37 protein-coding genes and 1 tRNA gene (1 of these 38 only partly in view) are annotated in these 57,671 nt (G+C 56.3%); 22 read left to right on the forward strand and 16 right to left on the reverse strand.

The annotated features are described in order from the left end of the window. The first annotated feature begins 201 nt into the window (after positions 1-201). From H151_RS0106160 to H151_RS0106170, 3 genes are all read left to right on the forward strand, one after another. Positions 202-1,125, forward strand: coding sequence for a GlxA family transcriptional regulator (locus H151_RS0106160; protein ID WP_233354542.1), 924 nt, complete (start codon positions 202-204; stop codon positions 1,123-1,125). Between the two features lie 102 nt (positions 1,126-1,227). Continuing rightward, positions 1,228-1,317 (forward strand) — tRNA-Ser (locus tag H151_RS0106165). A 202-nt stretch (positions 1,318-1,519) separates the two neighbouring features. Further along, positions 1,520-1,915 (forward strand): VOC family protein, encoded by a 396-nt coding sequence (locus tag H151_RS0106170; protein WP_019960774.1) that lies wholly within the window; start codon positions 1,520-1,522, stop codon positions 1,913-1,915. On the opposite strand, the gene H151_RS17885 is transcribed toward H151_RS0106170, so the two are convergent. The 6 genes from H151_RS17885 to H151_RS0106200 all read right to left on the reverse strand — a co-directional run bounded on the left by H151_RS17885 (position 1,846) and on the right by H151_RS0106200 (position 11,574). Then, complete coding sequence (locus H151_RS17885; RefSeq protein ID WP_083918455.1) at positions 1,846-2,529, reverse strand: helix-turn-helix domain-containing protein; 684 nt, start codon at positions 2,527-2,529, stop codon at positions 1,846-1,848. The two genes, H151_RS0106170 and H151_RS17885, sit on opposite strands and share 70 nt — an antisense overlap. Before the next feature lie 649 nt (positions 2,530-3,178). Next, positions 3,179-4,111 carry a glycerophosphodiester phosphodiesterase family protein gene (locus H151_RS15640; RefSeq protein WP_019960776.1) on the reverse strand — a complete coding sequence of 311 codons (933 nt, stop codon included), beginning with the start codon at positions 4,109-4,111 and terminating at the stop codon, positions 3,179-3,181. A gap of 69 nt (positions 4,112-4,180) precedes the next feature. Beyond that, positions 4,181-6,838, reverse strand: coding sequence for a TonB-dependent receptor (locus H151_RS0106185; RefSeq protein ID WP_169336716.1), 2,658 nt, complete (start codon positions 6,836-6,838; stop codon positions 4,181-4,183). 144 nt (positions 6,839-6,982) lie between these two features. Next, positions 6,983-9,907, reverse strand: a complete 2,925-nt coding sequence (locus tag H151_RS0106190) for a TonB-dependent receptor (protein WP_169336717.1) — start codon at positions 9,905-9,907, stop codon at positions 6,983-6,985. A 145-nt stretch (positions 9,908-10,052) separates the two neighbouring features. Then, positions 10,053-11,066 (reverse strand): FecR family protein, encoded by a 1,014-nt coding sequence (locus tag H151_RS16935; protein WP_169336718.1) that lies wholly within the window; start codon positions 11,064-11,066, stop codon positions 10,053-10,055. Further along, entirely contained in the window at positions 11,059-11,574 is a 516-nt protein-coding gene (locus H151_RS0106200; RefSeq protein WP_019960780.1) for an RNA polymerase sigma factor, read from the reverse strand. Before H151_RS0106200 ends, H151_RS16935 begins: the two co-directional genes overlap by 8 nt. 293 nt (positions 11,575-11,867) lie before the next feature. Here H151_RS0106200 and H151_RS15650 point away from each other — a divergent pair, with 293 nt between their 5' ends. The 15 genes from H151_RS15650 to leuB all read left to right on the forward strand — a co-directional run bounded on the left by H151_RS15650 (position 11,868) and on the right by leuB (position 31,590). Further along, entirely contained in the window at positions 11,868-12,425 is a 558-nt protein-coding gene (locus tag H151_RS15650) for an RNA polymerase sigma factor (protein WP_019960782.1), read from the forward strand. A 2-nt stretch (positions 12,426-12,427) separates the two neighbouring features. Continuing rightward, positions 12,428-13,489, forward strand: a complete 1,062-nt coding sequence (locus H151_RS16940; RefSeq protein WP_051088957.1) for a FecR family protein — start codon at positions 12,428-12,430, stop codon at positions 13,487-13,489. Positions 13,490-13,660: 171 nt separating this feature from the next. Continuing rightward, entirely contained in the window at positions 13,661-16,636 is a 2,976-nt protein-coding gene (locus tag H151_RS0106220) for a TonB-dependent receptor (RefSeq protein WP_169336719.1), read from the forward strand. 107 nt (positions 16,637-16,743) lie between these two features. After that, entirely contained in the window at positions 16,744-17,898 is a 1,155-nt protein-coding gene (locus H151_RS15660) for a phosphatidylinositol-specific phospholipase C1-like protein (protein WP_019960785.1), read from the forward strand. 14 nt (positions 17,899-17,912) lie between these two features. Continuing rightward, positions 17,913-19,589 (forward strand): sialate O-acetylesterase, encoded by a 1,677-nt coding sequence (locus H151_RS0106230; protein WP_019960786.1) that lies wholly within the window; start codon positions 17,913-17,915, stop codon positions 19,587-19,589. Between the two features lie 205 nt (positions 19,590-19,794). Beyond that, on the forward strand, positions 19,795-20,670 hold the full coding sequence (locus tag H151_RS0106235; RefSeq protein ID WP_019960787.1) for a hypothetical protein: 876 nt from the start codon (positions 19,795-19,797) through the stop codon (positions 20,668-20,670). Between the two features lie 480 nt (positions 20,671-21,150). Beyond that, positions 21,151-22,857: a dihydroxy-acid dehydratase gene (locus H151_RS15665; protein WP_019960789.1), complete on the forward strand. Its 1,707-nt coding sequence runs from the start codon at positions 21,151-21,153 to the stop codon at positions 22,855-22,857. Between the two features lie 36 nt (positions 22,858-22,893). Beyond that, positions 22,894-23,922 carry a ketol-acid reductoisomerase gene (ilvC, locus tag H151_RS0106250; RefSeq protein WP_019960790.1) on the forward strand — a complete coding sequence of 343 codons (1,029 nt, stop codon included), beginning with the start codon at positions 22,894-22,896 and terminating at the stop codon, positions 23,920-23,922. A gap of 26 nt (positions 23,923-23,948) precedes the next feature. Beyond that, positions 23,949-25,646 (forward strand): acetolactate synthase 2 catalytic subunit, encoded by a 1,698-nt coding sequence (gene ilvG / locus H151_RS0106255; protein WP_019960791.1) that lies wholly within the window; start codon positions 23,949-23,951, stop codon positions 25,644-25,646. 2 nt (positions 25,647-25,648) lie between these two features. Further along, the gene (locus H151_RS15670; RefSeq protein WP_019960792.1) at positions 25,649-25,951 is read left to right on the forward strand and encodes an ACT domain-containing protein; all 303 of its coding nucleotides are present in this window, start codon (positions 25,649-25,651) and stop codon (positions 25,949-25,951) included. After that, positions 25,933-27,531 (forward strand): 2-isopropylmalate synthase, encoded by a 1,599-nt coding sequence (locus H151_RS0106265; RefSeq protein ID WP_019960793.1) that lies wholly within the window; start codon positions 25,933-25,935, stop codon positions 27,529-27,531. The genes H151_RS15670 and H151_RS0106265 overlap by 19 nt, the downstream gene beginning before the upstream one ends. An 11-nt stretch (positions 27,532-27,542) precedes the next feature. Then, entirely contained in the window at positions 27,543-28,502 is a 960-nt protein-coding gene (locus H151_RS0106270) for a branched-chain amino acid transaminase (RefSeq protein WP_019960794.1), read from the forward strand. Beyond that, positions 28,492-29,904 (forward strand): 3-isopropylmalate dehydratase large subunit, encoded by a 1,413-nt coding sequence (gene leuC / locus H151_RS0106275; protein WP_019960795.1) that lies wholly within the window; start codon positions 28,492-28,494, stop codon positions 29,902-29,904. Before H151_RS0106270 ends, leuC begins: the two co-directional genes overlap by 11 nt. Further along, positions 29,897-30,484, forward strand: coding sequence for a 3-isopropylmalate dehydratase small subunit (leuD, locus tag H151_RS0106280; protein WP_019960796.1), 588 nt, complete (start codon positions 29,897-29,899; stop codon positions 30,482-30,484). The genes leuC and leuD overlap by 8 nt, the downstream gene beginning before the upstream one ends. Then, on the forward strand, positions 30,481-31,590 hold the full coding sequence (leuB, locus tag H151_RS0106285; protein ID WP_019960797.1) for a 3-isopropylmalate dehydrogenase: 1,110 nt from the start codon (positions 30,481-30,483) through the stop codon (positions 31,588-31,590). Before leuD ends, leuB begins: the two co-directional genes overlap by 4 nt. Positions 31,591-31,645: 55 nt before the next feature. Here leuB and H151_RS16945 read toward each other — a convergent pair whose 3' ends face one another. The 3 genes from H151_RS16945 to H151_RS0106300 all read right to left on the reverse strand — a co-directional run bounded on the left by H151_RS16945 (position 31,646) and on the right by H151_RS0106300 (position 35,822). Beyond that, entirely contained in the window at positions 31,646-33,058 is a 1,413-nt protein-coding gene (locus tag H151_RS16945) for a PepSY-associated TM helix domain-containing protein (protein WP_019960798.1), read from the reverse strand. Positions 33,059-33,061: 3 nt separating this feature from the next. Further along, positions 33,062-35,326 (reverse strand): TonB-dependent receptor, encoded by a 2,265-nt coding sequence (locus H151_RS0106295; RefSeq protein ID WP_019960799.1) that lies wholly within the window; start codon positions 35,324-35,326, stop codon positions 33,062-33,064. A 67-nt stretch (positions 35,327-35,393) separates the two neighbouring features. After that, positions 35,394-35,822 carry a DUF2946 family protein gene (locus tag H151_RS0106300; protein ID WP_019960800.1) on the reverse strand — a complete coding sequence of 143 codons (429 nt, stop codon included), beginning with the start codon at positions 35,820-35,822 and terminating at the stop codon, positions 35,394-35,396. Positions 35,823-35,983: 161 nt separating this feature from the next. Between H151_RS0106300 and H151_RS15680 the strand changes: the two genes are divergently transcribed. Next, positions 35,984-38,068, forward strand: a complete 2,085-nt coding sequence (locus H151_RS15680) for a methyl-accepting chemotaxis protein (protein ID WP_156823403.1) — start codon at positions 35,984-35,986, stop codon at positions 38,066-38,068. 145 nt (positions 38,069-38,213) lie between these two features. Next, complete coding sequence (locus H151_RS0106310; protein WP_026353864.1) at positions 38,214-40,238, forward strand: YadA-like family protein; 2,025 nt, start codon at positions 38,214-38,216, stop codon at positions 40,236-40,238. 26 nt (positions 40,239-40,264) lie between these two features. On the opposite strand, the gene H151_RS0106315 is transcribed toward H151_RS0106310, so the two are convergent. The 6 genes from H151_RS0106315 to H151_RS0106340 all read right to left on the reverse strand — a co-directional run bounded on the left by H151_RS0106315 (position 40,265) and on the right by H151_RS0106340 (position 50,016). After that, on the reverse strand, positions 40,265-41,194 hold the full coding sequence (locus H151_RS0106315) for a LysR family transcriptional regulator (protein WP_026353865.1): 930 nt from the start codon (positions 41,192-41,194) through the stop codon (positions 40,265-40,267). Positions 41,195-41,247: 53 nt separating this feature from the next. Continuing rightward, positions 41,248-43,323, reverse strand: coding sequence for a TonB-dependent receptor domain-containing protein (locus H151_RS0106320; RefSeq protein WP_169336720.1), 2,076 nt, complete (start codon positions 43,321-43,323; stop codon positions 41,248-41,250). A 192-nt stretch (positions 43,324-43,515) separates the two neighbouring features. Next, complete coding sequence (locus H151_RS15685; RefSeq protein WP_019960805.1) at positions 43,516-44,937, reverse strand: efflux transporter outer membrane subunit; 1,422 nt, start codon at positions 44,935-44,937, stop codon at positions 43,516-43,518. Between the two features lie 72 nt (positions 44,938-45,009). Then, positions 45,010-48,183, reverse strand: coding sequence for an efflux RND transporter permease subunit (locus tag H151_RS0106330; protein WP_019960806.1), 3,174 nt, complete (start codon positions 48,181-48,183; stop codon positions 45,010-45,012). Positions 48,184-48,228: 45 nt separating this feature from the next. Further along, positions 48,229-49,449 carry an efflux RND transporter periplasmic adaptor subunit gene (locus tag H151_RS0106335; RefSeq protein WP_019960807.1) on the reverse strand — a complete coding sequence of 407 codons (1,221 nt, stop codon included), beginning with the start codon at positions 49,447-49,449 and terminating at the stop codon, positions 48,229-48,231. A gap of 153 nt (positions 49,450-49,602) precedes the next feature. Beyond that, positions 49,603-50,016, reverse strand: a complete 414-nt coding sequence (locus tag H151_RS0106340; protein ID WP_019960808.1) for an EthD domain-containing protein — start codon at positions 50,014-50,016, stop codon at positions 49,603-49,605. An 89-nt stretch (positions 50,017-50,105) separates the two neighbouring features. Here H151_RS0106340 and H151_RS0106345 point away from each other — a divergent pair, with 89 nt between their 5' ends. Both H151_RS0106345 and H151_RS0106350 read left to right on the forward strand, forming a co-directional pair. After that, positions 50,106-51,062, forward strand: coding sequence for a LysR family transcriptional regulator (locus H151_RS0106345; RefSeq protein WP_019960809.1), 957 nt, complete (start codon positions 50,106-50,108; stop codon positions 51,060-51,062). Positions 51,063-51,169: 107 nt separating this feature from the next. Then, positions 51,170-54,328, forward strand: a complete 3,159-nt coding sequence (locus H151_RS0106350; protein ID WP_156823406.1) for a YadA-like family protein — start codon at positions 51,170-51,172, stop codon at positions 54,326-54,328. A gap of 55 nt (positions 54,329-54,383) precedes the next feature. Here H151_RS0106350 and gltB read toward each other — a convergent pair whose 3' ends face one another. Continuing rightward, positions 54,384-57,671, reverse strand: the 3' portion of a protein-coding gene (gltB, locus tag H151_RS0106355) for a glutamate synthase large subunit (RefSeq protein WP_019960811.1). It continues 1,227 nt past the right edge of the window; the window shows 3,288 of its 4,515 coding nt (coding positions 1,228-4,515); the start codon falls outside the window, past its right edge; the stop codon is at positions 54,384-54,386.

Consider the following 57,671-nt stretch of genomic DNA (forward strand, 5'->3'; position numbering starts at 1 on the left):
GCTGTCGTTTCGATGTAGACAGGTTTAGACCAAGGGTTCATAAAGTGAACTTGTCAAATACGACATTATTCGGGGCAAAAGTGACAAATGGCAGCAGATCGGACACACCAAGCAGAAATCGCGATCTTGATTTACCCGCAGTGTCAGCTTTCCGCTGTCCATGGATTGAGCGACCTTTTTCGGATCGCCAACGAATGGGCGATGCGTGATCGAGCCCCACAAGAGCGTGCGGTTATTCGCGTTTCTCATTGGCAATGCCAGCCTAGTTCAGTCCCAGGCGATGAAGGCGAGGTCGTTTGCGTGTGGGATAGCCACCCACGCCTTGATCATCGCCTGGATTTCATTATCGCTCCGCCCAGTATTGCCATGCCGGAGGATTTGGCGGCGATGCCGGTGGCTGCGCAATGGTTGAAAACCCAACATAGGGCCGGCTCGATCATCGCTTCGGTGTGCGCGGGGGCTTTTGTTTTGGGTGAAAGCGGTTTGATCAATGGGCGCAAGGTTACAACCCATTGGGCTTTTGCCGATCAGCTTGCACAGCGATTTCCGAAGGTGGATGTGGCCTGCGAATATATGATCGTGGATGATGGCGACATTATTACTGCGGGGGCAATTTTGGCCTGGACTGACTTGGGTCTAACTTTAGTTCAGCGTTTAATGGGGCGTGAAGCCATGCTCGCCACGGCCCGTTTTTTATTGACGGAGCCGCCTCGCCAGCGCCAAGCCCCGTTTAGAGAGTTTCTGGCCCGTTTTGATCATGGCGATAGCGTTATTTTGTCTGTGCAGCATCACCTGCATGCCAAATCTGAGCAAACTCAAAATATTGAAGACTTGGCGGCCATGGCCGGGATGGGCGCGCGTACCTTCATGCGCCGCTTTGCCAAGGCCACGGGGCAGCGCCCAACCGAATATCTTCAGCATGTGCGGATCGCGAAAGCCCGCGAAAGCCTGGAACAGACCCGCCTTCCCATTGAACACTTGGCCTATCAGGTCGGCTATCATGATCCGTCTGCGTTTCGCAAAATTTTCCATAAACTTGTCGGTATGCGGCCCTCAGAATATCGCAAACGCTTTGGAACCCAAGCCCGTCAGGATGCGCTAACTGGGGATGAAGCATCGCTCTGACAACACCGGCCTTTGTCAGTGTAAGGGAGTGTATTTTAGCGCCCCGCCCATGCCAGGCTTGCTTGACTGGGGATGAGTTTTAGCTAATTTGCGGCCCCTTATGGTGAGGTGGCCGAGTGGTTGAAGGCGCACGCCTGGAACGCGTGTATACGGGAAACCGTATCGAGGGTTCGAATCCCTCTCTCACCGCCATTCTCCAAAAACGTATGAATAAAGCTTGTTGTGAGCTGGACATGACAAGTTTCCTGTGCGTGCGCAATAGGTTGCAGTTAAAGTCTATAGATTTTAAAACTGATGATGCTCGTTAGGGCTCAGTGAAGTTTGTCGCGATCTTTCAAGACGCGTGAGCCAGCGTATGCCAATAGCTGACGTCTTCAATTTTTTGGAATAGATCATGATTTTGCGATACGCGATTCTTTATGTCGATGACGTTGCCGCTACGCTCGATTTTTATGAGCGTGCGTTTGGTTTGACGCTGGCCTTCATGCATGAGGGTGGAGATTATGGTGAGATGTCCACCGGAGAGACCAAACTGGCCTTTTCTTCAATTGCGCTGATGAAGCGGCTGGGTAAAACGCCGGGTAAACCCAGTTTAAAGGCCCCAACCTTTGAGATTGCCTTTGAAAGCGATAACGTTCGTGCCAGCTATGATCGTGCCATAGCGGCTGGGGCAAAGCCGATCCAAGAGCCCCGCGATGAAGCCTGGGGACAGACGACATCTTATGTTAGCGACCCCAATGGGTATTGGGTTGAGATCTGCTCATCCGTCCAGTTGCCAAGTCCGGGTTGACCCAGAATGTCGAGAATGACCGGAGTCTTGCGTAGGGGGGCAGGGCTGATTGCGAACCAGCGTTTGAGCTCGCGTGTCATATGCGCTTGATCGCTGAAACCACATGAGCCCGCGATTTCGATGAGAGGCTCAGGTCCGCTCAGCATTGCGACAGCGCGCCGCGCGCGCGCCAGAAGGCGCCAGAAATCAGGCCCTGGTAAGCCCTTGGCTTGGAACTGGCGCTGTAAGGTGCGAGTTGAGACGCCTGCCGCGCGCGCGACGCATTTCGGTGTTGCCCCAGGCGCACACAGGGCCGCAATGACGCTGTTAAGCTCATCTGAATGCCCAAAGGCACCGCCCAGAATGGCCCCCGCCTGAGTGGGGTCTAGGGCGATGGCTTCAAGTACATCGCGACAAGGCAGTATGCCGGGCCTAAGCCGAAAACCTGTAATTGCACAATTTGGTGCCGTTGTGACTGTACGAGGTTGGAAATCAAAATCACTTAAAAAGATCTCGGCGGCTGAATTCGGCTTGGAAAGAACAAGTACATCACGGCACCCATCAGGAAGAACTGTGTGGCGTTCACCGTCTTGGCTATAATGATGCCATTTATGAAATACTCGATTGATCGTCATCTTGCGGGGTCTCACCTTGGTTGAGATGAGTTGTTGAGAAGAATGAGTGTAGCTAGATTTTCTTTATACGTACACTAAGAGGTTGCTTGTTGACTAAGCCAATCGCGAAAACGTGCCTGTATTGAACCGTCTTTTACGAATTGACTGGATAACAGAACATAGGCGCTACCATCTTGCCGCTGCATAGCGGGCGCAAAAAAAGATCACGCGCTGAGGCCTCTTCCTTAGGCCCTCTAAAAATCACGTTCAAAGCCGGCCTGTCCTTCTTTATGATAAAAACTGTGCTTGATGAAGAGGCGTGCCCTGCCTCAAGCTCCCCCGGCATAATCGGGGTGAAACGTGTTGCCGTACCCTTACCTGCATCATCACAATTTATGTGCGTTCGTTCTTTTGGGGTTGATAATGGATCTGCCTGTGCATGCGAAGCGCCCAATTGCCGAGGTTGGATCACGGGGCGCAATGAAGGGGTTAATACGCAGGGCAAGGCCTTTCTCGCTGAGAAAGAGCGTACCTTGTTGGCCTTAACGGCGACAGTTCATCACGCGGGTATTTTGGGTTAGCCGATAAAAAAAGAGGTGCGCGCGGGCACACCTCTTTCTTCACATCCTTGGACCTATGAACCCTAGGGCATACATAGGCCCTTGGATTGTTAGGGTTGGCGGGTGTCGGCGCGGCGCTCTAAATAATCGCGCAGGCGTTCAGGCTGATCGGTTTGGATCATCGTGGCCCCCATATCGACCATTTCGCCCCAGTTTTTATCCGGATCGCTCAAGGCGTATTGATCCAGGCGCCCAGCGGATTTGTGCGGCGAACCATTGAGGGTCGAGACCCAGATCCGCGCGCCCAATCGCGTGAGATCGTCTGTGCCTTCGGTAAAGAATGTATCGTCGGAAAATTTAATCTCAACCGCGATGGGGTGATAAGGCGCGAGGGTTTGTGCCAGATCGCTTAACGCCCCAGCCCCTTGGGTGAATTTCGGCATGAAGAACGCCGATTGGAAGACGTCGGCTTGCATATAGCGTTCCGCGTTCTCTAAAGTTACTTCTTCTTTCAAGATCACATGATCGCTCAGGCCCAGGGCCTCCAGCTCGCTGAACACCTGCTCATAGGCATCCAGCTTGGCATCGACATTAACAAGGATCGCGCCGCGTGCAGCCTCCATCACTTCGCTAAATGTCGGAATGATTTGATCGCTTAACGGCGCGTTTGGACCGCCTTGGCCCATTTTCAAGCGGAGCTGGCGCACATCGTCAAACATCCAGTCTGAAATATCCCCGCTGGCCGTGGTTGTTCGATCGAGCGTGTTGTCATGGAGCGCCACCAGAACGCCATCCTTGGTGCGGCGAATGTCAATTTCGACCACCGGAATGCCGAGGGTGATACAATCTTCAATGGCTTGGATCGAGTTTTCCGGCGCATTTTGCCAGCACGCCCGGTGGGCCACGACCATCACACCGCTTGTGTGTTCCATCATCTGGGCGCGTAGCGCTTCGATAGAGCCGTCTTGGGCATGAATAGGACTAAAGGCGCTGAGGCCAAGGGCTAGGCTGAACCCCAGGGCGGTGAGACGGCGCGTCATCATCTGAGAACTCCGGTTATTGTCAGCATAAAGGCAACGAGCCCGACCATTGGTCGGGCTCGTGCGTGAGGTTTAGAAGCTGGCGCGAACACCGAAGAGGTATTGTGCACCGGTTTTGACGTATTTCTCGAACCGATCCGGGCTACCCGCATAGGTGTTTTCTTCCTGGTCGAGCACATTAATGCCTTCCACAAAGGCGCTGACATTCTCCAGAACGTCGTAACGTACGGAGAAGTCGAGGAAGCCAGCGGCTTCGCGATAGCGGGTCAGACCATTGCGGCCGAACGGGCTCATCACGAAGTCATCGCGCCAGTTATAAGCGAGGCGTGCTGAGAAGGCGTCTTTTTCATAATAGCCCACCAGGTTGAAGGCATGCTCAGACAGGCCTGGCAAGGTGGTGGTCACAACCGTATCGCCGCTGCCGAAGGTCGCGGTGGAATCGGTATAGGTGTAGTTCGCCAACACGCCCAAGCCATCGAAGGGGGCAGGCAAGAAGGTGAAGGGCTGCTGGTAAGACACTTCGAGACCCGTGATCGAGGCCCCTTCGCCATTCACAGGGCTGTTGAATTCATAAAGCCCAGATTGGTCGCCGGTTTGGCCAGGAATGTATTGACCGGGATCGAAGAATTTCGAGTAGGTGTTCGAGGTGATCAAAGATTCCAGATCTTTATAGAACAAGGTCACACCGAAGGCGGCATCGTCTTGGAAATACCATTCAAACGCGACATCGAGATTGTTAGAGCGGAAAGGCTCAAGATCTGGATTGCCTGATTTTACCGAACGGTTGTTGATCGAGACACTGGTCCCTGGGTTCAACGCGCTCAGGCTTGGGCGGGTCAAAGACCGGCTCATCGCCAAACGCACAACCATATCCTCATGCACATCCAGGGCGAAATTGGCCGAAGGCAGCACATCGGTGTAATCGCTTTCAAAGCGAGCCGGGGTTTTGCCATTGACATAGCCATCGGTGGTCAGATCGGTACGCACCACGCGCACGCCAACATCAGAGCGCAGCGGCAGGCCGAAAGCGTCGGTGTTGACATTGGCCTGAACATAAGCGCCCAAAGTCTTCTCATTGATCACTGAAGAGCTGCCCAGGCTTTGCGCCGGAGTGACATCGCGGTAGTTCAACAGCTTATTGGCCGCTTCGAAGTCAGCAACGACCCAATTGCGCAGGAAGTTATCAGGCGCATCTGAGGCAAAATCGCTAACGCCATGCGGGCGGGCATATTGCGAAATGTCATAGGCGGCGGTGGACACGTTTTGTGAGAAACGCTTCACATCTTTCTGATATTCTTCGAAGGATACACCAAATTGAATGCTGTCATCGCCGAAGAAGCGCTCAACATCAAAACGGGTGCTGAACACATCGTCTTGGATGTTGGACGGGCGCAGGCGAATATCGCCGCCATTGTAATTATTGATAATACCTAGATCGACGCCAGGGGTCACAATCGGATAATCGTGATTACCACGAATGTCGAAGGTGGCTTGGACCGGATCGGTGACCAGCTGAACCGTGGTTTCTTCTGCGACATTGAACTCAGCGCTTTCCACGCCGATCATGCCTTTAAGGGTCCAGTTTTCGCTTTCCCACGCACCGCTCAACACATATTGCTGCATGGTGGTTTCGCGCTCGATGATGCGGTTTTCAGAACGCAAAGTCGCGTTGCTGACGTCCAGATAAACGGCCGTGTCGCCATCATCATCCAAGATCATCTCATTGATGGTGATCGCAGGACGGCCACCGCCGGGTGTTGAGCGGAATTGGATGTCTTGGTTATAGCGCAGCGCATCATATTTGGTGTTCGCATACAGAACATCAAAATTGAAGCTCAATTGAGCGGTTGGGGCCCATTGTGCCGCCGCGGTGATGCCCAAGCGATCGGTATCGGCCAAGGTCAGATCGGTACGCGGCAGGCGAGGAATGTAGATGCCTTCGAGCTGTTCACGGGTCTGGGTGATGTTGGAATTGGCAAGATCAGGCTCGATCGTGTCGCCTGCCAAATGCTCGTAACCCACGCTGGATGTGCCATCAATACGCGCAGAGCGCTGTTGGAAGGCGGCAGAGACCAGAAGGCCAAAGGTTTTGGCTTCATTGGTCCAGCTGACCATACCGGCCAGGCGCGGTTGAACTTTGTCTGGCAGGTCTTGATAAAAACCGCTGACAGAGCCCTGCATGGTGAAGCCGTCATAATCAAATGGACGCGCGGTTTGCAGGTTCACATTGCCCGCAATACCGCCTTCGATAATGCTGGCAGACGGGGTCTTTACGACGTCGACGCGGTTGAAGTGTTCAGACGCGAAAATGTCGAAGTCAAATTCGCGCCCCGACGTGGTGAAGTCGTCCTGACCGGTAGAGGCATTGGCGATGGTCATGCCATTGAGGGTCACACGGGTAAATTCTGGCCCAAGACCGCGCAGGGTGATCTGCTGGCCTTCACCATTGGCGCGCGTGATCGCAACGCCAGGCAGGCGCTGAAGCGATTCTGCGATATTGGTGTCTGGGAATTGGCCGATATCTTCAGCCACGATGGATTCGCGTACACCCGTGGCATCGCGCTTCAGGTCCAGAGCCTGGCTCAAGCTACCGCGAATGCCGGTAATGACAATGACGTCCTGCGATGATTGAGTATGGGTCTGTTCTTGCGCGAAAGCTGCACCAGAGAGCGCGGCCGCGCCGAGCATAACCGCCGAAGCGGTCCGGAAAAGACAAGATTTAGTCCGCATAATATCCCCCGGGGAAAACCCCATTACGATGTGAGGCTGAAGTGCGCTCACATCGGGGACAACGCGGGGCATTTTTCCTGCCCCCCCTTTATATTTATGACAATTCTGTTGCGCCCTTAGGAAGTTGAGCGGCATACGGAGGGTTTAATTGCGCCAGATCAGGCCAAGCCACACCGTGCGTCCAACTTCGGTTTCACGCGCTAACAGGCCAAAGGGCCGTTCGGTAATGCGGCTTGCTTGCGTCAGGTTTTGCACCTCAAAACTGCTCGTCAGGCGCTGCGTTATCTGCCAGCGCGCTTGCAGATCAATCTGGGTGCGGGGCTGGGCGATCACATCGCGATAGGCATATTCACTATCAATCGCAGTGGGAAATTGGCTGACCCAGTGATAGCCAAGCGTGAAGCCAAAGGGCGCGCGGTCATAGCCCAGCATCAGATTGATCGACATTTCGGGCTGGTTTAGAAAAGCATTATACTGACGGTTTTGCGGATCCATGCCTTGTCCTGGCAGGGTGAATTCACTGCCGATAAGGACCGCATTGCCGGAGATCAGCCAGCCCCGCCAGGCTTCGGGCAGGGTGAAATCTAAATCCTTGGCAAAGCTCAGCTCCAGCCCATAAAGCGCCGCACTGGTGAGATTGACCGGCTGGGACAGATTGACCGTAACGGTCTGATCTTTTAACGCGTAATTGGATAACGTGCGACGGTTGATGAAGATCAAGTCACTGATATGTTTGTAAAAAGGTGCTGCCGCGATATAGCTGTGACCCTCGTCAAAATAATACTCAATCGAGGCATCAATATTATCAGACACCTGGGGGCGAATGTTGGGATTGCCGCGCACCAGGCGATAATTTTGTGCGCCATTAACTGGCGGGGACAGCGCTTCACGTGTGGCATAGGTGTTATAGGCGGGCCGGCCTAAAGTGCGGCTATAGCCAAGACGCAAGGTCAATTGATCGGTGACATCCATCCGACCCGCGAGCGAGGGTAACAGCGTTTCATAATGCGAGCGCACATGATGGGGTGTGAATTGCTCGGCATCTTCCGTCACATCTTCAATCGTGGCATCGCGAATGAAGTTATCGACCTTGACCGTCACATCTTCATAGCGCGCGCCGCCGGTCAGGGTGAAAGGGCCTTTTTCCCACCGCGCCAACAGATAGGGCGCGTAGATGTGCTCTGTAAGGGTAAAGTCATCTTGCAGGCTATTGCTGGATCGGTCGATAGTTTTAGGCCGGCCCACCCGGTTCCATTCGGCCAGATGGGGGCTGGGGTCGGTGAGATAGAAGAGCTGCTCACTGGGATGAAAGCCCCGAACCCGTTGGAACAGAAAGCTTGCCGCGCTCAGGCCTGTGCCGGTGCGCCCCTCGACATAGTCCTCATCATAGCGGATATTGCGCAGGGTCAGCGCCAGTCCAGCCTTTAATGACAGCGCGCCTGAAAAGCCTGCAGGCTGATAGCTTAACGCATTGTCGAAGAAGGTAATGCTTTGGCGACTTTCGAAATCGCGATCGCGAATATAATTCTCGCTAATATAGCTGGGATCGGCCAACAGCTCGGGATGCTCAAAGCGCAATTGGGTATGATAAGGCGTGATGTCATAGGTGAAAGCCAGATCAGTGGAGACTTCTTTGAACGCCGACATCACCCGGGTTAGATCGGCACGCGCCTGCGAATAGGACGCCACACTGCGTAGGTGCCAAGTCTGATTAAAATCATGATGAAGTTGGCCGGTGAGAATTAAAGTCTCGCGCTTTTGCGGCTGATAGACGGAGCCGGTTTGGTGCAGCACATAGGGCCATAGCCCCGTCGTGGGGGTTTGGTTGAGCGGCGGTGTGAGCCCGTCTTCGCCGACAAACAAATGCTCAAAACGGTATTCGGTTTCCAGCTCTGAAAACACTCCGCCATAGAGCGTCGCCTCGGTATGATCATTGGGGCGATATTCCAGTTTGGCACTGGCGCTGAACCGTTCGCGGTCATTATCGAAGATAAAGATCTGATTGCGGTGCGCGGCGGGCATGCCATTACTGGTCGCCGGATCAAAGGTCTCTTCGCCTTCATCCGTATAGAAGCGAATGGCATGGCCGATTTCGGCCGGTTTCCATTCATAATTGGTCGAGAAATGGCGCTGATGGGACAGCGCCCCGACCAGGCCCCAGCTTTGATGACGCCCAAAGGTGCGCGTATAGACCAGATCGAAGCGGTCATCTGGGCCATCATCAATCTTATAGCGCCCGGCGGTTGAGTTATGGCCCAGCCCGGCACGCAGGGTGAAGCCGGGCACACTGTCAAAGGCGCTGCGGGTGACCAGATTGAGCTGACCGCTTAAGGCTTGGCCAATTTTATCCGGCGTCATGGCCTTGATGACTTCAAAGCGGATGAGGTTTGAAGGCGGGATAAACTCAATCGTTGAAGCGCGTGAGCCGCCTCCGGTCAAAGCCTCGGAGGCGATGGCCAGCGGCACGCCATCTAAAGTCACAAGGTTATAAGAGGAATCCACCCCGCGAATGACCAGGCTTTCAGCCGTATCCCCAGAGCGGTCATTGGCAATACCCGAGGCCCCCACACTGCTGACCCCGACAATGCGTTGGGCGACCTGCACCGCGGTCAGATCGGGTAAAAGGCCAATTTGATCAAAACTCATCACATCCATCAGACCGTCGGCTTGATACTTGGCCGCGATGGACGATTGATTGAGCAGGCGTGCCCCCATCACCACAATCCGCTCATCATAGGTCGGCATGGAGGCCGCGATGGGCAGGTTTTCAGTCATGGGGCGGGGTGTCGTGACGGGTGCCACGCGGCGCGGTCGCACGACAAAGCCCGCCTCGGTTTCGATCAACTCAATATTTGCATCATTGACGAGGCGGGTTAGCGCATCGAGCGGCGTAAAGTTTCCCTCCAGCGTACGGGACATGCGCCCCTGGGCGAGCCCTGGTGCAATGGCAATGGGCCGATCGGTTTGAGCTGAGAAAACCTGTAGCGCCTCAACCAGAGGCTGGGCCGGAATGACAAATTCAAGCCTAGGGCTTGTCGTTTGGCCAGCGGCGAGGGGGGGTGTGAGCATCCACACCAGGCAAAGACTGAAGATTGTCCCGAACAAGACGTTGAGACGGATCAAATTCCACATGCCCCCTGATTGGCTGTAACCGCGCGGTCATAGCCGTTTGTACGGGGTAATGCATGAATATTATGACATCACAGTGAAGGCGTCAGCGGATCTCAATACGCGTTTCAGTAATGTCGAGCTCTAAATCTTCCAAATCTGAGATCAGGCCCAGGGTTTCTATAGGCTGATCCAGGCGGAATCGCCCGGTCACAGGCAGGTCTGAATGACGCGCGGATACCCAGATGCGTTGCGGGGTATAACGGGCCAGCGTTTCAACGGCCCCTTCTAAGGGCTCATCTTCAAACACGATCCAGCCGGTGCGCCAATCCTCGAGGCTCGCCGGATTAAAGACGCTGACCTGGGGATGAAGACCGGGCAGGATGCGCGTCCACTGACCGGCCTGCAGCATCATCGGGTCTTGGCTTTGATCAAAACTGACAGCGACGACGCCCTCGAAGACTTTGACGATGACATCCTGACCGCGCTGTTCGACATCAAATTCAGTGCCGACCGCGCGTACATCCACGCCTTGGGTGCTGACCACGAAGGGCCGCTCGCGATCGGGAGCAACATCGAAATAGGCTTGGCCTGTGTTCAGGGCTATGGCGCGGCGGTCATCGCTAAAGCTGACATGGATACCCGATTGCGCATTCAAGAGGATGTGCGAGCCATCGTCCAAGGCCACATCCTGGGTCACGCCGGTCAGGCTCGCATAATTCTGGCTTTGCGGCGCATTGTCCGTATCAACTTGCATCATGAAGAGCGCTACCGCGACCATAAGGCTGGCTGCAATCGCTCCGGCAGCCCCCATCCAGGCCCAATGACGGGTGAGCGCGGCAGGTTTGGCGCGTGGTTTAAAGCTGAGAATTTCAGCGCTTGTCTCATTGGGCTCCGCATAAAGCTCTACGGCTGCGGCGATCATAGCCTCATCGCTCCACGTGCCCCCCATGGCCAGGAAGGCTTCACGGCGCTGGGCATTATCGCCAATCCAGGCCGCGCTTTCGCGCGTGCGCTCAGGCTCATCCAGCAAGGCGAGATGCGCTGCGGTTTCCAGCTCCGCTTCGGACAGGGTGCGCCAATGCGCGCGTGATGTGGGGTCAGTGGGTTTATTATTCATCATTATCACCGAAACCGGCCTGATCCATATAGAGCGTCACTTTCACCAGCGCGCTTGCCATATGTTTCTCTACGGATTTTACTGAAATTCCAAGGGCTTTTGCAATCTCTGTGCGCGTTTGACCTTGCACGCGGCGCCGAATGAATACCTCACGCTTCAGCTCGGGCAGGGTTTTTAGCGCCGCTAAAAACACATCCCATTTATGCTTGAAGGCGATCTGATCTTCTAAAATAGGCCCATCATCGGCCAGATTGTCATCAATCTCGGTAACATCCACGCGCCGGGCTTTATAGCGATCCGTGATCGTATTTTGCGCCACTTTGAAGGCATAGGACAAGGGCTTGTCGTCGCGAATCTCGCTTTGGCTCGCTAGAATTTTCGTCAACGTGTCCTGATAGACATCCTCAATATCGCCCTTATTGGCCACACGCCGGGCGATAAAGCCCTTCAGCCTTGCGTCCTGGGCAATGATCTTGGCCACAAAGCGGTGGCGCATTTTATTCAACATAATCTGCACCGCTGGGATCTGGCCTTTTTCGTGTGATCGCGATCTTATAGCTCTTGATACCCCAAAAGGGTTACACCTAAAGACAACGATACAAGGCGTGCCGGCCCCCCATAATAAAGTGTATTCTCTGCACTTTGGGACTTAACCCCAAGCCATATCGCCAGAATATGTCAATTTTTTAAAGGTGGTGCGCGCTTGATCGCGCCCCAAAAAGAAGCTACCGCGCAGGGCCATGTGGTTCAAGCCAGCATGAGGGGCAGCTTGGACTTTGGCTTACAGGTCGGGCGCGGGTCGTGGTTTTCATACGTTTAGGGCAGGGCGCAGAGCCAGAACGCACGCGATCGCGTCAGCTTGATCGCCTCTACCGCCAATGCTGGGATCATTTATGCCGACGCTTGCGCAAAGTCTTTGGCGAAGGTCCTCCCGACCCGGAAGATTTGGCCCAATATGCCTTTGAGCGTTTTGCCGGGCTTGCGGATTTTGACACGATTGATAATCCCAAGGCTTATCTGTTTAAAATCGCCCATAATCAGGGGTTAAACGCTCATAATCGTCAAACGACGGCCCGGCGCTTTGTGGAGCAGGAATTACACGCGCATGGTGTCTCGCTGCAGGATAACCAAAGCGTGGATGGTATCCATCATACGCGCAAGCGCTTGCGTTTAACCTTACAGGCGATTAAAGCGCTGAGCCCCAAACAGCGCGATGTCTTGATCCGTCATCGCATTTATGGCGAAACTTTTGCTGAAATCCGCGCTGATACTGGGATGAGCCAAGGTGATATTTCACGCCAGTTACAAGCCGCGCTCGCGCAGTTACAAGCCGCGAGCCCCTCTGGAGAGGGAAAATGAGCATGACACACGATCTTTACCGCCCAGAGGGTTTTGAGCATGCACGCTCCATCGAAGAAGAGGCGCGCCTGTGGTTGATTGAGATTTACGCGCAGTCTTTAACGCAAGACGTCCAGGCTGGGTTTCGCGACTGGCTCTCACGCTCGCCTGACCATAGTGCCGCTTATGCCCGCTTAGAGCGGAGTTGGCGAGATTTGGTCCTGATTGAGGGCCTTGAAGATCTGACCTCGCATCGGCGCGTGGGACTTGGCGCACGTTTGAAACGGGTCTGGGGCGAACGTCCGATGTCCAGCTGGAATGTGACGGCAGGATTGGCCGGAGCTTTGGCTCTGGTGTGTCTCACGGCGCTCGTGGGTATCTCTATGATAACCGCGTCACGCTCTGTCATAGACTCGCCGCGAACATATATCGCCTATCAAACCGCGATGGGGCAAAGCCGCAGTGTGACTTTAGAGGACGGCAGCATCATCACCCTGGGTGCGGCAACGCATCTGGATGTTCATCTGGGCGTGGAAAGCCGCGATCTGATCCTGCATGAGGGACAAGCCTATTTCGATGTTGCCCGTGATGAGGCCCGCCCTTTCAAAGTGGATGCAGGCAGTGCGCAGATCCGGGTTTTGGGGACTGAATTTGATATTCGCCGCGCGCCGCGCGGTGTTGAAGTGATTGTTGCCGAAGGTGAAGTTGGCGTGCATTCAGTGCATGACCCCAGGGGTGATTTTACACCTGAAAATCCTTTGCGAGCTGGCCAGCAAGTGCGCATCGCACCAGGTGAGCCCGTGAGTCAAGTGATGGAGGCCAATCTGGAAACCGCCTTTGATTGGCGCGAAGGGCGTCTCTCCTATGCGGATGCGCCTTTGGAAGATGTTATCGCGGATCTTAATCGCTATCGCGCGGTGCCGATTATTCTGTCGGGGCGTGAGCTAAGAGATATCCGCGTGACGACGGCCTTTGATATTGCGCGTCAGGACCAGTTTCTGGCCATGGTGATCCGCAGCTATAATCTCAAACAGACCATCACGCCCGATCGCATCCTGCTCTACCGCGAAGTTGCGCGAAACTAACCTAGCGCCGTAGATTTGATGACGAATTGACCTTTGTTCCGTGATGTTTTTGTGAAATGCGCTAAAACTGCGGAATAAAAACCGCTCCCACCTGTCTTGTGTGCGTAAGGGATAATTGTGCGAACGCTTATCCGGGGGATGAAGCCTCGCACCAGCACATGTGAGCGGATGATGACACAGACAAAACGGTTGAAGTTCTGGCTGACCGGCGCGGTTTCGGCCTCAACCTTGATGATGGCGGGCGCAGCTTGGGGGCAAGGCGCGCAAACGCATTTCGATATTCCTGCGCAAGGCTTGGGCCAAGCCCTGACCCAACTTTCCGATCAGGCCGGGATTAGCATTTTTGCGCCCGCTGATTTGGTTGCGGGAAAGCGTGCCCCGGCTTTAAGCGGTACGCACTCAACCCAGGATGCGCTGAATCAGCTGTTGGCGGGTTCCGGCCTGGTCGCGGTTCGCGATGAAAGCGGGGCCGTTTTGATCCGCGCGCGTGAAGAGGCGAGCGCCCCTGTCGCGACACCAACCCGCCAGGCTCAGGCCGATGGTCCGGTTGAAGTCATCACGGTGACGGGTGAGCGCGCCATCAATCTTGCCGACATTGCGCAAAAACGGGCTGTGGATCAAGTTTATGACTCGATCAATGTCGATGAAATCGGGGCCTTGCCAGATTTCAATATTCCTGATGCCTTTCGCCGTGTAGCGGGTGTATCAGCGATCTTTGATGAAGACGAAGGTCAGTTCGTGACGGCACGCGGTATGCCGCTGTCTTACAATTATACGACATTTGATGGCATGGGTGTGGCCACCGTTGGTGGTTTTGGCGATGGCTCGCGCAATGTCAATATGCAGGCGATCCCGCGCACGGCCATTAAGCGCTTAGAGATTTTCAAGACCCATACACCTGATTTGGATTTGGGCTGGATCGGGGGCTATTTCAATGCTGAAACCCGCTCTGCCTTTGACGCGGATGGGCTTTATTTTGTTGGCCGTGGGCAACTGAATTACTACACCATGGATGATGTGCCGAATGTGGCGGATGTCGGCGCGGACCTCAGTGGGACGCTGGGTGGGCGTGCAGAGTTCACATTTTCCAACACGTTCGGGAATAATGACCAATTCGGCATTCTGTTTGCCGGGACGTATTATTATAAAAGTCGTGATCAGTGGAAGTATGAGGAGAATTCAACTCGCCATTTCGGGCCTGATGCCAATAATGATGGTGTAGGGGACATAAATTTCCCAGCCCACTCAAAGCATCTTTATTACACCAATATGCTAGAGCGTTATGGCGCTTTGGTGAAACTGGAATGGCAGCCTTTTGCGAACACCAACCTGTCATGGAGTAACTTTGTATACTCCATGTTTGAAAGCGAAACCCGGATGCAGAATAATCTGCACGGCTTTCATCTCGATACAAAGTATCTAGGGCCAGATGGGTACCCGGTTGCCAATCCGGCGGATACAAAGACAGATTTTTATTTTGATACGCCAACCTCGGGTACGTTCCGTGGTCTTTATGGTAAAATGGCGCTGAACTATTTCCCGAATGATCGCCAGCATTTTGGTTCAATCCTAAATCTTGATCACACTTTTGCGAATGAGGCTGAATTGTCCTTGGCCCTGGGTGTGACCACGGCTCAACATGGCGATGATTTTATTCCTGAGGTTGATTTGCGCACAAAAGAGGTGCTGTCAGGGCGTTGGGAATTGCGCGGTGTGAACCACTATTTTGAGTTGGATGAAGCCTCACGCACATGTTTCTATAGCGAAGCCTGCTACACAAATGTGGCTAATAACAGCTCACGCAGCCGGTATAGCCATGAACGCGTGTGGACCTTGCGCGGTGATTATGACTGGCATACACGCGGTTATGCGGGTTTCGGTTTCAAGCTGGGCTTTGAAGTGCGTGACCTGGATCGCAAGCGCGATAACGAAAAAATCCGCTATGTCCGTCCCAATAATCAGGCTTTGCCCGATGGCTATCTGATCATGACGGATTTTGAGTTGCCTCAGCAACCGGGTCGTCCCGCTGCCTTCATCGACTTGGATGCCTTTAATGCCCGCGCAGACTTCACGATCGATGAAGACAATACCTATCACGAGGGTCTGCAAAACGACTTCAACTATACGGAGCAAGTCCGCGCCGGTTATCTGATGGGCACATATACCGGTGACCGCTTTAAGTTGATCGGCGGTCTTCGTTATGAAGATGTCGATGTGGGGGGCTGGTATTATGCCCGCCGTGATGTTCCAGGACGTGATCTGTTTATTCCTCAAGAGATTGATGGGGGGTATGATTTCCTCAAACCTTCTGCCCTGTTCATGTATGATGTGTCTGAGGATTTGCGTTTTAAAGCGGCTTTCAGTCAGACTTTGGGTCGCCCAAATCCAGATCAGGTGGCAACATCGGGTGAAAAAGTCAGCATCAATGATGTCGGTGAAATGACGGCAGTGACACGCGGCAATCCAGATCTGCGCCCGCGTCAGTCCAATAACTATGACCTCAGCTTGGAATATTTCTTTGATGGAGAGGAGAGCTTGTTCTCTATTGGTTTCTTCCACAAAGATATATCTGACGAAATCGTTCAAACGCTAAAAGTCGAAACCATCGTTTTTGAAGGCGTTGAATACCCCGACGTAGAAGTTAAGCAGCCGCGTAATATCGAAGGCAGCCGTGTGACAGGTATTGAGTCTCAGCTGATTAAAAGTCGGTTGGATTTCTTGCCTGCCCCCTTTGACCGCTTCGGTTTCCGCGGCAATCTGATGTGGACCGATGCTGAATTGCGCGTCCCTGCGGGCGATGACGTCGTCACGCTGGATTATTTGCCTTATCAAGCAGGCTGGGTGGGTAATGCGGCCCTGACCTATTACTGGCCGCAAGGTGTTGAGACGCGTTTGGCTTACTCCTATTTGGGACCACGCCGCACCTCTGCGACAACCAATCTGGGTTCAGACAAGCAATGGGATACGTTCCAAACCTGGGATTTCGCGGTGCGTTATCGCTTGAATGACCAGTTGCGTATCGAGTTTGATGCCAAGAATTTGACCGATGAAAATCGTGAAAGCTATCGCGGGCCTAAGCTGGACCTTCAAGATAGCTATGTCGAATTTGGGCGCTCTTACTATCTCGGTGTGACCTATCGTTACTAAGTCCTGATCCGAGCCTGTGGTCAGGTCACAGGCTCATCCGCTCCGGCGCAATTGCACGAACCCCCTGGGTGATTGCGCCGGAGTACTTTGATAAAATGGTAATTCTTATGCAATTTCAGCTTTGGATGGGTGCTCTGGCGGGCGCGTTTTTGATGTCATCCGGTCTGCAAGCGCAGACCTGTGATGCGGTGTTAGATTTGGATCGCCCGTGTGAGGGACAGGCCCAGGATTTAGCGATGAATGCGGTGCAGGCCATAGGCTCGCATAATAGCTATCACCAGCGTATCCCTCTGCCAGAGCGTCAGTTGATTGATTATTATCGTCCTGATCAGTCCAAAGACTGGGATTATGGCCATGAGAGCCTCAGCGCGCAGTTGTCACGTGGCATGCGCCAGATTGAACTTGATATTTATTATGATCCGCGCGGTGGCAAATACGCTGATCCTTTGGGGCCGCGTTTGAGCGTCAATACACGTGGGTTTCAGCCCTATGATCCGGCCGGAATGGATCAGCCCGGCTTTAAAGTCCTGCATATGCAGGACATTGATGTGCACTCGTCCTGTGCCACTTTGGTGATATGTTTGCGCGAAATTGCGGCCTGGTCTGGGGATAATCCCGATCACATCCCGATCCTGATCATGTTCAATACTAAGCAGCAGGAGATTGAAGATATACCCGGTGTTCAAAGTCCTTTGCGCTTTACCCGGCAGGCTTTTGATGAGCTGGAAGCCGAGATCGCCTCGGTTTTCTCTGAGGATCATATTCTCACGCCCGATGATGTGCGCGGTGAGTTTTCGAGCCTGCGCGAAGCGGTGACGACGCGGGGTTGGCCCAGTCTTAACGAGACACGTGGCCGGGTTTTCTTCTTGATGGATGAGGGCGAGCGGGTGATCAACACCTATATGGGCCGCCAGCATAGTCTTGAAGGCAAGCTGTTATTTGTAAAATCCACCTCTCCAGAAGCCGATCACGCGGCGCTCTTTGTTGAAAATGATCCGGTGCGCCAATTTGATCAAATCCAGGATCTTGTTGCGCGCGGCTTCATCGTACGTACGCGCTCGGATGCGAATTTACGTGAAGCTTATAGCAATGATCGCACGCGGTTAGACGCCGCGCTCAATTCCGGGGCGCAATATGTCACGACCGATCTTTATGTCGCGCGCGAGGATTTAAGCGATTATGTCGTGGCCTTGCCGCAGGGGCAGGTCGCGCGCTGTAATCCCTTGGTGCGCCCGGCGGGGTGCCGCACCGACGCGCCATAATCGGAGGAATGGGCATGGTGATCACAGGTCTTATTGGGCTCGCTTTAAGCGGGGCGCTGGCGAACGCGGATTTTGACGGTCAAACCTGGTTGTGCTCGGGCCAATCGAATATGGCCTATACGCTGGACCGGGGCCGTGACGCGGGCTTTGAATTGCCCGCCGATATGGCCACGCGTTTGGCGCGCGTTGATCTTCGCTTTGCGACCCTGCCTGTGATGACCAGCCTGGAGCCTTTGGCTCCTCACGAAAACCCTCTCCACTGGCGTCCTGTCACGCCCGAAACCATGGGGGAAAGCTCAGCCGTCTGCCTCTTTGCGGCTCTGGACTATGCTGAGGCAACAGGTCAGAGCGTGCGCTATATCGTCAGTGCCTTGGGTGGGTCTCATATTGAACCCTGGCTGCCAGCGCGTGAACTGGCAGACTGGTTCGCGGCCCATCCGGATTGGGATGCCTATATGCGTGACCCTGAAGGGGCTTTGGCGGCTTGGCAGGCAGAGATTGAGCCGGTTATCCTGGCTGAAGATCCTTTAAGTGCCCTGCGGGCCGCAGATCCAGATTATTGGCCCGACACCTCCGCCTGGCCGGTTATTGCGGGGCCTCAGCGCTGGGAAAACACTCAGATTGGTGCGCGCGATGGGGTGGTCTGGTTGGCTCACCGCTTTGATTTAAATGCGCGCGATTTGACCGGGCCTGCCGATCTGGCGCTGGCCACGATTGATGATGTCGATTGGACTTATGTCAATGGTTGCGCGGTTGGGGCCAATTTCATATGGTCGGTTGATCGTCATTATACGGTGGATCCGGCCTGCCTGCGTGAGGGCGAGAATGAAGTCTTGATCCGCGTCTATGATGGCGGGGGAAGTGGCGGGTTGAAAAGCCAGGCCCACCAGCTTTATATCCAGACCCAGGCGGGCCGTCGCATCGCGCTGGCGGGCGATTGGGCCTATCATCTGGGGGCGGAACCGGGCCTGCCGAGCTCCCCATCTGGTTCTGCGCAGACCATCCCGACCGGGCTCTATAATGGCATGATCGCGCCCCTCTTGGATCAGCCTATCGATGCCGTGATCTGGTATCAGGGGGAAGGCAATCGCAATGCCTCCACGCAGGGTGAGTATGCGCAATATCTCAAGGCCTTGATGCGCAGTTGGCGCAGTGATTTTGACGCCCCAGATTTACCCTTCGTGATCGTGCAATTACCCGAATTCGATGCGCAGGGTGATGGTCAAGGCTATCGCTTTGGCAAGATCCGTTTGGCGCAATTTTTGGCGGCAAATAGTGATCCTTATGCCTTCCTTATTTCTGGCCTGGGTGAAGGTGTACTTACGGATATCCATCCTTGGGATAAGACCCAGATCGCGGCGCGTATTGCGGAGGCCTTGCAAGGTCTTTCCGATCATCCCGCGCTTCTCCTCCTCAGCCGTGAAGGCGCGCGGGTGAGCCTCAGCTGCGATGGCGCATTAAGTTTGGAGCCGGGCTTGGTCGCAGACCAAGGCCGTCCTGCGTTTGAACTCTGCCAGGACAGCGAAGTCTGTACGCCGATAGATGTCAGTCTTGAAGGGGGGCAAATTTATCTTCCCAGTGGGGATGCATTACGAGGCGCTTTGACGTATGCGCGTGCGGATTTGCCGGCGCAAAAGCTGATGTGTGCGGGCAGGCCCTTACCCGCGTTTCAATTGCATATTCCTGGATAGGCGGCCACGATGTAAGGGGGGGCATTCTTCGCGGGTCACGCTGATTGTGCCGATTAGTCCAAATATTAGCTCCTCCTTATTGACTATCTAAACCTTAATCTTAGCGGCCTTGGCTAGGCCAAGGGAAGGTGCTTATAAAGACGTATCTATAACACCTTCGTGATGGCGGGTCAGCGCGTTAACGAAGACAAGGCAGGGGAAAAAGATGCGTCTGATTTTTACGGGAATGGCTGCGCTTTGCATCAATGGTCTGGCAAGCGCGCAAGGGGTTGAGGGCGTCGTGCTGGGTCAATCGCGCGCGGATCTAGAGCGCGCTTTAACTGGTCAGTGCGCGGAGCGTGAAGATATCGCAATTGACCCCACAAACTTCCCCTTTGCCAGGATGTCCGAGCATCATATCCGCTGTCAGGCTCAAGACCGGGAAATCATGTATACCCTCTGCGATGATGCGCTGGTGCAGGTCGAAGTGCGCGGGATTATTCAAGATATATTGCCTGCAAACAATCCTGACTATGTGCTTGATCATCTACAGATTTATTTTGATCCGGTTCTCATTCATGACACGCAAACCTCGCGGCTTTTGTACTTGAAAGAGTTGGAGCTCGCGACCAGTCTTCCCTTCTGGAGTAACCCGGCCTGGCAGGGTGAGCCTACGCACCAAAGTGCAGATTGGCACCTGCCTGATGGCCTGGTTTGGGGGGCCTCTATCGCGGAGATTGAAGCCAGTTTTGCTGATCGCTGTGCGGTGATTGACGTGCAGGCGATAGATGAGGTTTGGTTGATGACCCAGCCGAGCCGTCAAGATCAAATGAATTGCTATGGCTTTGATTTGGCGAACTATCCCCGCAAGATCGAATTTGTGTTCGGTGATGGTGCGTTGGAGCAGATTTGGCTTTTGTTAGGACCGGGCGATGTTGAACGTGCACGTGCGGCGTATACTGAGATCTATGGCGCGCCGGTTTTCGAGAATGAGCAATATATAGGTTTTGACAATTTGGATGTCATCATCCGCAAGGATAAGTCGGAGCTGCTCCTGGGATCGCCGCGCTTGCGCGCGATTTGGCGCGAAGAATTTCTTTAGAGCTTTAGGACGCTGATCCATCTCAGGTCTATTCGCTGCACCTTAAGGGGTGTGGTTTGAATGCATCACAATTAACGGTGTGCCGCAATATTACGAGCGCGGAGTGTGTCTTTTAGTCTCTGATTTATTTGGTAATTATTGCATCGCAGCAAAAAGATATACAATCTGCGATTTTTAGGGTTGCCAGAATTTAAAACCGCATCGATAGTTTTAGCGAAATTTTTGAAGGGCCAAATTCACCATGCAAGCCGCTGCGCTGACATTGCCGGTACGTCTCAACACCATCCTCGATGGTGCACGCGTACTCGTGTCTGTGCCGCTGGCTCCGCTTGGCCTCCTCCTCGTCCTCGTCATTATTAGCTCCATATCGGGAGCGGCGATCGCGCCTGCCTAGGCTAACCAGCAAACAAGGCAGACACGAAAAACCCCGCTCCCGAAAGGAGCGGGGTTTTTCGTGTTGTCTCAACGGAAAATACCACCATGACAACACCGCCAAGTAAAAATTCTGACCGCATCACCTTGGGCCCTGCACGGGCCCCGGCGCGCGCTATGCTGCGCGCTACAGGTATGAAAGATGAAGACTTTTCAAAGCCTATGGTCGCCGTGGTCAATACCTGGACCACGGTCACACCGTGCAATATGCACCTGGCGGATTTGGCAGAACCCGCGCGTGCGGCCATCCACGCGGCGGGCGGTGTGCCGGTGGATTTCAACACGGTCGTGGTGTCCGATGGGGTGACCATGGGCACCGAAGGCATGCGCGCTTCGCTCATCTCGCGCGATGTGATCGCCGATTCGATCGAACTCGCGGTGCGCGGGCATAGCCTGGACGGCGTTCTGATTCTGGTCGGCTGTGATAAGACGATCCCGGCCGCGGCCATGGCCTTGGCGCGCATGGATGTGCCAGGCTGCATCTTTTATGGCGGCACGATCATGCCGGGCCAGTTGAGTGAAAAAGCTGTTTCTATTCAAGATGTTTTCGAAGCGGTTGGGGCTCACGCCTGCGGCGCGATGACCGAGAATGAGCTGGCGGAGGTTGAAAAAGCGGCCTGTCCGGGGGCTGGGGCCTGTGGCGGGCAATTTACCGCCAACACCATGGCTATGGCTTTGACTTTGCTAGGCTTATCGCCCATGGGGCTGAATGATATTCCCGCACGCCACCCGGATAAGCCTGCCGCGGCGGCGGCTTGTGGTCGCTTGGCGGTGGAGCTGGCGATGGCGGGCACGGGTGCGCGCCAATTCATCACCCAAGCCTCGCTTTACAATGCGGTTTTGGGGGCTTGCGCCAGTGGGGGGTCCACTAATGCTGCCCTTCATATCGCCGCCATCGCGGCCGAGGCGGGCGTAGACTTTTCCATCGACCAATTTGACACCGGGTCAAGTGAAGTCCCTGTGATCACAGATCTTAAGCCCGGTGGGCGGTTTCTCGCGCACCATATGTTCTTGGCTGGGGGCACACGCCTGTTCACCCAGCGTTTGGTGGAGGCGGGCAAGCTGGCCGATACCGCAACGGTGACCGGCAAGAGCCTGTTTGAAGAAGCGCTAAGCGCAGTGGAAAGCCAAAACCAGCGCGTGATCTACACCGTGGCCAATCCGGTAAAGCCAGATGGCGGTTTCCGGGTGCTCTATGGCGATCTTGCCACTGAGGGCGCGGTTTTGAAGCTGTCTGGCCATTCGCGCAAATCCTTTGAAGGACCCGCGCGGGTGTTTGAACGCGAGGAAGATGCCTTCCATGCCGTTGAAACCAATCAGATTAAAGCGGGGGATGTGGTCATCATCCGCAATGAAGGTCCCAAGGGTGGCCCTGGCATGCGCGAGATGTTGGGCGTTACCGCGGCTCTGGTCGGCCAAGGCTTGAGTGAAGATGTCGCCCTGATCACCGATGGCCGGTTTTCCGGCGCATCCAAAGGCTTCGTGATCGGTCATGTCAGCCCAGAGGCCTGCGCCGGCGGCGCGATTGGCCTGCTGCGCGATGGCGACATGATCCGCATCAATGTGGCGGATCGCCGGATTGATACCGATGCCGATTTAGAAGCGCGCCGCGTGGGCTGGACGCCGCCTTCGCCCAATCCCATGGGCGGGGTCTTCGAAAAATATGCCCGTCTCGTCTCGTCTGCTTCGCATGGCGCAACGACGACAGCTCGTGCGCAAAATTCCCACACCGACACGGTCAAAGCCCGTGCCTAACAACAAAAATTATCATGTTTTTTCAGGAGTAAACCGATGACTGAGACCTCCCAATCTTCTGCCCTGCGTCGTAGCGATTTTGAGGTGGATACCGCCGCCTTCAAAGGCCAGACCGTCGCCGTGATCGGCTATGGCAGCCAGGGCCGCGCCCATGCCATGAATATGAAAGAGTCTGGCTGCAACGTCGTTGTGGGCGTGCGCGCCGGTGGGGCCGGGGCGGCCCGTGCCAAGGCCGATGGCCTGGCCACCGCTGAGCCCGCCGAAGCGGCGAAAATGGCCAAGGTCGTGGCGATCCTGACCCCGGATATGAGCCATGAAGCCCTGTATCGCGAGCAGATTGCCCCAAATTTGAGCGCGGGCGACACGGTCCTCTTCGCCCATGGCTTTTCAGTCCACTTTGGCCGGGTTCAACCTGCGCCGGATGTCAATGTGGTGATGGTGGCCCCCAAAGGGCCGGGCGATTTGGTGCGCCGTGAGTATGAACGCGGGCGTGGTGTGCCTTGCCTGTTCGCGGTCTATCAGGACGCCGATGGCAAGGCGCGCGAAACCGCACTCGCCTACACCGCCTGCATCGGCGGGACCAATGCCGGGGTGATCGAAACCAGCTTTGCCGAGGAAACCGAAACCGATCTGTTCGGCGAACAGGCTGTTCTATGCGGCGGCGCGACCGAGCTGGTTCTGGCCGGGTATGAAACCCTGGTTGAGGCCGGGTATCAGCCTGAAGTGGCGTATTTTGAATGCCTGCATGAGCTGAAGCTGATCGTTGACCTCCTTTATGAGGGTGGGCTCTCGAAAATGCATGAATTCATTTCCGAAACCGCGAAATACGGCGATTTGCGCTCTGGTCCGCGCGTCATCAATGACGAGACCCGCGCGCGCATGCGTGAGGTGTTGAAGGACATCCAGGACGGCACATTTGCCCGTGATTGGATCACCGAAAACCAAGCCGGCAAGCCACAATATAACGCCTTGCTGCGCAAGGATCTGGACCATCCGATCGAGCATACCGGCGCGCGTCTGCGTGCGGATATGCCGTGGCTGCAGCCCGGCGCGAACGCGCACTAACCCTGTCAGCAAAAGGAGCATATGCCATGACGGCCCTGAGCGCGAGCTTAACCCCGACGACGACTTCAGCCACTAAGACCGGTGCGCAATGGGTCGTTTGGGCGCTGGAACAGCGTGGTGTCACGCGTATTTTCGGCTATCCCGGTGGGGCCGTCATGCCCATCTATGATGCCCTTGTGGGCTCGGAGCTTGAGCACATTCTGGTGCGCCATGAACAGGGCGCGAGCTTTGCCGCCGATGCCCAAGCGCGTCTGACGAAAAAGGCCGGTGTGTGCCTGGCCACCTCGGGGCCTGGGGCCACCAATTTGCTGACCGGAATTGCCAATGCCTTTATGGACTCGGTGCCGATGGTGATCTTGACCGGCCAGGTGCCCACCGGGGTGATGGGCACCGACGCTTTTCAAGAGGTGGATATCTTCGGCATGTCCTTGCCGGTGGTCAAACACTCCATGATCGTGCGCGATGCTGCGCGCATCCCCCAGACCATCCATGAAGCGTTTGATATTGCTGAAAGCGGACGGCCCGGACCGGTTTTAATTGATCTACCTAAGGATATTTTACAGGCCAGCGTTGCGACCTATCCGATTGAGCCCTCTCACTTTGCCCAGCCCTTGCGCGCCCCCGATCTGGAGGCTTTGGCCGAAGCGAGCGCGATGATCAAAGCCGCGCGCCGTCCGGTATTCTATATGGGCGGCGGCATTGCCCTGGGCGGAGCGGTTGAGGCCGTGCGCGCCTTTATGGCGCAAACCGGCATCCCTTCGGTCGCCACATTGAAGGGGTTGGGTGCGCCTGATCCTGATGCGCCGCATTTCCTGGGCATGTTGGGCATGCATGGTACGCGCGCGGCGAATATGGCCGTGCAGGAAAGCGATTTATTGATCTGCTGCGGGGCGCGATTTGATGACCGTGCGACGGGGCGTTTGGATGGTTTTGCCCCTGATGCCCGGGTCATCCATATGGATGGCGATCCCAGCGAAATTGGTAAGCTGCGCGTAGCAGATATTGCCTTGGCCGGTGATCTAAAGGCGGGCTTGAAAGGCTTAAAGCCAGGCTATCTTGCCATTCAGGACTGGCGACAAACCTGTCAGGAGCGCAAGGCCAAGCACGCCTTTTCTTATGATGCGCCGGGTAATGGCGTCTACGCCCCGGCCTTGTTGAAGCAAATCTCTGAAGCGGCGGGCGATGATTTCATCGTGGCCTGCGATGTGGGCCAGCACCAGATGTGGGTGGCTCAGCATTGCCGCTTTCCGCGTCCCGAAGCGCATTTGACCAGCGCGGGTCTGGGCGCGATGGGCTATGGCCTGCCTGCGGGTCTAGGCGCAGCGCTCACCGCCCCGGATGCCAAGGTTTTTACCGTATCGGGCGATGGCTCGATCATGATGAATATCCAGGAATTGGCGACGGCGCGTCGCTATAATATCCCTATACGGATTGTTTTGCTGGATAATGGCTCTCTGGGCCTGGTGCGCCAGTGGCAGGAATATTTCTTCGATCGCAATTTCTCTGAGATCGACCTTTACGACAATCCCGATTTTGCCGAGGTCGCACGCGCCTTCGGCGTTGAAGCCTTCAGCGTTCATAGCCGGGATCAGATCCCGGCCGCGATAGAGCGCTTGATGGCGGCCAAGGGGCCGATCCTGGCCCATGTGCTGATTGATCCCAATGAAAATGTCTGGCCGCTGGTGCCGCCAGGCGCAACCAACACTCAAATGATGGAGCATTAAAAATGACGATTATTCAGATTGATATGATTGAGCGCGAAGGCGCGTTACAGCGAATTATTGGCTTGATTGAGCGCCGGGGTTTTTCGATCCAGACGCTCGATAAGTCAGCGCCGATGCAAGGCCTGACGACGTTGAAACTGGAGGTCGCCGCGCGTGGAAGCCTGCGCACGGTCGACGTTTTGGTGCGCCAGATCGCGCGTCTGTTTGACGTGTACGCGGTCTCCACCCTCCAACCCATGCCTCATGTAATGGCCCATCAGACGGCCTTACCCCCTGGGAGTTTATCATGTCGAACGCTCGCCTAGATGCCGATCAAACCCAAGCCCAAGAGACCTTAAAAGTGCTGGACACCACGCTGCGCGATGGAGAACAAGCGCCCGGATTTTCAATGACCCCGGCGCAGAAGATGGAAATGGCCCATCTTCTCGAACGCTTGCGCGTGGATGTAATTGAGGCGGGCTTTGCCGCCGCCTCGCCCGGTGATCATGCCGCCATTCGCGCGATCGCCGAAGCCGTGGAGACAACCGCCGTGTGTTCGCTGGCGCGCGCCACCGTGCGCGATATTGATGCCGCCGCCAGCGCTTTGGAACCGGCGCGCAAAAGCCGGGTGCATATCCTGCTCGCGACCAGCCCGATCCACCGCGAGGCCAAGTTGAAAATGACCCGGCTGCAGGTGTTAGAGACTTTGACAAAGGCGCTGACCCATGCGCGGGCTTTATTTGATGAGGTGGAGTTTTCCGCCGAAGATGGTCTGCGCACCGAGCCTGACTTTCTGGTCGAAGCGCTTAATTGCGCCGCCGAAGCGGGCGCAGATGTTTTGAGCATTCCTGATACCGTCGGCTTTAGCGAGCCGGGCGAGGTCGAGGCGCTTTATCGTCGCCTCAGCGCGGAGGTGAAGCGCTCCGCCCATGTGATTTTATCCGCCCACTGTCATAACGATCTGGGTCTGGCGGTCTCTAATACCTTGGCTGCGGTCAAGGGCGGGGCGCGCCAGATCGAGTGCACGATCAATGGCATTGGTGAGCGTGCGGGCAATTGCTCGCTCGAAGAAGCGGTCATGGCCTTGAAAGTGCGTGCGGACTTGTTCCCCGTCACGACGCGCATTGACACCACCCAGCTATGGCCGACCAGCCAGCGTCTGTCTCGCCTTACCGGGGCGGCGCTGGCCCCCAATAAGGCCGTTGTCGGCAAAAACGCCTTCGCCCATGAAGCCGGTATCCACCAGCATGGCATGCTGGCCGACCGGCGCACCTATGAAATCATGACCCCGCAAAGCGTCGGCGCGCCGGGCTCTAAATTGGTGCTGGGTAAGCATTCAGGTAAGCATGCCTTGACCCAACGCCTGACCGCTTTGGGCTATTCTGTCGAAGGGGCGGATTTGGACCGCGTTTTCGAAGGTTTCAAAACGCTGGCCGATGTGCAAGGCGATGTCAGCGATAGCGATCTGTTGGCACTGCTCAACACAAGTGATGCGCTGGGTCAGTGGAGTGTCACGCGCCTGGAATTGCGCTCCACCCTGGGGCCTAAGCCCCAGCATTATGCCCGATTGGAGCTGGAGCATCCCGAACGCGGGCGCCTGAGCGATATTGCGCGCGGCGATGATGCGATGAGCGCAGTGTTTCATGCAGCCGAGCGCCTGTTGGGGCAGAGCTTTACCGTCACCAGCCTCGATACGCGTATGGTGAGCCATGGCGAAAGCCCGATGGTTCTGGCCGAGCTGGATTTAGAGCTTGAGGGCGTGCGTCATTCTGGCCGGGCGCGTGGCCCGGATGCGCTCAGCGCCGCGCTTAAGGCCTTGCTGGCGACTTTGTCACGCACCCAGCCACCACCCACTACTACACCGACACCCACCCATCACGAACGCAGCCCGGCGATGGCCGGGTAAAGGGGACATCCATGGCACATATTCAAGAAACTGACTTTATCTGGCGCAATGGCGAACTGATCGACTGGCATGATGCTCAGACGCATCTGCTGACGCATGCGCTTCACTACGGCACCTCCGTGTTTGAGGGGCTGCGCGCCTATAACACGCCGCAAGGGCCAAAGATTTTCCGCCTGCGCGAGCATATTCGCCGCCTGTTTGACTCCGCCAAAGTCTATAACCTGCGCCTGCCTTACAGCCCTGATGATCTGGAGGAGGCGTGCCGCGTGGTGATGAGTTCGAACCGGCTGACCAATGCCTATATCAGGCCGATTGCGTTTTTTGGCTATGGCGGGATTGGCGTCAATCCGGGCGCAGATTGCCGGGTGGATGTGGCCGTGGCGGCTTTCCCCTGGGGGGCCTATCTGGGGGAAGAAGGGCTTAAGCGTGGGGTGGATTGCTGCGTTTCCAGTTGGAACCGCGCGGCCCCGAACACCATCCCGACGGGGGCGAAAGCGGGCGGGAATTATCTCTCCTCGTTGTTGATCACCCAAGAAGCCCGCGAGCGGGGCTTTGATGAAGGCATCGGTCTGGATGTCCATGGCCTGGTGTCGGAAGCGGCGGGTGCGAATATCTTCGTCATCAATGATGGTGTGATTTTCACGCCGCCCACTTCGGCCTCAATCTTGTCGGGTTTGACCCGTGATAGCGTGATTAAGCTGGCTAAAGCCGAAGGCTATGAGGTGCGCGAGCAGACCTTGTCGCGCGAAAGCCTCTATTTCGCCGATGAGATTTTCTTCACCGGGACTGCGGCGGAAATTACGCCCGTACGCTCGGTGGATCGCCACACTGTGGCCTGTGGGGGACGCGGGCCGATCACGGAAACACTACAGAAACGCTTCTTCGGTCTGTTCACAGGCGAGAGCGTGGACCAATGGGGATGGTTGCAGCCGGCATATCCGGCCGCCATGGAGGTTTTGCATGTCGCCTAAATCCTTATTTGAAAAAGTCTGGGACGCCCATCAGGTCGTCGGGGAAACCCCTGACGCCCCGGCGGTGTTGTATATCGACCTGCATCTGGTTCACGAAGTAACCTCGCCTCAGGCCTTTGCCGTTTTAAACGAGCGCGGACTGAAAGTGCGAAGGCCAGAGCGCACTTTGGCCACCATGGACCATTCTACGCCCACTTTAGATTTTGCCCCCGGCGAGACCCCGCCTTATGTCAATGAGGCGGCGCGTAAACAGGTCGAGACCTTGGAGGTCAATACCGCCGCACACGGGGTTCAGCTCTTGGGCTGGAACAGTGATAATCGCGGCGTCGTTCATGTGATCGGGCCGGAACTGGGCGCGACCCAGCCCGGTATGACCATTGTGTGCGGGGATAGCCATACGGCCACCCATGGGGCCTTCGGGGCGCTGGCCTTTGGCATTGGCACCACCGAGGTGAGCCATGTCCTGGCCACGCAATGTCTTTTACAACGTAAGCCCAAATCCATGCGCGTGACCTTGCGAGGGAGGGCCCCCGCCAATGTCTCGGCCAAGGATATGGTCCTGGCGGTAATTGCAAAACTGGGTGTGGATGGCGGGACCGGTTCGGTCATTGAATATGCCGGCGAGGCGATTGAAGCGCTCGATATGGAAGGGCGCATGACGGTCTGCAATATGTCGATTGAGGCCGGGGCGCGTGCTGGAATGATTGCCCCCGATGAGCTGACCTTCGCCTATCTTAAAGGGCGCGAACGCGCACCCCAAGGTGCAGCATGGGACGCGGCGGTGGCCCATTGGCGCACGCTTAAATCCGATGACGGGGCGCAGTTTGATAAAGAAGTGGTGATCGACGCCACAACTTTGAAACCTATGCTCACTTGGGGCACGGCGCCGGATACGGGGATTGCCGTGGATGCGGCGGTGCCTGCGGCGCGTCATGCTTCTGACACGAAGGCCGCGCAGTATATGGGCGTCACGCCAGGTGAGAGCTTGCAAGGTTTGAAGGTCAATCAGGTCTTTGTTGGCTCTTGTACCAATGGCCGCTTAAGTGATTTACGCGCCGCGGCAGAGGTCTTGCGCGGTCGTAAAGTCGCCGATGATGTGCGCATGCTGATCGTGCCGGGCTCTAAATCGGTGCGCGATGCGGCCGAGGCTGAAGGTCTGCATGATGTTTTCCAAGCCGCAGGCGCACAATGGCGCCAGCCCGGCTGTTCAATGTGTATCGCCATGAATGGCGATCGCGGCGAGCCGGGGGAGCTGATTGTCTCCACCTCCAACCGCAATTTCGAAGGCCGTCAGGGTCCGGGCGCACGCACGGTTCTGGCCAGTCCCGCCATGGCCGCCGCGGCCGCAGTCGCCGGGGCCATCATTGATCCACAAACCTTAAGCGAGGCCGCCCATGTCTGAGACCGCAACGGGCTTTAAATCCCTCTCCAGCCGCACCTATGTGATGGCGCAGGAGAATATCGACACCGATCAGATCATCCCGGCGCGCTTTTTGACCACGACCAGCCGTCAGGGCCTGGGCGCGGTGGTCTTCCACGACTGGCGCTATGAGAGTGCAGGCGCGGTGAAGGAGGATGAGCCGCTGAATAGCCTCGATGTCACCGCGCACCGCATCTTGGTGGCGGGGCGTAATTTCGGGTGTGGCTCCTCGCGCGAGCATGCACCCTGGGCGCTGGCTGATTTCGGCTTTCAGGCTGTGATCTCTAGCGAGATTGCCGACATTTTCCGTTCTAACGCGGCCAAAAACGGCATTTTGCCGATTGTTGCGCCCAAAGCGGCGCATGACTGGTTGCTGGCCCATGATGATGTAGAGGTCACGATTGATTTAGACGCTCAGCGTGTAGATCTGGGCAATGGGCCTAGTTTTGAGTTTGATATTGAACCCTTCGCCAAGCATTGCCTGATGGAAGGCGTAGACCCGCTTGGATTTTTAATGGCGCGCATGGATGACATCGCCCAATTTGAGGCCGCCCGATCATGACCTATACTATTGCCTTATTGCCCGGTGACGGCATCGGACCTGAGATTACGGCTGTCGCCGAAGCAGCGATGGCCCGCATTGCCCAGCATTTCAAATTTGATCTGGAGTTTGAAAGCCTCGCCTTTGGCGGTGCTTCCATTGATCGCTATGGCGAGCCTTTGACCCAGTTGACCTTGAAGGCGTGCCAGGGGGCCGATGCGGTATTTTTGGGCGCGGTCGGCGGACCGCAATGGGATAACGCCCCCAAACGCCCGGAGGCGGGCCTGTTGGCGCTGCGCGCCGCGCTGGGCGTTTATGCCAATCTGCGCCCGGTCAGTGTCCATGAAAAGCTGAGCCATAAATCGCCTTTGCGCGCGGAACTTGTCAGCGGCGTTGACATCATGATTGTGCGTGAACTCACGGGCGGGCTTTATTTTGGTAAGCGCGAGGTGGGGGAGGATTACGCCAGTGATACCTGCACCTATACCCGTAAAGAGGTGGAGCGCGTGGCCCGTGTGGCGTTTGATTTGGCCCGCCAACGCCGCGGTAAGCTGACCAGTGTTGATAAGGCCAATGTCCTCGATAGTAGCCGCCTATGGCGCAAAGTCGTCAGTGAAATGGGCGCGCGTGATTATCCTGATGTGGCGCTGGACCATATGTATATCGATGCGGCGGCCATGCATCTGCTGCGCCGGCCCTCGGACTTTGATGTCGTCGTGACCGAAAATATGTTCGGCGATATTTTAAGTGATGAGGCCTCGATGCTGGCGGGCTCAATCGGCCTGTTGGGCTCGTCTTCGCTGGGTGATCATAAGCCGGGCCTGTTTGAACCCATCCACGGCTCAGCCCCCGATATTGCCGGGCAAGATCTCGCCAATCCTTTGGGCGCGGTGGAAAGCGCGGCGCAATTGCTGGGCCTTGGCCTGGGTGAGCATGATGGGGCCCATGTGCTGCGCCGTGCGGTCGATCGCATGCATGCGTGTGAAGACTGGACCAAGGATCTGGGCGGGTCGCTCTCGTGCAGTGAAGCGGGCCGGATCATGTTAGAGCATATTGATGCGGCTTTTCGGGCCTTTGAAATCGAAGGCTATCGCAGGGGGTTTAGCCCCGAAGTCGCCGAAGCCTGATGTATAAAGGCCCTCGCATTGCGGGGGCCTTTGTGTTCAAAGGGCGAAATTATCCTTATCGGGGTGCCATCTTGAAAAGGCGCATTATGCCCTCCAGCATAAGCGCCACGATCAGGCTCAAGGCGACCAGCGGTAAGAAGAGGGCGAGCGCCAGGATCACGATGATCACTCCGGCGGCGAGGCGTTTATCGCGGGGCATTGGGGGCACACCCAGAGCCTTGGCGGGTTTGCGCTTCCACCACATCAGCGCCCCTGAGACGGAGAGCGCGATCACCCCCAAAGCCGCCAAAACGCCCAAGATTTGATTAGGCACACCGAACAGCGCGCCTTCATGAAACGCGATACCATAGGATATGGTTTGTTTGACCGGGTGGTAATCGGTAAAGGCAATCCGCATCACTTCATCGCCCGTGAAGCGGTCAAAATGGATCGTTACCCGATCGGGGCGGTATTGGGTCATGGATCGGACGGTCCACACGCCATTCTCACCGCGCGGGGGTTGAATTTCGACCGGCGCGGCCAGATTTTCCGCGTTAACCCGTGCAATCACCTGATCAAGGTTGAGCGCGGGGATCTGGCCGGAGGTTGGGGCGGAGGTGAGGCTGACCTCACCCTCATCATCGCTGCCGCGCTGCCACAGATTAAGACCGTCCTCTTTGGGGGCCATGTGGGCTTCGTGACCGTCATGGCCGTCATGCTCACCGGGTAGAGTTGGGGCTTGGGAGGTCAAGGTGACGAACCATTCTTGACCGGGACCATCCCAACCCATCAGCTTTTCAACGCGGTCATAGCCCGCACCCCAGACCTGGGTCCAGGGCAGACCGGAAAGCAAGAGGATTAAGATCATCGCCCCGATCCAGGCCCCCACAACGCCGTGAAGATGCTTTAACAGAGCGCGCGGGCGCAGATTCTTGAAACTGGGGGCAAAAAACCGGCTGGCTTTTTCACCCTGCTCACGGCGTGGCCACCACAGATACACCCCGGTGATGATCAAGACGATCATCCAGCTCGCCATCAGCTCCACAATGTAGGAACCGCGTTTACCTGCCATCAGATTGCCGTGAATGTCTTTGACGATCATCATCAGGCGTTCGGATTTGGCGATATCCTTTAAAATTATGCCTGTGTGAATATCGACCCAGAGTATACGCACGCCTTCATCCGTGGACAGTTCAATCTCCACCGTGCGGTCTTGATCATTTTGCGCCAGGGTGAGGCGCGTGAACCTCGCCTCAGGATGTGCAGCCAGCGCGCTGGCGAGCCAAGCCTCGGCGCTGGCCCCTTGTCCACTTGGCAAGGCCGCCTCAGCATTGATCCGGCCTTCTATCCAATGTTCATATTGGGGTTTGAACAGATAGATCGCGCCGGTGATCGCAAGGATAACCGCGAAGGGAACGACCATCAGTCCAGCGATGAAGTGCCAGCGCCAGATGCGATAATACAGGCTAGAACGGCTGAGGCTTGCCATGATTTAGAACCCTCCGCGCCAGCGTAATTCGGCCATTACGGTGCGCCCAGGATAGGGGTGATAGACGAAGGCCCGCTCATCATTGAGATTGTCGACACCCAGCGAGAGATCAAAGTTCTCGAAATGGCGCGTGGCTTTGACATCAATGATGGAGAAGTCGCTGACGCAGTAAAATGTCCCACATTTAGACGTGGCATTGTTTTCGATATTGCGCTCTGGCGTATCTTGATAGCGCCAGCCCGCGGCCAATAGCCAGGCCTCATTGGGGCTATAGCGTAGGGAGATATTCGCTCGTACTGAAGGTACGCGCGGCACGGTATTGCCTTCTAAGCTTGGATCAATGGCGTTTTTCGTTACTTCAGCCTCGATCAGGGAGAGATTGGCGTCCAGGCTGAGACCCTCGATCAAGAAATCTTCTGTACCCAGAACAAAGTCCACGCCCTGGGTTTCGATCTTGTCGATATTGGTGGTCAGGCTGGTGGCTAATTCCGGTACGGTTTGCGCGAAAAGACTATCGCTGACGTCTTGCTTAAACAGGCTCACCGTCAGGGCGGCGTGCTCAAAGCGGCGCGTTGCGCTCAGCTGATAATCCACCGCCTCTTCCGGTTTTAGATGGGGGTTGAAGGCCCCAAAATTCAGCTCGCCCACATTGGGCCCATAGGCGATGAGGGAGGCTTGATACAGCTCGCCCACTGTGGGAAAGCGGGTCGCCATGGCCACGCTGGCCGACAGGCTCCAAGCCTCATTCGGGGTAAAGCTCAGGGCCGCTTTGGGCGAAAGCGCATCCTCTTCCCGGCTGGCATAATCAACGCGGGTGGCCCCATTGAGGAGATAGCCGTCTTGCGCGCGCCAATGTTCCGCGCGTAGGCCCAAGGTTGCGGTCCAACTTGGCGTAAGGCTCACCGCGTCTTCGATGAAGACACCATAGAGCGCGGTCTTACCGCCTGAGGCATTGGCAAGGGTTTGGCCCGACCCGTCACGCCAATTAGGCGTATTATAGCGCGGTGTGTCAAAGTGATAGCCCGCATAGCTGGCCCCGAGGGCGATATCATGGCGCCCAAAAGTGCGCTGGGCGATAACATCCAGATGCGTCCAGGCGGTAGCATCACCGATCTCGACTTGGCCCTTTATGGGTGCCAGGCCAGTGCGATAGTCAAAAGTGTCGGATTGGCGTTCCGCGTTATCGAGGACATCAAATCGGCTCGCGGCAATATCCAAATTCCAGCCTGAGATCTCACCCCTCAAACCCACACCGATCAATAATTCGAGATCTTTGGCGCTTGATTGGCGCACACCACTCAGGCCAATCAGTGAAGGCTGGCCCTGGCCATCACGCAAAAAGCTTTTCGGATTATCCGCGCGCTCTTCATCTTTTAACAGTGCCAGCAAGGCGCGAACCCGCCAGGTGGGGGTCAGATCATACTGGGCGCGCAGGCGCAGCTGATCTTCTTCGGATTTGACGACCGAATCTTCTCCCCCGATGGTCAGGAAACCCAGCTCATCATCGCGGATGGCGCGGTCAAAATAGTCTGGGGCTACGATGTTCTGATCAATCAGGGCTTGGCGTTGAGACCCATTTACAAGCGTGCGCCATTGCTGGGGCTGGCCTTCATTTTCAAAATGGCGATAACTTAAAGAGATAAAACCGCGATCGCCCAGGCGGTAATCGAGGCCGCCATCAATGGACCATCCGGTCAAGGTCTCGTCTGTGGCATAGTAATCATACGCGCCCTGGAAGGCTTGAAGGCTCAAGCGGGCTTGGTTCTCTTCAACTTCGCGCAGGCTCATCAACAAAGCCCCGCCCATGGCATGGCCGGAATACCGCGCAGAGCTTGGGCCATACATGATCTCAACCCGGTCGATATCACCGGGGGCCAGAACGCCCCATTTCGGCGCGGTATTAAAGCTCGCGCCTAAGAAATTGGAGATGGTGAAGCCATCAATACTGACCAGGGCGCGCGGCGTCTGGGTGGTATGCATGGAGCGGAACGACAAAGTGGCATTATTGTCGCCGATATAACGTTTGCGCACGATCAGATTGGGTGCGTATTTGAAGCTGTCTTCAACATTGAAGGCATTGACGGCGGCGATTTGGGCATCCGTGACACCGACGCCAAAGCCGGGGGTGGAAAGGCTTTCAAGGCCGGAGGCGTCACCGCGCGCGCCGTGCACCAAAATGGTCTCAACGGGGTCGCTCGTGGTCGTGTCGCTAGTCGAAGTAAGACCGCCCGCAAGGCTGGCGGCGATCAAAAAAGTAGAGCTCAACATGAGTGTGCATTCCGCATAGATCAGGGGCGATCAGCCTCTGAAAGATCTGACAAAGGGTGATGAAATGTCAGGCGGTTTGCGGCGGGGCGCGGGCTGCAAAAGGCGCGCGCGGCGGGGAGGTGAAGGGCGGCGCACGGGTCAGATCAACGCGTTGAACCAGATTAAAGCTGATCGGCGTATCAAAACTGTCCCAGCTGGGCGCAAGAACAACAGTATTCAGGGCGAAGGGGCAGTGCACCAACGCGCCGTCATCATCGTGTGACCCGTGCCCGCTTTCAGGGTCTTCAATGGGAGTATAGCTGCCCTCTTCAGGGTCAAAGCGCAGATATTGCGGATCTTCATTCAGGCCCGAACAGATCCGCACAATCATGGAACCGTCAGAGCCGGCATCCAGCATATAGCCATAGGGCATCACAGCTTTGATCATCACGGCGATCAAAGCGATCAGCATCATCCCTTTGGTAAGGACGGCGCGTGTGTGGTTCAGCCCCAGCATGGGTGTGGACTTAGTGGAATTTAGCGCGCACGCCTAGAGGCTTTGTCACGAAGTGCGGGCAAGAGCTTCACAGCTTTGTCAAAGACACAGTGAATTGGTTTACTCTCCTTTTACGCAAACCCCATTAGGACTTATTCACCGTGGTTTTATGGGTGGGCGTGATGAATATTTTTGCGAAAAGTCTCCAGGCGCGAAATAGTGCTGCCGCGGCCTTAATGGTGGTCGCCGCGATTGGGGCGGTCAGTGCGGTCGCACTCACCATGATCCGCTCGGCGGCTCATGATAACGCGATCGAGCAAGCCCAAAGTGTCGGCCTTGCCAGTGCCTTACGGGTCCAGGATCAGCTGGATGGGGCGATGGATATTACCCGCGCCAACGCCACGGCCTTTGGTGCCTTGGTCGAGCAAGGCCTGGTTGAGCGCAATACCATTGACCAAACTTTGCGCGCCAGCCTGGCGCAGAACCAAAATATTTTGGCGGTCTCCACAGCGTGGGAGCCTAATGGCTTTGATGGCCGCGATGGGGACTATCGCAACACGCCGGGCCATGACGCCAGCGGGCGTTTTATCCCCTATTGGTATCGCGATAATGGCCAGCTGCACCGTGAACCCTTGGTAGGTTATGATGATCGCAGCGAAGGTCAGTGGTATTTCTTACCTTTAGAAAGTGGCCAGGAACAAATCCTGGAACCTTATGTCTATCCCGTGGGCGGGGTCGATGTCTTGATGACGACAACGTCGGTGCCCATCCGTGTCAATAATCGCATTGTCGGTGTTGCGACGGCGGATATGGCCCTGGATGCGGTTCAAACCCAGTTGAGCGCGATTAAGCCGATGGATGTGGGTTCGATCTCGCTTCTGAGTGCGCAAGGGGCCGTTGTCGCCAGCCCAAACGCCCAGGCGCTGGGGCAATCGGCGAGCGCGGCGGGCTATAGCGCAGAGGTGCTGGGCGTGGCGCGTTCTGGCCAGACGCGCGCATTTACCGGCGTTGAGGGCCTCGCGGGGGAAAAAGTCCTTCGCGTTGCCGTTCCCGTGAATATTGGGCGCACGGATACGCGCTGGGTGGTGATTGCCGATATTCCTGAAAGTGCGGCCTTTGCGCAGGCCGATGCCATCACCGGTAATGTCATGATTGTTGCCGTGATTGTTGCTTTACTGGCGGCGGGGGTGACTTGGATCTTCTCTGGATTGATGACCAAGCCGGTGATTGCGTTGACCGGGGTGATGAACCGCCTGGCGCAAGATGATCTGGATGTGGAGGTGCCCTACACCCGCCATAGCGATGAGATCGGTCAGATGGCCAAGGCCACGGAGGTCTTTCTCGAGAATGCCCGCGCGCGTCGCCGTCAGGCGCAGGAGAAGAAGCAAGCCGATGCCGAAGCCATGGCCCGCGAAGAACGGCGCAAAGCCATGAATGCGCTGGCCGATGAGTTTGAAAGCACGATTATCAATGTGGCCGAAGCTGTAATGACGGCGTCTGGCGGCTTGATGAGCCATTCTGATCGTTTGGCCGCTATCTCCTCTCAGGGTCAAGAAACGACCAATGCCGCTTCGCGCGCCAGCGATGACGCCAATGAAGCGGTGCAGGCGGTGGCCTCGGCCGCTGAAGAAATGTCGGCGGCCATTGCCGAGATGACCCGTCAGATCACCCATGCCTCCATGGTGGCGAGCGGCGGTGTGCAATTGGCGCAGCAAGCCGATACACGGATTAAAGGTCTTGCTGAAGCGGCGGATCAAATTGGCGCGGTTTTGCGCTTGATCAATGACATTGCGGAACAGACCAACCTGCTGGCGCTGAACGCCACGATTGAGGCTGCGCGCGCCGGGGAAGCCGGTAAGGGCTTTGCGGTCGTGGCCAGTGAAGTGAAAGCGCTTGCGACCCAAACCGCCAAGGCTACGGAGCAGATCTCCGCGCAGATTAACAGTATTCAAAGCGAAACTGATGCAGCCGTGGATGCGATTTCTGGCGTTCGTGAGAAGATCAATGAGATCAATGAGGCGGCGAATATCATCGCAGCCTCCGCTGAGGAGCAAAGTGCGGCCACCAAAGAAATTTCAACCAGTGCGGCAAACGCGGCGCGTGGTACACAAGTGGTCAATACGCAAGTCAGTACGGTGGCCCAGGCTGTACGCGATACAGAAACCACCGCCGATGCGGTGCTAAAGGCTTCACAAGCCTTAAGTTCTCAGTCCTCGCAGCTCAATACCGCGGTGCGTGGATTTATTGAGCGCGTCAGAACAGCCTAAGGCTACTTTTGATCTGCAAAAACTATATTGTCAGGATGGCGCAATATGCGCCATCCTGATTAACTTTATTTGAAACTGGTCATTCGCCCATGCCGATGATAAGACGTTAGGACATTTTTAACGTTTGGCCTTGGGGGGCTTCATCATGGCACGGGTTTTGGGGTTTGCGGCTTTGGCGGCAAGCGTGTCTCTGTCTGCATTTGCATCATCGGTGGCTTTGGGCTCGGATTTGGATTATCTGGGATTGATGCCAGAAGCGACCGCTATCGAGCGCCCCTTTGATCCGACGCCTGGACGTGTGGAGATTTCCTCTCAATCGCTCTCTGCTCTTTCTTCCAATAGCTGTATGGCCGCTTTGCTGGGCCAGGATGCGCAGTGTTCTGACAGTGATCGCAAAGTTCTGGGCGGCCTTGTTTTATTGATGGCCAGCGCCTTGGTTGTTGAAGCCTCGCAAGATGAGGCCAGCGCCGGTTATACTGACAGCGTGCGTTTGGCCGCTGAAAGCTATCAAAGGATTGCTGCGAACCCTCCTGCAGCGCGCGGTGCAGGGATTGGGATCCAAGCGGTTAATATCAGCCAGGAATGCGCTGATGGTGCGGGCGCAGATTCAACGCAATGTGGTACCGGCGCGGATGCTGCTGGGGATAATTCTATCGCGATCGGCACCGGATCTTATGCCAATGAGCTGGACGCGACGAGTGTTGGGTACGAATCCACCGCCAATGGTGAAGAAACCAGTGCCTTTGGCGCTGGGGCCACGGCCAATGAAGATTACGCAACCGCAATAGGGGCTTATGCCAGCGCCGCGGGGGAAGATGCCACCGCAGTGGGCAATAGCGCTGAAGCTGCGGCCAATGGCTCAACCGCAATTGGGGACAATGCCTATGCCGAAGAGACCGTGTCAACGGCGCTCGGCTATCAAGCCCATGCCAATGGCCTGGGGGCCAATGCCTTTGGCTTTAACTCCCGTGCTTACGGGGATTATTCGACGGCTGTCGGGTCGTTTGCTGCGGCCTTGGACAACAATGCAACCGCGCTGGGTGATAGCGCTGAGGCCAGCGGCGAGGATTCAACCGCTCTTGGGGCCGATGCCATTGCCTCTGCTGAAGGCGCAACAGCGGTGGGTGAAGATTCTTTGGCTGAAGGTATAGAATCGATCGCCATCGGCGAAAATTCCTGGGCCAGCGGTGAAAACGCAATCGTTCTGGGTGCCGATTATGACAATGATGGAACGGGCGCACGGGCCAGCGGCCTGGCGGCTGTGGCCTTGGGTGCAGACGCGCAGGCCTCGGGTGCCAATGGTCTGGCCTTAGGGCGCAATGCCTCAGCCAATTTCGACAATGCGGTGGCCTTGGGCTTTGGTGCTATTGCTAGCCGGGCTGATCAGATTGTGATTGGCTCTTCCAGCCACACAATTACCTTGGCGGGTCTTAACTCAGCGGCCAGCACAGCCGCCCAAGGCAGTGTCACGGGGTTTGTCACCACCGATGAACAAGGCAATCTGGCCTCAGATGGGGGTGCGGCCTTACAAGATATCGCCAACAATAAGACCGCGATTTCAACCAATACCGCAAACATTGCCAATAATACTTCTAACATTTCCGGTAATACGAACCAGATTGGGATCAATACCGCCGATATTGCCTTGTTAAAAGCCGGGGTGAAGGGTGATGGGCAGCGTCTGGTGAATGTCGAGCAGACGGTGAATGATCACGAGACCCGCATTACGAAGAATGAGACGAATATCGCCACGAATACCACGAATATCACCCATAATCGCCAAGCGATCGCCCAGACCCAAAACCGCGTCAGCGTCAATGAGGTTAATATCGCCAGCAACCGCTCAGCCATTACCAATCTGGAGCAGGAATTTTCTGGTTTAAAGATCACAGTCGATCAATTGGCCCTGCAATCGCAATATAATCGCGGCCAGATTGAGCAGAATATGGACGGTATTGCGATTGCGAATGCGCTGGCGGGTACGTCCTGGCTGCAATCGGATGAGAGTTTCGCCCTGACAGCAAACTGGGGCTTCTTTGATGGCTCAAACGCCTTTGCGGTATCGGGTACGGCGCGGGTTTCAAACCGGGTCTCGGCCAATGTCGGCTTGGGTCTGGGCAGTGAAACCGGCAAGGTCGGTGCCCGTGCGGGCCTACGCTATGGCTGGTAGGCCAATTTTGCAATGAATCAGAGGGTTTAAAAAGCGGCTTTAAGCTGGCGAAGAAGCCAGCGTGTCGCAAGGTCGCGGTGAGAGCGCTCATGCCAAACTAGCCAATAGCCAAAAGATGGAAAGTCTTCGGGCGGGAGAAAAGCGCGAAGGGCGTGGTCCTGGGTAAAGCGCTGGGCCGCGGTTGCGGGCAAGGTGGCGATCAGATTGGATTGAAGTAACATATAGGGGGCCGCAGAGAAGCCATCGATAGAGATTAAGCTTTTTAAGGCTATCCCTTTATTTTTCAGACATTGACTGAGGGGATCTGCTTCTAGATTGGGGATGTTGATGCGTAGAAGCGGCCATTCAACCAAGTCTTGCCACTTCAGTGTATCCGACTGGAATACAGGATGGTCTTTGCGCGCGACAAGTTGGCAGTACTCAGTAAACAGAAAGTGTGAATGGACCTGACTGCTGTCGGGGTCAAAGCCCGTGATCACCATATCGAGATCGCCTTTGTTTAAGCGGTCCTGAGACTCTCCACATAAAGGTTCAACTGTGATCTGGATATGGGGGGCATTCTGAGTGATCTGATCTATAGCCGGGGCCAGCACGCTGAGAATACCAAAGTCAGTCGAAGCGATCTTAAAGTGACGTTCAATCTGGTGTGCACTGATGACTTGGGGGCTGAGGAGCATATGTCCCTCGGCAAGCCATCGTGTCAGGGGCAGGCGCAAGCTTTGCCCATAAGGGGTCAAAACCAAACCCGTCCCACTGCGCACTAAAAGCGGGTCCTGAAGTGATGTGCGCAGCCGGGACAAGGCCCGGCTGACTGTGGGCTGACTAAGTCCCATATGGCGCGCTGTTTGCGTAACGCTTTGGGTGTCCAATAAAGACAGAAGAAGCGAGATTGTCGCCATGTCTAGACTGGCAAGAGCTGGGGTCGTGGGGGTAAATTTATTGCGAATGACACTCATAAGCATGATATGCCTCAGGCTCGGCTTTGATGCAAGCCTGAGGCAGCGTTTATCTAATAGCGTGTATTGATAGCGAAGAAGAACTGACGCCCGGGTTGGTAATAGTTATATCCGCTGTCAGAGTTAATCTCTTCGGCAAGAACATTTTCAATGCCAAAGCGCAAAGTGACATCATCATTGATGCGATAAGCACTGGTCAGATCAACTATTGTATAGGCTTTGGTGATGGCATTGCCAGCTCCGAGTTGTTCGCCGGTATAGCGCGCGCCAGCGCGCATGGAGAACGCAGAGGATACACGCCAATCCACTGTGGTGTAGGCGGAGACCTCGGGTGTGGTGATCAAGGGTCGATCTGTCACTGTATCTTTGGCTTCAATCATCCAGGTGGCATTGGTTTGCCAAGTGACAGCCTCATGTAAAGGCACTGTAAGATTTGCCTCTAGTCCACGCGTACGGGCCTTGTTGACATTCTCCATACGGGTCCACCACAATCCTTCATAAAAGCCAAGCGGTGCATATTCGATTTTATTTTTGAAGTCGGTATGGAAATAGGTTGTCCCAAAGGTCCAGTCATTTTTTTCCCAGGCTAGTCCGATTTCATAATTCGTGCTTTCTTCCGGATCGAGCTTGGGATTGCCGGCCATCCAGCATCCTCCACCTGAATAGCCAAGTGCGGCCAGCGAGCCACATCCGCCACCGCGCGAGAAGGTTGCGGCTGCGGGGCTGTTTTCTTTTAAAGTGGGCGCGCGAAAGCCTTGAGAAACACCCCCGCGTAAGGTCCAGGCCGGAGTAAAGTGATAGACAATATAGGCGCGGGGGCTGAAATGTTCGCCATATTTATCATGGCTATCCATACGCAGACCTAAGGTTAGCAGGAGATTATCGCGCAGGGCCATCTGGTCTTCAGTGAATAAAGCCCATGTGTCACCTTCCAGTTGCGCACCTTCAATGAGATCACCGTCATAATCGACGGGGTTGCGCCCAATCGTTTGAGTATTTTGAAGCGTTTCGCTTCTGAACTGCCCGCCGAAAGCGAATTTATGTTGAACCCCAAAATGAGGCTCGGCGCGTACGATCGCGTCGATGATTGTGTCTTTGTTTTCGGATGTATCCCCTTCGCCAACATCATTGACATATCGATTGTGAGAAATGTCGAACTGGCTTGTTAGTGCGCCCCATTCGCCTTCATGGCCAAGTCGAAAACTGGTGCGTTCAAGATGGGATGGTCCCCAGCCATATTGGTCTTGCCCGTTATCGTTGGGAACAGGCGGGGCGAGCGATTCTTGCAGACCATAAGTCCCCTCCAAGGACACAGTGTGCTGGGGCGTTAGCGAAAGTGTAAAGGCACTATTAAGGGATTTGTCTGTGACGCCGCCCGTGCCTAAGGCTTGCCCGCGTCCACCGATATCGCGCTCGTCGGGGTTTTGGCGCGAATAACTGGCCCCCAGACGCACTCCTAGCCGATCTTTGATCAGTGGCCCGGATGCCGTGATATTTAGCTGATAGGCATCTCCGCGATTATCCTCTTGCGACCAGGTATAATTGGCGCTGGCAGACCCACTCCAGATTTGCGTAATGGGGCGGGTGATGATGTTGATAACCCCGCCCATGGCGTCAGAGCCATAAAGAGAGGACATCGGTCCGCGAACGACTTCAATGCGTTCAATCATATCCGGTGCGATCCAGTCCAGGTCCTGGCGACCGAGATCGGGGCGATAATTGACATCGCGCGAATTCCCAATCCGTCGACCATTGACCAAGATAAGGGTGTAATTTTCGGGCAATCCACGGATGCGGATTTTGGACTGTTCACCGGAAGGGCTTAGCCCGCCAGTGACCCCGGGTATGCGCCCCAATATGTCCGCGAGATTGTGCACGGGTTGAACTTCAATATCTTCGCGCGTGATGACCGAAACTGAAGCAGGGGCATCGCGGAGGTTCAAACCGGTTGCCGTGCCGGTTACGATAATCGTTTCAACGTCCGTAGGCTCGTCATGCTCTTCAGCATTGTCTTGAATGAGCGGTGTGTCTTGCGCCCAGCCTGTTGTGGTTAGCATAAACGCGCTAAGCCCGATTAAGGTGCAGGTCTGCCAGCATCCCCTGGCCGCGGTCATTTTTGTTAATGTCATGATATTCCCCATAATGCATTCACAGCGCTTGCCCGAGTGCCGTCACTCGCGCTGTCAAATTGCTATTAAGAGGCATTCTTAACTAAGTCTATGCCGGGGGGCGTATTTCGGTTATGCGTTTTATGAATGTGCCTCGGGGAAAAAGGCCTCGCAGATGGCGAGGCCTTTCTGATTGTCGTTTAGGGCAGTCGTTTAGGCCTGCCAACCGGTGCCCAAGGCATTATGCACGGCGATAAAGGCTTTTAACGCTTCAGTTTTACTGCTCGCAAGAGCCGCTTCGGCGCTGAGAAGACGGCTTTCGGCATCCAGGACATCGATGAAATCATCGACCCCGCCTTCATAGCGCGTGCGGGCCATGTCTGCGGCGTCGCGTGCTGAGCTGGCCGCGCGGGTCAAAGCGTCGGCGCGGGCCTGTTCACGGCCATAGGCACTTAAGGCCGATTGTGTTTCTTCAATCGCGCTCATCACCGTTTGCTCATAGCTGAGTAAAGCTTCTTCGGCGCTGGCATTGGCGATTTCAACCCCGGCCTTGACGCGGGCGATATTGAAGCCCGCCCAGCTGATATGAGGACCAAAACTATAGCCGATCGTGCCGGTCTGGCCCACATCGTCCAGGTCTTCTGCCGCGCTCGTGACGCCAGCCATTAAGGATAGACGCGGGAAATAATCCGTCCACGCCACATGAGTGTGGGCGCTGGCCGCGATGAGGCGCGCTTCAGCGGCCTGAATATCGGCGCGGCGATGCATCAAGCCTGTGATGTCACCAATAGCCAGATTACGCGGCGTGGCGATGAAGGGCGTGTCTGCGCTACCCAGGCGGGCCTCAACATCATGGGCGCTTAGCCCTGTTAGTGTGGCCAAGCGATAGAGCGCGGCAATGCGCGCGCTTTCAAACGGGGCAATCGCAGCCTGGGTCGTGGCCAATTGCGCTTCAGCACGGGCCAGATCCAGGGCTTCACCGAAGCCTTCGTCCAAGCGGGTTTGAGCAATATCGCGCGTGCGCACTTGCACATCGCGATTGCGCTGGGCAACGTCCAGCTGGGCCTGCGCCCCGCGATAATCGGCAAAAGCGCGCGCGGTTTCAGCCGCAATCATGGCGCGGGTCTGACGGGTTAGCCAGTCCTGGCTTTGCAGGTCTTGATAGGCGGCTTCGCGCAAGGATGCGATCCGTCCAAAGACATCCAGCTCCCATTGGGCATTAAGACCCAGTGCGGCATAATCGCTTTCTGGTCCATCTTCGGATGTGCCCAGCTGTGTGCCGGAGATTTGCCGACGGTGTAGATCGGCGCTGACCTCGCCAATCGGATAAGATTGTGTGCGGGCGAGGCCCAAGCGGGCGCGAGCCGCCTGAAGCCGCCTGGCCGCAATTTTCAAATCACGATTATCCGCAAAGGCGGTGGTGATAAGGCCCGTTAGGACCTCATCATCGAGGACCTGCCACCATTGGGCGGCCGGGTCTTGGGTGAGGGCGAGAAGGCTGGCCTCTTCATGCGCGCCTAAAGCGGCAAAATCTGGCAAATGCGCGTCATCTAAGTTGCGCGGGGCGGCGGCGGTGCAGGCGCTGAGCGTCACGATACTGGCGCTGAGCGCTAAAAAGTTGATCAATCGAACCATTTTATGTCTCTTATCGGTGTAGATCCCGCCCTGATCCGGGTCGATCAGGGCGGGACCCAGGCCTAAGGGGGGTTAGGCCTGGTCCTCAGCCAGGGGACTTGTCGCGGTGGGCTTTTTACCGGTGACAAGCTCACCCAGCCGGGTGGTGACCACGAAGAAAGTTGGGGTGAAGGCGAGGCCAAAAATCGTCACGCCTAACATCCCAAAGAAGACCGAGGTGCCCAGCGATTGGCGCATCTCATAGGCCGCGCCGCTGGCGATCATCAAAGGCACGACGCCTAGAATGAAGGCCACGGAGGTCATGATGATGGGCCGTAGGCGCAGGCGCGCCGCAGACAGGGCGGCCTCGGTCACACTTTGGCCGTCGCGGTGGGCCTGACGGGCAAACTCCACAATCAGGATGGAGTTTTTCGCCGCCAAACCGATCAGCATCACAAAACCAATCTGCACCAGGATATTCATATCGAAGCCACGCGCCAGCACCCCGGTGATGGAGGATAAAAGCGTCATCGGCACGATCAGAATAACCGCAAGCGGCAGGGTCAGGCTTTCATATTGCGCCGCGAGCAAGAGGAAGACGAACACTACGGCCAGAAGGAAAGCGATGGCCGCCGTATTGCCCGCCAAACGTTCTTGTAAGGACAATCCGGTCCATTCGAACGTGAAGCCAGGGGCCAGATTTTCCGTAACCCGTTCTACCGCAGCAAGGGTCTGACCACTGGAATAACCCGGCGTGATATCACCCTGGACGCTGGCGGCAGGATATAGGTTATAGCGGGCAATCCGGTTCGGACCCGTCGTATCACTGAAGGTCGCGACCGAACCCAAGGGCACCATATCGCCAGCGCCATTGCGGGTGCGAAGACGGGCAATATCCTCTGGGCGGTTACGATAATCCGCATCGGCTTGGGCCGTGACCCGGAAGGGGCGACCGAAGGCAGTGAAGTCGTTGACATAGGCCGAGCCCAGATAAATCTCCAAGGTTTCGAAAATGTCTTCGACGGAAATACCCAATTGTTCGGCCCGTACACGGTCAATATCGGTGAAGAGCTGCGGCGTTGCGGTATTGAAGAGCGTGAAGGCCGAGCTGGCTTCCGGGGCCGCATTGGCACCGCCGGCCACTACCCAGGCCTGACCTTCCAGGGCTTGATAGCCTGCGCCAGAGCGGTCTTGGACATAGCCCATAAAGCCCCCGGCATTGCCGATCCCGCGTACAGGCGGTGGAGGCACAACCAGGATCATGGCATCGGTATAGCTGGCGAAGGTTCCACGCAGATCACCGATGACACGATTGATATCATAGCCTTCTTTCAAACGCTCTTTAATCTGCGTCATCGGAAAGAAGATCGCCGCTGAGTTTGAAGCCGTGGTGAAGGTCGCCCCATTAAGACCGGCAAAGGCGGCCGCGTGGGCGACATGGGGATGAGCCAGACCATCGGCGATGACGCGGTTCATCACCTCTTCTGTGCGTGACAGCGAAGCCCCGGCGGGCAGCTGAACCACGGCGATAACATAGTTTTGGTCCGTGGCCGGAATAAAGCCTTTGGGCGCACGATCCATCTGCACATAGGTCAGGGCAATCAGACCGCCATAAACCACCAGAACAATTGCGCTCATCCGGGTGAATTTACGCATCAAACCGACATAACCGCGGCTGGTGGCATCAAAGGCGGCATTGAATTTGGCAAAGAAGATCGCCATCGGGCGCTGCCAAATCGGCATTTGGTCAATGGACCGGTGGGGCTTTAACAAGAGTGAGGCCAGGGCTGGCGACAGGGTCAAAGACACACACACCGAAATGATCGTGGCCGAAGCCACTGTGACGGCAAACTGGCGATAGAACTCCCCCGTTATGCCTTCCAAGAATGCGGTAGGCACGAAGACGGCGGTTAAAACCAGACCGATGGAGACGAGGGCACCGCCCACTTCATCCAGGGTCGCGATCGCAGCCGCTTTGGGGCTGAGGCCTTCGGAGATTTTACGCTCGACATTTTCCACCACCACGATGGCGTCATCGACCACGATCCCGATGGCCAGCACCAGGCCGAACAGCGAGAGCATGTTGAGCGAGAAGCCAAAGACCTGCATCACCGCGAACGTCCCGACTAGCGAGATTGGAATGGCGATAATCGGAATGATCGCGGCGCGCACACTTTGTAGGAAGATGAACACGACGAGGGAGACCAGGATGATGGCCTCAAAAATCGTCTTCTCCACCTCATGGATGGATTCGGCGACGAATTCGGTTGGGTTCCAGATGACATCATAGGCGACGCCTTCGGGGAAGCTTTGCGACATCCGCTCGACCGTGGACAGAATGGTCTCTGCCGTATCGAGTGCGTTAGAGCCTGGCTGCTGGTTGAAAAGCAGGGCCAAAGCGGGTGAGGTATCAAGCTGAGCCGATGTGGCGTATTCGCGCGCGCCCAGTTCAATGCGGGCAATATCGCGGACCCGAACTTGACGGCCATCGGGTGTAGTATGAATGATGACCCGTTCAAACTCTTCAGGTTCACTCAGGCGGCCTTGAGTTTGAACGCTGATCTCAAACGCGCCCTGGCGGCCCGGATTGGGCAGCTGATCGAGCACACCGCCGGCCACTTCAACGTTTTGCGCGCGCAAAGCGCGCACAATATCGCCCGCGGTCAGGCCAAAGCCTGCGGCGCGGTCAGGGTCGATCCAGATCCGCATGGAATATTCGCGCAGACCAAACATCTGCACCTGGCCCACACCATTGATGCGTTGTAATTCATCACGCATTTGCAAGCGCGCATAGTTGGAGAGATAAAGCTGATCGCGGCTGTTATCGGGCGAATAGAGGTGCACCACCAACAGAGCGTCGGGATTGGCCTGGGCGGTGGATATGCCCAGGCGGCGAACCGCTTCGGGCAGTCTGGGTTCGGCCAGAGACACCCGGTTTTGCACCAAAACTTGTGCGGTATCGAGATCGGTGCCCGGTTTAAAGGTTACAGTGATGGTCGCCGTGCCCGCAGAGGTCGATTGCGAGGCAATATAGAGCATATTCTCGACCCCATTGATTTCTTCTTCAATGGTCGCGGCGACAGTTTCAGCAACGGTTTCGGCAGACGCGCCGGGATAAATGGCGCGGACTTCAATCGTGGGCGGGGCAATATTGGGATATTGCGCCAGGGGGAGCGATTTGAACGCAATGAACCCGATCAGGGTCACAATGGTCCAGATCACCGCCGCAAAGATCGGGCGGTGAATAAAGAATTGAGCAAATCTCATCGAAGAGAACTTTCGTATTTAATCCGTAAGGCGCGCGAGGGGGACTTAGTCCAAGCTCGCTTGCGCAGATGAGGCCGCACTGGGCGATTTTGGCGCGACGGCGACGCCTGCCATGACGAATTGTGTGCCGCTGGAAATCACCCGATCGCGAGCCTGAAGCCCGCTGCGCACGACACGCAGGCCATCGACAATGGGGCCCAGCTCAACGCGGCGAGGTTCAGCGATATTCTCTCTATTGGCGACCCAGACGAATTTGCTGGCCTGATCGGTTTGCACAACGGCATCAGGGATCAATATTGCCTGATATTCACCTGATGCAGCCAAGCGTAAACGCCCGAACATGCCGGGGGCAAAGATCGCATCCTCATTGGTGAAGACGGCGCGCGCGCGCATCGTCCCGGTGGAAGGATCCAGACGGTTATCGACAAACTGCAATTGTCCATCATGGACAAATTCAGTCTCATCCATCAGCTTCAGGGATACCGGTTGTTCACCGCCGGAAACCGCAATATCGGTGCCGGAATGGGAAAGACGGCGATAGCGAATGAAGTCGGCTTCACTGGCGGTAAATTCAAACTCAATCGGGCTTTGCTGCACCACACGGGTCAATAAAGTACCGCCCTGGGCACCGCCCACGATCAGATTGCCTTCATTGACGAAGTCATCGCTGACAATCCCGGTGATGGGCGAGCGCACCTCGGTGAATTCCAGATTCAGCTCGGCCTGATCTTTACGGGCGCGGGCACTGGCATAGGCCGCTTCGGCTTCGCGTAAGGTGCGGGTGCGTTGATCGGCGGCTTCTTGGGCCAAGGCCCCGCGCTCTAACAGGCGATTACCGCGCTCGGCTTCGGCGCGTGCATTGTCAAGGGCGGCATTAGCCGCGACCAGATCGGCCTGGGCCCCGGCAAGGGCGGCTTCAAAGGGGCGCGGATCAATGGTGAAGAGCAGATCGCCCGCCTCAACGCGCTGACCATCCTGGAAGTGAACCTGATTGAGATAGCCAGAGACGCGTGCGCGGATCTCGACTTGTTCAGCGGCGACGAAGCGCCCGGTAAACACATCCCATTCGGTGATGGTGCGCGTGGTGGGCATTGAAATTTCAACGCTGGGCGCAGGGCGTGCCGGCGGGGTTTCTTCCGCGGTGGCCTTACCCATGGGCAAGGTGGCGATCGCCAGGCTAAGCACCACAACAGAAACGCTGGCACCGATGATGAGCGTGCGCGGGCTCAGCCAAGCCGGGCGCGGGGAGGTCTCGTGATCGAACATGTCTACAGTCTTTTTTCTATACCGCATCGCCGCCTGGCCCCCCATAGGCCAGATCACGCGATCGGTCGTCAGATGAGTGTAGATCTGGGTAAGCGCTTATAGATTTATTAGACTGGCAAACCTTGGTTCATTCAAAAGCTGAAGTTTTGAATGCTAGCAGCAGCGGATATTTTCATCGATATCGAAGAGCACTTCTTCATGGGTCAGGCTGGCTGAGGATTTGGAAAAATCAATAAAGCGACGCTCTGCGTCAATAATTTTCTCCAAGGCTTCAAGGCCTTGGGCTGAGCCGAAAGAGCGATCATAGGTTTCGATATCATCCCACCAGATCTCTAAAAAGGCATCAATACAATTGCCATACAGTCCACGGGAATCCTTCAGGCACACAGAATGATTGGTGTTCAAGGGAAAACTGGCCACATAGCGGCGCGCATTCAGGGTCTTGCACAAGGTCTCAACCAGACCGGAATGGGTCTCGCGCCAACGCTGGCGAAACTCATCCGGGGTCAAATCCGGACGACGGCGCACGAAATACGCCAGCTTCACCTGATGGGTCAGCTTGACCATAGCTTTCTCCTGTTTTGCATCTTATATCGCGATTTGACATCTCGATCTAACTTTTCAAGTCCACAGCTGCCCTAAAGGCGTAGTTTAGAATGTACCGTCATGCCTCTACGGCCCTGGCCTCCTTCATCACAGCGGCAAAACTGGGCAGTTTTGCCGCAGCGGGTCGCGCGCTGGGGATTTCGCCCGCCGCCGTTGGGCAAAATATCAAACGCCTGGAAGACGGATATGGGGTCAAACTGTTTGTCCGCACAACCCGTCAGATGAGTTTAACGCCTGAGGGCGTGCTGTTGTATCAACGCGCGCGCGGACCGTTGCAGGAGCTTGACGAGATCGATGCTTCCTTCGATGAAAGTCGCGGCGTGGCCTCGGGCGTGTTGCGCTTATCCGCGCCCAAACTCTATGGGCGGCGCTGGTTGGCGCCTTTGATTGCCAAGTTTTTAAAGCTGTATCCGCAGATCGAAATCGACCTGGATGTCTCTGACACGACACGCGATATTGGCGATGTGCCGGTCGATCTGGCCTTTCGCGCCGGCCATATTGATGAGCCCGCGATGATCGCGCGCACATTGACCGAATTGCCGGTTCTGACCCTGGGCGCGCCGCAGTATCTGGATGCGCGAGGCACGCCGCATCACCCGCAGGATTTGCGCGATCATGAATGCTTGCGCCTGCGCAGTGCCAGCGGTGCGTTAGAGTTATGGACCTTTGCCATTGAAGGCGAGGTGCAGCGCGTTGATCCTTTGGGTTCGATCGTTTCCAATGATGGGGAGACCCTGATTGAGATGGCCGCTCAAGGGTTGGGTCTTGTCCAGATGGATACGTTTACGGCCCATGATTTCCTGCGCGATGGGCGTTTATTGCCCGTCATGACGCAATTTACCCCGATCTTGTCGAATTTTTATATGTGCTATGCCTCGCGTGAGCACATGCCCTTGCGGGTCAAAGTTTTCATGGAATTCGTAGAGCAATTCGCCGCGCACAATTGCTATTCGCTGGATAAATCGCTTTCCCTGTTGCCACATCATAAATGCCCGCATGAGGCGTAGGCTAAAACTTCGATATTTTTCAAACCTCTGAAATAGTGGTATGAACCATTTATTTGCCTTTTGTCTTCATCCTTCTTTGACCATAGGTGTCGGGTGCGGGGTGCAGGGTGAAGACGCAGATATATACGCTGGGCGTTATGGCCGGGCTGACCATGAGCCTTTGTCTACCCGCTGCCAGCGCAGCGCAAAATTCCCCTTCTTCGCAGGATATGTTGACGCGTCTGTCGTCATCCTCATGCTTGGCGGGCCTGCGCGGTCAGGCGCAATCGGCGGGTGATTGTAGCGCCGAAGAACGCGCTGAGCTGTCTCAGCTGCTCTTCTTGATGGCAAGCGCATTGGTGGTGGAAACCAGCACGGATGATGCGCCATCCAGCCCGGCGTCGAGCCGCATGCGCCAAGCCGCGCAAAGCGTTCTGGTGACAAGTGCTTCGTCGGAGCCCATGAGTTTTAAGGCGTCTTCGATACGTCCACAGGCCAATCCGTTTGGGCCGAGCGGGGCCAATCCCGGCGGGCATTCGGGCTGTCATCTTAATGAATTTGATTTTGCCACCCAATGCGGGGTTCATGCCTATGCGGCCAGTGAGAATGCGACCACGCTGGGCTATAATGCGCGGGTCTCCCACAGTGAGAATACGGTGGCGATTGGTGTGGATGTCAGTTCAACCTACAGTCGCCAATCGGTAGCCTTAGGCAATAATGCGGTTCTGGATAACGCGCATAATAGTGTTGTGATTGGATCGCAAGCCAGCGGGCATGTCGGGTTTAATCAAGTCTCCATCGGGTCTGGAGCCTATACCAGCGGCAGTCATTCCATGGCCCTGGGCGCGCAATCGCGTGCAGACGCCGATCATTCCATCGCGATGGGTGTCGGCGCGAAAAGCCAGGGCGAGGCCAGCATGGCCTTGGGCGTTGATGCTTTGGCGAGCAATCATTCCAGTATCAGTGTCGGGTATGGCTCAGTTGCCAGCGGCGATTATGCCCTCGCGCTGGGCGCGAAGGCCAATGCGGGCGATGCCGATAGCATTGCCATCGGGCAATCGGCCTATGCGGACGGACTTCAATCCTTGGCCCTGATGAAAGATGCGCATGCTGAAGGCCCCAATGCGTTGGCGCTTGGGGGGTCAAGCCTGGCGAGGGATGGCGGGGCTGTGGCCCTGGGGTATCAGGCGAAAGCCCACGGTGATCGCGCGCTCGCCCTGGGGCAAGGTGCTCAGGCTACCGGTCAATATGCCATCGCCTTGGGCCAGAGCAGTGTGGCCTCTGATCCGCAATCTTTGGCCTTGGGCGGGGCCAGTCAGGCCAGCGGCATTCAGGCCATTGCCATTGGCCAGGATGCCCAAGCCAGTGCCGATTATGCCGTCTCCCTGGGCGGCATGGCCAGCGGGCCCAGAACAACGGCGGTGGGAAATGGGGCCAGTGCCAGTTTCAACTTAGCCTCCGTTTACGGATATTATGCCGAAGCCAATCAGGAAGGCTCCACCGCGATTGGGGCTTTTGCCAAAGCCGATGCGCGTGAGGCGCTGGCGCTGGGGCGCAGCTCAAACGCCAATCACCGCTTTTCGGTCGCCATCGGAACCGGGGCCATCACATCGCGCGATTACCAGATCGTTCTCGGCACCAACAGTAATATGGTAACGCTGCCGGGGCTTACCTCTATCGAAAGTGCGCACCATCAAGGCCCGGTGACGGGCCTGGTGACTACGGATGCCCAGGGTAATCTTGCCTATGATAATGGCGCGACATTGGCCGCGATTACCTATAACCACGACACGAATGCCACGCAGACCCAACAGATTAGCGATAATACTGGCGATATCGCCAACAATCTGGGTTTAATCACGCAAAACAGCCAGGATATTCGTGGTCAAGCGGATAGTATTTTTGATCATGATCAGCGCATCACAGCCAACTACAATTTGATTGATCAGCAGGATCAACGCATCCACCAAAATGCAGATGACCTGAATGACGCAACATTAGGTCTTAATCAGGCGCGTTTGGATATCACGCAATTACGCACGGATCTGACGCAAAATTCTGATCAGATCTCTGATTATGCGAGCCGGATTTCCGCCAATGAAGGGAATATTTCCACCAATCGTGCTGAGATTGATCTTCTGAAGGCGGGGACCAGCGGTGATGGTCAACGCTTTATGGATGTGGAGGCGGCATCCGCACGTCATGAGGGTTCAATCGCACAGAATGTCAGCCTGATTTCAGCCCTGCAAACCCGCGATAGTGATCATACGCGCCTGATTGATGCCAACACGGCTGATATAGCCTTGCTAAAATCCGGGGTCAGCGGAGATGGGCAGCGCTTAATTGATCTGGAGGCTCTGGCGGGTCAGACCCGTGATACGGTGGCGAACCACACCCAGGTCATCGGTCAGCTGCAAAGCGATGTCGGGCGAATTGATCAGGCCTTGCAAGATATTTCGGGGCATTCGCAGAATCTATCCGACCATGACCAGCGTATAGTGCAAAATAGCGATCATATCGCGAGTTTGCAGACCCAGATGGGCGATACGCAAACGCGCGTGACAAGCTTGGAAACGACCAGCGCCCAACACAGCCAGGCCATCGCGGCCAACACCCAAGCCATCTCAACCATGACCGCCAGCGTCGGTCAGATCGCGCAAAATACGGATGATATTACCCTGAATACGCAGCAGATCAGTGATAATCGTTCAACGATTATGGCCCATCTGAGTGAGATCAATATCAATACGGCCGATATTCAGCTCCTAAAAGCGGGTGTCGCGGGTGAGGGCCACCGCTTCATCGCGGTGGAGGAGGCGACACAGGATCATAAGACCCGCATTGCGGCCAATGAAGTGACGCTGGCCAGCCACGCCCAATCCATTGCCACGAATACAAGCGCAATCGCCTCCACCCAACGCCGGATGAGCGCGGCCGAAGCTCAATTAACGACCCATTCTGAAGCGATTGCGGGACTAGAAGAAAATTTCACCAGCCTCAGCACCAGTGTCGAGCAGCTGGCCCTTCAATCCTATTATGACCGTAAGCAGATTGACGAAAACATGGAAGGTATCGCTATCGCCAATGCCATGGCGGGATCAAGCTGGTTGCAGATGAATGAAACTTACGCCCTGACCGCCAATTGGGGCTATTATGACGGGACCAGCGCCTTTGCGGTCACAGGAACGGCGCGCATTGCCGATCGGATCTCGGCCAATATGGGTATGGGCGTGGCCAATCGCACCGGCAAGGTTGGCGCGCGCGCCGGTGTGCGCATGGGTTGGTAGAGGAAGGCTTAGATGGGTAGGAAAACGGGGAAGGCCCAGCCTCCCCCGCTTCGCCCTAGGCGCGCTTGGGAATATCCTTGGCGCTAGGACTATCCGTCATCGGAACAATATGACGGATTAGAGTGTGATAACGCGCCCAATCGCTTAAAATGGCCTGGCCATGGCGCGATCCGGTGGCCGCGACATGGGCTTCGATCAAGGCTTTGCAGCGCGCTTCGGCCTCACCGGAGAGGGCCAGCAAGGTCACGCTTTCACGGTTGAGCCGGATATCCAGGCGCTCATCATCATCGAGCACAAAGGCCTCACCCCCGGTCATCCCGGCGGCGAAATTATCCCCGACCTTACCCAGAATCACGGCGGTGCCGCCGGTCATATATTCACAGCCATTGGCACCGCAGCCCTCGACCACGACATCCGCGCCGGAGTTTCTGACCGCAAAGCGTTGACCAGCACCGCCCGCGGCAAATAGCTGGCCCGAGGTCGCCCCATAAAGCACGGTATTACCGATGATCACATCGCCCGGTCCATCTTGGTGTGAGCCGCCAAAGGGCCGAATGGTGATCACCGCCCCGGAGAGGCCCTTACCCACATAATCATTGGCATCGCCTTCCAGATCCAGGCGCAGGCCCTTGGCGGCAAAGGCGCCCAGCGATTGCCCGGCGGAGCCTTTCAGGCGCAGGGTCAATTGCCCATCGGGCAGACCCTGTGGGCCATATTTGCGCACAATGGCGGAGGAAACGCGGGTGCCCACGGTACGCTCGGTGTTTTGAATATCAAATACCAGCTCCATCTTTTCACCGCGTGAGAAGACCGGCGCGGCATGCTGTAAGATCAGCTCATCCAGTGATGGCGCGACGGGGTTGCGCTGGACCCGGGTGGAGCGCGGTGGGCGCGCATGCGGATCCACCCGGACCAGAAGGGCATTGAGGTCCAAATCATCCAAATGATCGGCCCCGCGAGAGACCTGATCCAACAGATCAGAACGCCCAATGATGTCTTCCAGGCTTTTAGCGCCCAGGCGGGCCAGATGCTCACGCGTATCACGGGCAATAAACGTCATCAGATTGACGACGTGATCGGCGAGGCCGCGGAATTTCTCGCGCAGCGCTTCGTCTTGTGTACATACGCCCACGGGGCAGGTGTTGGAATGACATTGGCGCACCATCAAACAGCCCAAAGCGATCAGCGAAGTGGTGCCGATACCGAACTCTTCTGCGCCCAGCATGGCGGCCATAATCACATCGCGGCCCGTGCGGATGCCGCCATCGGCGCGCAAGGTGATGCGTTCGCGCAAACCATTCAGGCTCAATACCTGATGGACTTCGGAGAGGCCCAATTCCAGCGGTGAGCCCGCAAACTTCAAAGAGGTCTGCGCGCTTGCCCCCGTGCCCCCGACATTGCCGGAGATCAAAATGACATCGGCATCGGCCTTGGCAACGCCTGCGGCGACCGCGCCGACACCGGCCGAAGCGACCAGCTTTACACAGACGCGTGCATCGGGATTGATCTGTTTCAAGTCATAAATGAGCTGCGCCAGATCTTCGATCGAGTAAATATCATGGTGCGGCGGAGGCGAGATCAGGGTCCGGCCCGGCGTCGCCAGACGCATACGCGCGATAAATTCGGTGACTTTAAAGCCGGGCAATTGCCCGCCTTCACCGGGTTTTGCCCCTTGTGCGACCTTGATCTCGATCTCACGGCATTGGTTGAGATATTCTGCCGTCACACCAAAGCGGCCCGAGGCCACCTGCTTGATGGCCGAATTCATATTATCGCCATTGGGTTGGGGGTTATACCGGCTGGGGTCTTCTCCGCCTTCGCCCGAGACCGATTTCGCCCCGATGCGGTTCATGGCGACGTTGAGCGCGCCATGGGCCTCAGGCGAGAGCGCGCCCAGCGACATGCCGGGCGTGACAAAGCGCTGGCGGATATCATTGACGCTTTCACAATGGGCAATATCCAGCGCCGGGCCCAGCGGGCGGGCCGCTAGCAAATCACGCAGCTGAATGGGCTCGCGGCTTTCCTGCACGTCGACATAGTGACGGAAGGCGTCATAGCGGTCTTCACGCACCGCGCGCTGCAGATGGGTGATGCCTTCGGCTTCAAAGGCATGGCGCTCGCCGCTGGCGCGCTGGCGATAAAACCCCCCGATGGGAAGGCGCACAGGCGCTCCGCTATCATGACCTTGCCAGGCCCAGTGATGTAGCTCGGCCAGCTTGATTTCAATCCCGGCCAGTCCAATACCTGAAATGCGACTGGTCACGCCGCCCAAATAGGTCGCCGCCAAGGCGCGCGACAGGCCCAACACTTCGAAATTACACCCGCCGCGATAGGAGGAGACGACGGAAATGCCCATTTTAGACATGATTTTTAAAAGGCCCGCTTCTAAGGCCCGTTTGATATTGAGCGATTTCTGCTCGCGGCTAAGCCCGCTGGCACTCTCGCGCCCGCATCCGGTTTCAAAGGCCAGATAGGGATTGACCGTGGTGGCCCCTAGTCCCACCAGAACCGCCAGCGCATGGGCATCATGGACATCGCCTGCGCGTACATTGAGGGAGCAATAGGTGCGAAGGCCTTCCTGGGTGAGGTGCGTGTGAACCGCGCCCACGACCAGCGCCATGGGTAGCGCACAGTGCTCTGGCCCCTGGGCCATATCGCTGATCAACAGATGCGAGGCCCCATCGCGAATGGCACTGGCGGCTTCACGTTTGATCCGCTCTAGCCCGTCTTTCAAGGCCTCGCCATCGCCTTCAATGGCTTCGGCGGGAAAAGTGGCATCCAATTCGGCAATATTATCGCCCAGAAAAGCTTTCAGCCGATCGACCATGCCATTAGTTAAAACCGGACTATCAAGCACATAGACATCGGTCTGGGTTTCGTCTTGCGCCAGAATATTACCCAGATTTTTGAACCGGGTTTTCAGGCTCATCACCCGGCCTTCACGCAAGGGATCAATCGGGGGATTGGTGACTTGCGAGAAATTCTGGCGGAAATAATGATAAAGCGGGCGGTGGCGCGTCGAAAGAACAGCCAGTGGGCTATCATCGCCCATGGAGCCGATGGCTTCTTTACCGGTTTCGGCCATCGGGGCCAGGATCAGCTCCAAATCTTCCAGCGATAATCCAGCGGCGGCCTGACGGCGCTCCAGGGCTTCGCGCTCCCACAACGCATCTTCTGGACCTTTGCCGATCTCGGCCTCAATATCGCGGACATTTTTTAGCCAGCTTTGGTATGGGTGCTCATCGGCCAGCTTATCCAAAATCTCATGGGGGGCGTAGAACCGGCCCTCATCCAGATCAATCGCCAGCATACGTCCAGGCATCAGCGCGCCGCGCTCGCGCAC

The sequence above is a fragment of the Woodsholea maritima DSM 17123 genome, assembly GCF_000382325.1.
Lineage (GTDB): Bacteria > Pseudomonadota > Alphaproteobacteria > Caulobacterales > Maricaulaceae > Woodsholea > Woodsholea maritima.

What these genes read in the sequence shown, in the direction of transcription:
- H151_RS0106170 (WP_019960774.1), top strand. Translation starts at nt 1,520, where the DNA reads ATGATTTTGCGATACGCGATTCTTTATGTCGATGACGTTGCCGCTACG.
- H151_RS0106185 (WP_169336716.1), bottom strand. Translation starts at nt 6,838, where the DNA reads ATGCGGACTAAATCTTGTCTTTTCCGGACCGCTTCGGCGGTTATGCTC.
- H151_RS0106295 (WP_019960799.1), bottom strand. Translation starts at nt 35,326, where the DNA reads ATGTTGAGCTCTACTTTTTTGATCGCCGCCAGCCTTGCGGGCGGTCTT.
- leuB (WP_019960797.1), top strand. Translation starts at nt 30,481, where the DNA reads ATGACCTATACTATTGCCTTATTGCCCGGTGACGGCATCGGACCTGAG.
- H151_RS0106340 (WP_019960808.1), bottom strand. Translation starts at nt 50,016, where the DNA reads ATGGTCAAGCTGACCCATCAGGTGAAGCTGGCGTATTTCGTGCGCCGT.
- H151_RS0106310 (WP_026353864.1), top strand. Translation starts at nt 38,214, where the DNA reads ATGGCACGGGTTTTGGGGTTTGCGGCTTTGGCGGCAAGCGTGTCTCTG.
- H151_RS0106230 (WP_019960786.1), top strand. Translation starts at nt 17,913, where the DNA reads ATGGTGATCACAGGTCTTATTGGGCTCGCTTTAAGCGGGGCGCTGGCG.
- H151_RS0106190 (WP_169336717.1), bottom strand. Translation starts at nt 9,907, where the DNA reads ATGCTCACACCCCCCCTCGCCGCTGGCCAAACGACAAGCCCTAGGCTT.
- H151_RS0106335 (WP_019960807.1), bottom strand. Translation starts at nt 49,449, where the DNA reads ATGTTCGATCACGAGACCTCCCCGCGCCCGGCTTGGCTGAGCCCGCGC.
- H151_RS0106330 (WP_019960806.1), bottom strand. Translation starts at nt 48,183, where the DNA reads ATGAGATTTGCTCAATTCTTTATTCACCGCCCGATCTTTGCGGCGGTG.
- H151_RS0106235 (WP_019960787.1), top strand. Translation starts at nt 19,795, where the DNA reads ATGCGTCTGATTTTTACGGGAATGGCTGCGCTTTGCATCAATGGTCTG.
- H151_RS0106160 (WP_233354542.1), top strand. Translation starts at nt 202, where the DNA reads ATGCGTGATCGAGCCCCACAAGAGCGTGCGGTTATTCGCGTTTCTCAT.
- H151_RS0106220 (WP_169336719.1), top strand. Translation starts at nt 13,661, where the DNA reads ATGACACAGACAAAACGGTTGAAGTTCTGGCTGACCGGCGCGGTTTCG.
- H151_RS17885 (WP_083918455.1), bottom strand. Translation starts at nt 2,529, where the DNA reads ATGACGATCAATCGAGTATTTCATAAATGGCATCATTATAGCCAAGAC.
- H151_RS15670 (WP_019960792.1), top strand. Translation starts at nt 25,649, where the DNA reads ATGACGATTATTCAGATTGATATGATTGAGCGCGAAGGCGCGTTACAG.
- leuC (WP_019960795.1), top strand. Translation starts at nt 28,492, where the DNA reads ATGTCGCCTAAATCCTTATTTGAAAAAGTCTGGGACGCCCATCAGGTC.
- H151_RS15685 (WP_019960805.1), bottom strand. Translation starts at nt 44,937, where the DNA reads ATGGTTCGATTGATCAACTTTTTAGCGCTCAGCGCCAGTATCGTGACG.
- H151_RS15640 (WP_019960776.1), bottom strand. Translation starts at nt 4,111, where the DNA reads ATGATGACGCGCCGTCTCACCGCCCTGGGGTTCAGCCTAGCCCTTGGC.
- H151_RS16940 (WP_051088957.1), top strand. Translation starts at nt 12,428, where the DNA reads ATGACACACGATCTTTACCGCCCAGAGGGTTTTGAGCATGCACGCTCC.
- H151_RS0106270 (WP_019960794.1), top strand. Translation starts at nt 27,543, where the DNA reads ATGGCACATATTCAAGAAACTGACTTTATCTGGCGCAATGGCGAACTG.
- H151_RS0106200 (WP_019960780.1), bottom strand. Translation starts at nt 11,574, where the DNA reads ATGTTGAATAAAATGCGCCACCGCTTTGTGGCCAAGATCATTGCCCAG.
- ilvC (WP_019960790.1), top strand. Translation starts at nt 22,894, where the DNA reads ATGACTGAGACCTCCCAATCTTCTGCCCTGCGTCGTAGCGATTTTGAG.
- ilvG (WP_019960791.1), top strand. Translation starts at nt 23,949, where the DNA reads ATGACGGCCCTGAGCGCGAGCTTAACCCCGACGACGACTTCAGCCACT.
- H151_RS0106320 (WP_169336720.1), bottom strand. Translation starts at nt 43,323, where the DNA reads ATGACATTAACAAAAATGACCGCGGCCAGGGGATGCTGGCAGACCTGC.
- H151_RS0106300 (WP_019960800.1), bottom strand. Translation starts at nt 35,822, where the DNA reads ATGCTGGGGCTGAACCACACACGCGCCGTCCTTACCAAAGGGATGATG.
- H151_RS16945 (WP_019960798.1), bottom strand. Translation starts at nt 33,058, where the DNA reads ATGGCAAGCCTCAGCCGTTCTAGCCTGTATTATCGCATCTGGCGCTGG.
- H151_RS15660 (WP_019960785.1), top strand. Translation starts at nt 16,744, where the DNA reads ATGCAATTTCAGCTTTGGATGGGTGCTCTGGCGGGCGCGTTTTTGATG.
- H151_RS0106265 (WP_019960793.1), top strand. Translation starts at nt 25,933, where the DNA reads ATGTCGAACGCTCGCCTAGATGCCGATCAAACCCAAGCCCAAGAGACC.
- H151_RS16935 (WP_169336718.1), bottom strand. Translation starts at nt 11,066, where the DNA reads ATGAATAATAAACCCACTGACCCCACATCACGCGCGCATTGGCGCACC.
- leuD (WP_019960796.1), top strand. Translation starts at nt 29,897, where the DNA reads ATGTCTGAGACCGCAACGGGCTTTAAATCCCTCTCCAGCCGCACCTAT.
- H151_RS0106315 (WP_026353865.1), bottom strand. Translation starts at nt 41,194, where the DNA reads ATGAGTGTCATTCGCAATAAATTTACCCCCACGACCCCAGCTCTTGCC.
- H151_RS15665 (WP_019960789.1), top strand. Translation starts at nt 21,151, where the DNA reads ATGACAACACCGCCAAGTAAAAATTCTGACCGCATCACCTTGGGCCCT.
- H151_RS0106345 (WP_019960809.1), top strand. Translation starts at nt 50,106, where the DNA reads ATGTACCGTCATGCCTCTACGGCCCTGGCCTCCTTCATCACAGCGGCA.
- H151_RS15680 (WP_156823403.1), top strand. Translation starts at nt 35,984, where the DNA reads ATGAATATTTTTGCGAAAAGTCTCCAGGCGCGAAATAGTGCTGCCGCG.